Annotated in this window: 58 protein-coding genes, 1 pseudogene and 1 riboswitch (2 of these 60 only partly in view); of the genes and pseudogenes, 26 read left to right on the top strand and 33 right to left on the bottom strand. The window is 73.1% G+C overall.

Features of this window, described 5'->3' with window-relative positions; all coding sequences use genetic code 11:
* The 3 genes in view from IGA62_RS15695 to IGA62_RS15685 are tightly spaced (at most 13 nt apart) and all read right to left on the bottom strand, a layout consistent with a single transcriptional unit that may run on beyond the window.
* Nucleotides 1–1,004, bottom strand: the start of a protein-coding gene (locus IGA62_RS15695; protein WP_145820424.1) for a heavy metal translocating P-type ATPase. It extends 1,252 nt beyond the left edge of the window; the window shows 1,004 of its 2,256 coding nt (coding positions 1–1,004); it begins with the start codon at nt 1,002–1,004; the stop codon falls past the left edge of the window.
* Nucleotides 1,005–1,017: 13 nt separating this feature from the next.
* Nucleotides 1,018–1,917 carry a hypothetical protein gene (locus IGA62_RS15690; protein WP_145820426.1) on the bottom strand — a complete coding sequence of 300 codons (900 nt, stop codon included), beginning with the start codon at nt 1,915–1,917 and terminating at the stop codon, nt 1,018–1,020.
* The gene (locus tag IGA62_RS15685; protein ID WP_145820428.1) at nt 1,914–2,123 is read right to left on the bottom strand and encodes a heavy-metal-associated domain-containing protein; all 210 of its coding nucleotides are present in this window, start codon (nt 2,121–2,123) and stop codon (nt 1,914–1,916) included. Before IGA62_RS15685 ends, IGA62_RS15690 begins: the two co-directional genes overlap by 4 nt.
* Nucleotides 2,124–2,213: 90 nt before the next feature.
* Between IGA62_RS15685 and IGA62_RS15680 the strand changes: the two genes are divergently transcribed.
* The 6 genes from IGA62_RS15680 (at nt 2,214) to IGA62_RS15655 (ending at nt 7,009) form a co-directional block, all read left to right on the top strand.
* On the top strand, nt 2,214–2,510 hold the full coding sequence (locus IGA62_RS15680; RefSeq protein ID WP_088980949.1) for a metal-sensitive transcriptional regulator: 297 nt from the start codon (nt 2,214–2,216) through the stop codon (nt 2,508–2,510).
* A gap of 104 nt (nt 2,511–2,614) precedes the next feature.
* The gene (locus IGA62_RS15675; protein ID WP_145820430.1) at nt 2,615–2,881 is read left to right on the top strand and encodes a ribbon-helix-helix domain-containing protein; all 267 of its coding nucleotides are present in this window, start codon (nt 2,615–2,617) and stop codon (nt 2,879–2,881) included.
* On the top strand, nt 2,878–3,270 hold the full coding sequence (locus IGA62_RS15670) for a type II toxin-antitoxin system VapC family toxin (protein ID WP_145820433.1): 393 nt from the start codon (nt 2,878–2,880) through the stop codon (nt 3,268–3,270). Before IGA62_RS15675 ends, IGA62_RS15670 begins: the two co-directional genes overlap by 4 nt.
* A 40-nt stretch (nt 3,271–3,310) precedes the next feature.
* Complete coding sequence (locus IGA62_RS15665) at nt 3,311–3,679, top strand: hypothetical protein (protein ID WP_145820436.1); 369 nt, start codon at nt 3,311–3,313, stop codon at nt 3,677–3,679.
* A gap of 701 nt (nt 3,680–4,380) precedes the next feature.
* Nucleotides 4,381–5,697 carry a YibE/F family protein gene (locus IGA62_RS15660; protein WP_145820438.1) on the top strand — a complete coding sequence of 439 codons (1,317 nt, stop codon included), beginning with the start codon at nt 4,381–4,383 and terminating at the stop codon, nt 5,695–5,697.
* A gap of 166 nt (nt 5,698–5,863) precedes the next feature.
* Nucleotides 5,864–5,994, top strand: a riboswitch (cyclic di-AMP (ydaO/yuaA leader).
* A 4-nt stretch (nt 5,995–5,998) separates the two neighbouring features.
* A complete protein-coding gene (locus IGA62_RS15655; RefSeq protein WP_145820440.1) occupies nt 5,999–7,009 on the top strand; it encodes a coiled-coil domain-containing protein in 1,011 nt (336 codons plus the stop codon).
* Nucleotides 7,010–7,132: 123 nt separating this feature from the next.
* Here IGA62_RS15655 and IGA62_RS15650 read toward each other — a convergent pair whose 3' ends face one another.
* Nucleotides 7,133–7,819: a carbonic anhydrase gene (locus IGA62_RS15650; protein WP_145820442.1), complete on the bottom strand. Its 687-nt coding sequence runs from the start codon at nt 7,817–7,819 to the stop codon at nt 7,133–7,135.
* 169 nt (nt 7,820–7,988) lie between these two features.
* Here IGA62_RS15650 and IGA62_RS15645 point away from each other — a divergent pair, with 169 nt between their 5' ends.
* The 6 genes from IGA62_RS15645 (at nt 7,989) to IGA62_RS15620 (ending at nt 12,138) form a co-directional block, all read left to right on the top strand.
* The gene (locus tag IGA62_RS15645) at nt 7,989–8,342 is read left to right on the top strand and encodes a helix-turn-helix transcriptional regulator (RefSeq protein ID WP_145820444.1); all 354 of its coding nucleotides are present in this window, start codon (nt 7,989–7,991) and stop codon (nt 8,340–8,342) included.
* Nucleotides 8,343–8,524: 182 nt separating this feature from the next.
* Nucleotides 8,525–8,902, top strand: a complete 378-nt coding sequence (locus IGA62_RS15640) for a hypothetical protein (RefSeq protein ID WP_145820446.1) — start codon at nt 8,525–8,527, stop codon at nt 8,900–8,902.
* A 156-nt stretch (nt 8,903–9,058) separates the two neighbouring features.
* Nucleotides 9,059–9,844, top strand: coding sequence for a hypothetical protein (locus tag IGA62_RS15635; protein ID WP_145822198.1), 786 nt, complete (start codon nt 9,059–9,061; stop codon nt 9,842–9,844).
* Between the two features lie 73 nt (nt 9,845–9,917).
* Entirely contained in the window at nt 9,918–10,337 is a 420-nt protein-coding gene (locus IGA62_RS15630; protein ID WP_145820448.1) for a pyridoxamine 5'-phosphate oxidase family protein, read from the top strand.
* 246 nt (nt 10,338–10,583) lie between these two features.
* On the top strand, nt 10,584–11,330 hold the full coding sequence (locus IGA62_RS15625) for a C39 family peptidase (protein ID WP_145820450.1): 747 nt from the start codon (nt 10,584–10,586) through the stop codon (nt 11,328–11,330).
* Between the two features lie 202 nt (nt 11,331–11,532).
* On the top strand, nt 11,533–12,138 hold the full coding sequence (locus IGA62_RS15620) for a hemerythrin domain-containing protein (RefSeq protein ID WP_145820452.1): 606 nt from the start codon (nt 11,533–11,535) through the stop codon (nt 12,136–12,138).
* A gap of 105 nt (nt 12,139–12,243) precedes the next feature.
* Here the strand turns inward: IGA62_RS15620 and IGA62_RS15615 are convergent, their stop codons facing one another.
* The 3 genes from IGA62_RS15615 to IGA62_RS15605 form a co-directional block, all read right to left on the bottom strand.
* Nucleotides 12,244–12,471, bottom strand: a complete 228-nt coding sequence (locus tag IGA62_RS15615) for a ferredoxin (protein WP_091455674.1) — start codon at nt 12,469–12,471, stop codon at nt 12,244–12,246.
* A gap of 16 nt (nt 12,472–12,487) precedes the next feature.
* A complete protein-coding gene (locus tag IGA62_RS15610) occupies nt 12,488–13,684 on the bottom strand; it encodes a cytochrome P450 (protein WP_186500059.1) in 1,197 nt (398 codons plus the stop codon).
* Between the two features lie 140 nt (nt 13,685–13,824).
* The gene (locus tag IGA62_RS15605; RefSeq protein ID WP_145820455.1) at nt 13,825–14,007 is read right to left on the bottom strand and encodes an antitoxin; all 183 of its coding nucleotides are present in this window, start codon (nt 14,005–14,007) and stop codon (nt 13,825–13,827) included.
* A gap of 207 nt (nt 14,008–14,214) precedes the next feature.
* On the opposite strand from IGA62_RS15605, the gene IGA62_RS15600 reads away from it, so the two are divergent.
* On the top strand, nt 14,215–15,369 hold the full coding sequence (locus IGA62_RS15600; protein ID WP_186500356.1) for an AI-2E family transporter: 1,155 nt from the start codon (nt 14,215–14,217) through the stop codon (nt 15,367–15,369).
* Nucleotides 15,370–15,393: 24 nt separating this feature from the next.
* On the opposite strand, the gene IGA62_RS15595 is transcribed toward IGA62_RS15600, so the two are convergent.
* Nucleotides 15,394–16,077, bottom strand: coding sequence for a dienelactone hydrolase family protein (locus IGA62_RS15595; protein WP_232624659.1), 684 nt, complete (start codon nt 16,075–16,077; stop codon nt 15,394–15,396).
* A 180-nt stretch (nt 16,078–16,257) separates the two neighbouring features.
* Between IGA62_RS15595 and IGA62_RS15590 the strand changes: the two genes are divergently transcribed.
* Entirely contained in the window at nt 16,258–16,434 is a 177-nt protein-coding gene (locus tag IGA62_RS15590; protein WP_186500060.1) for a hypothetical protein, read from the top strand.
* Between the two features lie 105 nt (nt 16,435–16,539).
* Here the strand turns inward: IGA62_RS15590 and IGA62_RS15585 are convergent, their stop codons facing one another.
* The 9 genes from IGA62_RS15585 to IGA62_RS15545 form a co-directional block, all read right to left on the bottom strand.
* The gene (locus IGA62_RS15585; protein ID WP_145820457.1) at nt 16,540–18,912 is read right to left on the bottom strand and encodes a glycoside hydrolase family 65 protein; all 2,373 of its coding nucleotides are present in this window, start codon (nt 18,910–18,912) and stop codon (nt 16,540–16,542) included.
* Entirely contained in the window at nt 18,909–19,661 is a 753-nt protein-coding gene (locus tag IGA62_RS15580) for a beta-phosphoglucomutase family hydrolase (RefSeq protein ID WP_145820460.1), read from the bottom strand. Before IGA62_RS15580 ends, IGA62_RS15585 begins: the two co-directional genes overlap by 4 nt.
* Before the next feature lie 99 nt (nt 19,662–19,760).
* Nucleotides 19,761–20,225 carry a DUF4442 domain-containing protein gene (locus IGA62_RS15575; RefSeq protein WP_145820462.1) on the bottom strand — a complete coding sequence of 155 codons (465 nt, stop codon included), beginning with the start codon at nt 20,223–20,225 and terminating at the stop codon, nt 19,761–19,763.
* An 81-nt stretch (nt 20,226–20,306) separates the two neighbouring features.
* Nucleotides 20,307–21,614 carry an ABC transporter ATP-binding protein gene (locus IGA62_RS15570; protein ID WP_145820464.1) on the bottom strand — a complete coding sequence of 436 codons (1,308 nt, stop codon included), beginning with the start codon at nt 21,612–21,614 and terminating at the stop codon, nt 20,307–20,309.
* Nucleotides 21,615–21,756: 142 nt separating this feature from the next.
* Entirely contained in the window at nt 21,757–23,985 is a 2,229-nt protein-coding gene (locus IGA62_RS15565; protein WP_145820468.1) for a bifunctional glycosyltransferase/CDP-glycerol:glycerophosphate glycerophosphotransferase, read from the bottom strand.
* 37 nt (nt 23,986–24,022) lie between these two features.
* Nucleotides 24,023–25,930 (bottom strand): DUF5941 domain-containing protein, encoded by a 1,908-nt coding sequence (locus tag IGA62_RS15560; RefSeq protein ID WP_145820470.1) that lies wholly within the window; start codon nt 25,928–25,930, stop codon nt 24,023–24,025.
* Entirely contained in the window at nt 25,927–26,661 is a 735-nt protein-coding gene (locus tag IGA62_RS15555) for an ABC transporter ATP-binding protein (protein WP_145822202.1), read from the bottom strand. Before IGA62_RS15555 ends, IGA62_RS15560 begins: the two co-directional genes overlap by 4 nt.
* A gap of 62 nt (nt 26,662–26,723) precedes the next feature.
* Nucleotides 26,724–27,554, bottom strand: coding sequence for an ABC transporter permease (locus IGA62_RS15550; protein WP_232624658.1), 831 nt, complete (start codon nt 27,552–27,554; stop codon nt 26,724–26,726).
* Nucleotides 27,555–27,628: 74 nt separating this feature from the next.
* Nucleotides 27,629–28,999 (bottom strand): L-serine ammonia-lyase, encoded by a 1,371-nt coding sequence (locus IGA62_RS15545; RefSeq protein ID WP_145820472.1) that lies wholly within the window; start codon nt 28,997–28,999, stop codon nt 27,629–27,631.
* Between the two features lie 264 nt (nt 29,000–29,263).
* On the opposite strand from IGA62_RS15545, the gene IGA62_RS15540 reads away from it, so the two are divergent.
* The gene (locus IGA62_RS15540) at nt 29,264–29,467 is read left to right on the top strand and encodes a PspC domain-containing protein (protein ID WP_145820474.1); all 204 of its coding nucleotides are present in this window, start codon (nt 29,264–29,266) and stop codon (nt 29,465–29,467) included.
* 93 nt (nt 29,468–29,560) lie between these two features.
* Here IGA62_RS15540 and IGA62_RS15535 read toward each other — a convergent pair whose 3' ends face one another.
* Complete coding sequence (locus IGA62_RS15535; protein WP_145820477.1) at nt 29,561–30,361, bottom strand: DUF4230 domain-containing protein; 801 nt, start codon at nt 30,359–30,361, stop codon at nt 29,561–29,563.
* 157 nt (nt 30,362–30,518) lie between these two features.
* Between IGA62_RS15535 and IGA62_RS15530 the strand changes: the two genes are divergently transcribed.
* Complete coding sequence (locus tag IGA62_RS15530; protein ID WP_145820478.1) at nt 30,519–30,851, top strand: ArsR/SmtB family transcription factor; 333 nt, start codon at nt 30,519–30,521, stop codon at nt 30,849–30,851.
* A 16-nt stretch (nt 30,852–30,867) separates the two neighbouring features.
* Nucleotides 30,868–31,368, top strand: a complete 501-nt coding sequence (locus IGA62_RS15525; protein WP_145820480.1) for an SRPBCC family protein — start codon at nt 30,868–30,870, stop codon at nt 31,366–31,368.
* 62 nt (nt 31,369–31,430) lie between these two features.
* Here the strand turns inward: IGA62_RS15525 and IGA62_RS15520 are convergent, their stop codons facing one another.
* The 6 genes from IGA62_RS15520 to pdxH all read right to left on the bottom strand — a co-directional run bounded on the left by IGA62_RS15520 (nt 31,431) and on the right by pdxH (nt 36,933).
* Nucleotides 31,431–32,591, bottom strand: coding sequence for an acyl-CoA dehydrogenase family protein (locus IGA62_RS15520; RefSeq protein ID WP_145822204.1), 1,161 nt, complete (start codon nt 32,589–32,591; stop codon nt 31,431–31,433).
* A gap of 58 nt (nt 32,592–32,649) precedes the next feature.
* Nucleotides 32,650–32,955, bottom strand: a complete 306-nt coding sequence (locus IGA62_RS15515; RefSeq protein WP_145820482.1) for a type II toxin-antitoxin system VapB family antitoxin — start codon at nt 32,953–32,955, stop codon at nt 32,650–32,652.
* Between the two features lie 147 nt (nt 32,956–33,102).
* Nucleotides 33,103–33,741 (bottom strand): nitroreductase family protein, encoded by a 639-nt coding sequence (locus tag IGA62_RS15510; RefSeq protein ID WP_145820484.1) that lies wholly within the window; start codon nt 33,739–33,741, stop codon nt 33,103–33,105.
* Nucleotides 33,742–33,789: 48 nt separating this feature from the next.
* On the bottom strand, nt 33,790–34,719 hold the full coding sequence (locus IGA62_RS15505; RefSeq protein WP_145820486.1) for an aldose 1-epimerase family protein: 930 nt from the start codon (nt 34,717–34,719) through the stop codon (nt 33,790–33,792).
* A gap of 174 nt (nt 34,720–34,893) precedes the next feature.
* Nucleotides 34,894–36,177 (bottom strand): MFS transporter, encoded by a 1,284-nt coding sequence (locus IGA62_RS15500; protein ID WP_145822205.1) that lies wholly within the window; start codon nt 36,175–36,177, stop codon nt 34,894–34,896.
* A 96-nt stretch (nt 36,178–36,273) separates the two neighbouring features.
* Complete coding sequence (pdxH, locus tag IGA62_RS15495) at nt 36,274–36,933, bottom strand: pyridoxamine 5'-phosphate oxidase (protein ID WP_145820488.1); 660 nt, start codon at nt 36,931–36,933, stop codon at nt 36,274–36,276.
* A 249-nt stretch (nt 36,934–37,182) separates the two neighbouring features.
* On the opposite strand from pdxH, the gene IGA62_RS15490 reads away from it, so the two are divergent.
* The 4 genes from IGA62_RS15490 (at nt 37,183) to IGA62_RS15475 (ending at nt 42,078) form a co-directional block, all read left to right on the top strand.
* Nucleotides 37,183–38,289: a citrate synthase 2 gene (locus tag IGA62_RS15490; RefSeq protein ID WP_145820491.1), complete on the top strand. Its 1,107-nt coding sequence runs from the start codon at nt 37,183–37,185 to the stop codon at nt 38,287–38,289.
* 270 nt (nt 38,290–38,559) lie between these two features.
* On the top strand, nt 38,560–39,687 hold the full coding sequence (gene serC, locus IGA62_RS15485) for a phosphoserine transaminase (RefSeq protein ID WP_145820493.1): 1,128 nt from the start codon (nt 38,560–38,562) through the stop codon (nt 39,685–39,687).
* Between the two features lie 183 nt (nt 39,688–39,870).
* Entirely contained in the window at nt 39,871–40,941 is a 1,071-nt protein-coding gene (gene sepH, locus IGA62_RS15480) for a septation protein SepH (protein ID WP_145820495.1), read from the top strand.
* Nucleotides 40,942–41,091: 150 nt separating this feature from the next.
* Nucleotides 41,092–42,078, top strand: a complete 987-nt coding sequence (locus IGA62_RS15475) for an aldo/keto reductase (RefSeq protein ID WP_145820497.1) — start codon at nt 41,092–41,094, stop codon at nt 42,076–42,078.
* Between the two features lie 30 nt (nt 42,079–42,108).
* Here the strand turns inward: IGA62_RS15475 and IGA62_RS30770 are convergent.
* The 5 genes and pseudogenes from IGA62_RS30770 to IGA62_RS15455 all read right to left on the bottom strand — a co-directional run.
* A pseudogene (locus IGA62_RS30770) lies at nt 42,109–42,201 on the bottom strand (RNA 2',3'-cyclic phosphodiesterase); the annotation flags it as partial.
* 16 nt (nt 42,202–42,217) lie between these two features.
* Nucleotides 42,218–42,727: a hypothetical protein gene (locus IGA62_RS15470; RefSeq protein WP_145820499.1), complete on the bottom strand. Its 510-nt coding sequence runs from the start codon at nt 42,725–42,727 to the stop codon at nt 42,218–42,220.
* Nucleotides 42,728–42,792: 65 nt separating this feature from the next.
* Nucleotides 42,793–44,127, bottom strand: coding sequence for an MFS transporter (locus IGA62_RS15465; RefSeq protein ID WP_145820501.1), 1,335 nt, complete (start codon nt 44,125–44,127; stop codon nt 42,793–42,795).
* Between the two features lie 60 nt (nt 44,128–44,187).
* Nucleotides 44,188–44,637: a MarR family winged helix-turn-helix transcriptional regulator gene (locus tag IGA62_RS15460; RefSeq protein WP_176737831.1), complete on the bottom strand. Its 450-nt coding sequence runs from the start codon at nt 44,635–44,637 to the stop codon at nt 44,188–44,190.
* Nucleotides 44,638–44,751: 114 nt separating this feature from the next.
* The gene (locus tag IGA62_RS15455; protein WP_145820503.1) at nt 44,752–46,230 is read right to left on the bottom strand and encodes an NCS2 family permease; all 1,479 of its coding nucleotides are present in this window, start codon (nt 46,228–46,230) and stop codon (nt 44,752–44,754) included.
* Nucleotides 46,231–46,320: 90 nt separating this feature from the next.
* Here IGA62_RS15455 and IGA62_RS15450 point away from each other — a divergent pair, with 90 nt between their 5' ends.
* Entirely contained in the window at nt 46,321–46,569 is a 249-nt protein-coding gene (locus IGA62_RS15450) for a DUF2530 domain-containing protein (protein WP_145820505.1), read from the top strand.
* Nucleotides 46,570–46,623: 54 nt separating this feature from the next.
* Here the strand turns inward: IGA62_RS15450 and IGA62_RS15445 are convergent, their stop codons facing one another.
* On the bottom strand, nt 46,624–47,460 hold the full coding sequence (locus IGA62_RS15445; protein WP_145820507.1) for a DUF3027 domain-containing protein: 837 nt from the start codon (nt 47,458–47,460) through the stop codon (nt 46,624–46,626).
* A gap of 88 nt (nt 47,461–47,548) precedes the next feature.
* Here IGA62_RS15445 and IGA62_RS15440 point away from each other — a divergent pair, with 88 nt between their 5' ends.
* On the top strand, nt 47,549–49,159 hold the full coding sequence (locus IGA62_RS15440) for an MFS transporter (RefSeq protein ID WP_145820509.1): 1,611 nt from the start codon (nt 47,549–47,551) through the stop codon (nt 49,157–49,159).
* Nucleotides 49,156–49,851: a futalosine hydrolase gene (locus tag IGA62_RS15435; protein ID WP_145820511.1), complete on the top strand. Its 696-nt coding sequence runs from the start codon at nt 49,156–49,158 to the stop codon at nt 49,849–49,851. The genes IGA62_RS15440 and IGA62_RS15435 overlap by 4 nt, the downstream gene beginning before the upstream one ends.
* Here IGA62_RS15435 and IGA62_RS15430 read toward each other — a convergent pair.
* A complete protein-coding gene (locus IGA62_RS15430; RefSeq protein WP_232624657.1) occupies nt 49,790–50,752 on the bottom strand; it encodes a GNAT family N-acetyltransferase in 963 nt (320 codons plus the stop codon). The two genes, IGA62_RS15435 and IGA62_RS15430, sit on opposite strands and share 62 nt — an antisense overlap.
* 357 nt (nt 50,753–51,109) lie before the next feature.
* Between IGA62_RS15430 and IGA62_RS15425 the strand changes: the two genes are divergently transcribed.
* On the top strand, nt 51,110–52,003 hold the full coding sequence (locus tag IGA62_RS15425; protein WP_145820513.1) for a 1,4-dihydroxy-6-naphthoate synthase: 894 nt from the start codon (nt 51,110–51,112) through the stop codon (nt 52,001–52,003).
* Here the strand turns inward: IGA62_RS15425 and IGA62_RS15420 are convergent.
* Entirely contained in the window at nt 51,964–52,350 is a 387-nt protein-coding gene (locus tag IGA62_RS15420) for a cold-shock protein (protein ID WP_088980993.1), read from the bottom strand. The genes IGA62_RS15425 and IGA62_RS15420 overlap by 40 nt on opposite strands.
* A 36-nt stretch (nt 52,351–52,386) precedes the next feature.
* A complete protein-coding gene (locus IGA62_RS15415; protein ID WP_145820515.1) occupies nt 52,387–53,001 on the bottom strand; it encodes an HAD family hydrolase in 615 nt (204 codons plus the stop codon).
* Nucleotides 53,002–53,084: 83 nt separating this feature from the next.
* Between IGA62_RS15415 and IGA62_RS15410 the strand changes: the two genes are divergently transcribed.
* On the top strand, nt 53,085–55,298 hold the 5' portion of the coding sequence (locus IGA62_RS15410) for a helicase-associated domain-containing protein (RefSeq protein ID WP_145820517.1). It continues 261 nt past the right edge of the window; 2,214 of the gene's 2,475 nt are visible here — the first part of the coding sequence; its start codon is at nt 53,085–53,087; its stop codon lies beyond the right edge, outside the window.

Genomic DNA, 55,298 nt, shown 5'->3' with positions numbered 1-55,298 from the left:
TGGGTGTCCCCGCCGACCCGGGTGGCGGTGACCACCAGTCGGCCGCCCGCGTTGACCGTCGCCCCGACCACGGCGTCGCCCGGTCCCACCTCGACCGGCACCGACTCGCCGGTGAGCATGCTGGCGTCGACCGCCGAGGTGCCCTCGGCCACCACCCCGTCGGTGGCGACCTTCTCGCCGGGCCGCACCACGAACCGGTCCCCCACCGCGAGCTGGTCGACCGGGATCCGGACCTCCGCGCCGTCCCGCAGCACGGCGACGTCCTTCGCGCCCAGTTCGAGCAGGGCACGCAGGGCGGCCCCGGCGGTGCGCTTCGCGCGGGCCTCGAAGTAGCGGCCAGCCAGGATGAACGCGGTCACCCCGGCCGCCGCCTCCAGGTAGATGTTCCCGGCTCCGTCACTGCGGGTGATGTCGAAGGTGAACGGGTGGGTCATCCCCGGCGTGCCGGCGTCGCCGAGGAAGAGCGCCCAGAGCGACCAGCCGAACGCGGCGAGGGTGCCGAGCGAGATCAGGGTGTCCATGGTCGCCGCCCCGTGCCGCAGGTTGACCAGCGCGGCACGGTGGAAGGGCAGACCGCCGTAGACCACCACCGGGGCGGCCAGGGTCAGCGAGAGCCACTGCCAGTAGGTGAACTGCCAGGCCGGCACCATCGCCAGCAGGACCACCGGCACCGCCAGCACGGCCGACACCCGGAGCCGGGTACGCAGCCCGCGCAGCTCGTCCACCGGCTCGGTGGTCCCCTCCGGGCCGGCGGACGGCGTGGGCGGGGGCGGCAGCGCGGCGGTGTAGCCGGTCTTCTCGACCGTGGCGATCAGATCCTGTGGCGTGACGGTGTCGTCGTACCGGACGCTCGCCTTCTCGGTGGCGTAGTTGACCGTCGCGGTGACACCGTCGATGCGGTTGAGCTTCTTCTCGATCCGGGAGGCACAGGAGGCGCAGGTCATCCCGCCGATGGCCAGCTCGATCCGGTGGGGTGCCACCCGTAGTGGCTCAGCGGTGGACATCGGGTACCTCCGGTCAGTCGTGCGCGTGGTCGGATGCGCCGGCCACGACCGTGAACGCGGCGGTACGGACCGTGCCGCCGTGTTGGAAGTCCAGGAAGAGGCGGTACGTCCCGGCGGACGGCACCTCGGCGCGGAAGCGCACCTCCGGGCCGGGACGGGTCCGCCCGTCGCCGGGGCCACCGTCCGGGTGCACGTGCAGGTACGCCAGGTCGCCCTGGCGCAGCGCCACCAGGTGCCCGTACGCGCCGAGGTAGGGCTGGAGGTCGGTGACCGGTACGCCGTCGCGTCGGACGGTCAGGGTCAGCCCGCTCGTCCCGCCGGGCCGCAGCTCACCGGTCAGGGTGACGGCGTACCCGTCGACGGTGGTGGTGACCGCCGGGGCGGGCAGCACCCGCGGGGTGAACGCGCCGGGGACCGCGACATCGACACCGAGGGTGAGCGGTTCCGCCCCGGTCGGGGTGAAGTCGGCAAACGCCCGCCAGATCCCCGGCTCGCCCAGCGGGGAGTCGACCCGCCAGGTGCCGTCGGGGTCCATCGCCGGGTGCACGTGCCGGAACCCGGCGAGGTCCCGCCGGGCGACGATGAGGTGCATCCGCTTGTCGTGTGCCTCGTCGAAGGAGGTGACCGCGTGCCCGTCCGGGCCGGTGACCCGGAAGGCGAACTCGCCGCCCGACGTGGAGACGGGGGCGAGCGTGTAGCCCCGGCCGGAGACCAGCAGGCCGCCGGGGAGGTGGTCCTCGGCGCCGCCCGGGGCGTCCTCGTGTCCGCCCTCGGGGCCGGCGGTCGCGTGCCCGGTGGTGTGGCCGCTCTCAGCGGGGGTGACGGGGCCGGTCAACTGCCCGACCCCGTACGCCGCACCGACAACCGCCACGAGGCCGAGGGCGAAACCGCTCAGCTTCGTCGCTGTGTTCATGCTCCGACGAGCTCGAATCCGGCCTCGTCGACCGCCGCGCGGACCGTCTCGGTCTCCAGCGGGGCGTCGCTGGTGACGGTGACCTGCCCCGAGGCCAGGTCGACCTGGACGTCGGTGACGCCGGCGACCGCCCCGAGCTCGCTGCTGACCGCGCTGACGCAGTGCCCGCAGGTCATGCCCTGGACCTTGTACGTCTCGGTGGCCATCGAAACTCCTCTCGACGATGGATACCCACCCGGGGTATCTCCTCGACTGAACCGTAGCATACCCCTGGGGGGTACGCTATCCTCGCTGTCATGAGCACACCCACACCGATCCGTGGTTACACGGCCACCAAGGACCAGCTGCTCGCGCGGCTACGCCGGGTCGAGGGGCAGGTCCGGGGCATCGAGAAGATGGTCGACGAGGACCGGTACTGCATCGACGTGCTCACCCAGATATCCGCCATCCAGGCCGCCCTGGACAAGGTCGCCCTCGGCCTGCTCGACGGCCACGCCCGGCACTGCATGCACGAGGGGGCCGCCGAGGGCCGCGCCGACGAGATGGCGACCGAGATGATGGCGGCGGTCGGCCGCCTGATGAAACGCGGCTGACCGCCGGGGGTCTTCACCTCCGCGCCGACAGAAACGAAAGCCGACGGCCGCCGTGGTCGGCACGGTACGGGCATCAGACCGCCATACCGGCGTATGGTGTTTGTATGGCAGTGAAGAAGGTGACGGTCACCCTTCCCGAAGAGTTGGTGGCGGCACTCGGTGAGGCGGCTCGCGAAGACGGCGTCCCGCTGTCGCGGCTGGTCGCTCATGCGGCGGAGAGCGAACTCCGGAGGCGGGTCGGGCGGCGCCTGGTCGCAGACTGGCAGGCCGAAAACGGCACGTTCACCGTGGAGGAGATTGCTGCGGCGCGCGCGGAGATGGCCGCGGCCGACGTGCAGGCGCTCAGCGGGCTTGGTCAGGCGGCGGCGTGAGCATTCCCTACGTCTATGACGCCGGGGTACTCCTTGCAATCGACGGCAACGATCGGCGGATGTGGGCGATACACCATCTGGCCCTGGAGGATGGGCGACGCCTGCTCATCCCCTCCGTCGTCGTGGGTCAGGCGTGGCGCGACCCTCGCCGTCAGGTCCAGCTCGGTCGGTTCCTGAACAGTTGCGAGGTCATCCCAGTCGGCCTTGAGCTGGCGAAGGCGGCTGGCATTCTGTGCGACAAGGCCCGCACCCGCGATGTCGTCGACGCCAGCGTGGTCACCATCGCTCTGGCCTACGGCGCGATCGTCTTCACCAGCGATCCGGAGGACATTGCGCAACTCTCGGCCGCCTCAGATGTCAAACCGGGGCTGGTCATCCGTCGCCTCTGAGCCGGCCACCCGACCTCCCGCATCGCCACAGTCGCACCGGGTGCCGGTCGAGCCGGCCGTCGCGCCGACGCCGCCGTACGCGCAGGTCGTGAACGTGCCGGTGGAAAGTGCCGCCTGGGCGGTGTCCGGGGTGGCCGACGAGTTGCGGGAGGCGTACGTCGCGGTCGGCGCGGCCGTCGTCCTGCTGGAACGGGCACGGGTCAGCACCGCGCATCCGGCACTGCGCGAGGCGCAACGGGGCGCCGATCACGCGCTGGACCTGGCCGACGAGGCAACGACCGGGGAGTGGGTACGGGCCGCCGGACAGCTCGAACTGACCGCCGCCGCCCTGCGGGAAACGGTTGCCGCCCTCGCGGCGCAGTTCACCACCGGTGCGCCGGACCCGGCAGAGCGAGGTCGACGGCCGTGATCTACCTGACCGGCAAGCGGCTCGGGCCGCACCAGATCCGGAGCGTGGAATTCGACCGGTGCTGGCGCGGACTCGCACCGGACCAGAGTCCGTTCCCATCTCGACCGGGTCGCCGGGGAGGTCGAGCGGCTGCACCGGCACATCCGGGCCGTGGAGGCCGACGGCGACCGGATTCGGCAGGCGCTGCGCTGCTGGCAGTCCGAGTACGCCCAGCGCCGGCCGGCGGACTCCGGCCCTCGGCACGGGCGGTGGTGACGTTGAGCCGTTGAGTCCTGCACCTGCCGCTGACACTGCCCGACCGGGGGTACGCCGTCACCCTGGTGGTGGCGCTGCGCGACTCCCTCGGACACGTGCCGGAACTGGACTTCGGGGAGGCCACGCTCAGCGCGGAGGACGACCAGTCGCGGCGTATCCGGATCTGGTGTGACGCGCGGCTGGGCGACGGACGGCGGTGTGTGCTGCCGATCAGGCACGACGGGAGGTGCCGGTGACCGGTGGGCGCATGGACGGGGCAGCTCCACAGCGTGCCGGGTGCGACCCCCGGCCGAAGCGGCCCCGACGAAGACGGACCCCGGCCGAAGCGGCAAGGGACCGGGGCCGGACCGGTGACCGGACCGGTGAACAGCCTGCGAGCTGCGGCTTCGGACCCGGCAGAATGGTCCGGCCGGGGCACCCGCCGCACCAGGACCGTTGGGAGAAGCATGGGCCACGACCACAGCCGTCCCACCGCCGCCGCGCCACCGCGCGTACGGCGCGTCCTGATCGCGACCGTGGTCCCGCTCTTCCTGGTGACCCTGGTCGCGGCGCTGGTGCTCTGGCCCCGGGACACGCCGTCGGTCGGCGGTGGCGAGGACGCGCCCCGCTACCACGGCACGGTGACGCGGGTGGTGACCGAGCCCTGCCCACCCGCCCCGGAGACCCCGGAGGGGACGACGGAGGGGCCGTGCGGCACCGCCACGGTCACCGTCGACACCGGGCCGGACGCCGGACAGCGGGTCGACACCCCTCTGCCGGCCGGCCCGGGAGCGCCGTCGGTCGAGGTCGGCGACGAGATCGTCCTGGTGGTGCTGACCGACCCGGCCGACCCGACGGTCAGCGCCTACAGCATCGCCGCCCACCAGCGGGGCAAGCCGCTGATCTGGCTGGCGCTGGCGTTCGCCGTCGCCATCGTCGCGTTCGGTCGGTGGCGCGGTCTGGCCGCGCTCGGCGGACTGGCGGCCAGCTTCGCCATCCTGCTCACCTTCGTACTGCCGGGCATCAGCGCCGGGCAGGCTCCGCTGCCGGTGGCGGTCACCGGCGCCGCGCTGATCATGTTCGTGGTGCTGTACCTCACCCACGGGGTCACCGCGCAGACCTCCGTCGCCGTCCTCGGCACCCTGGCCAGCCTGGTGCTCACCGGCCTGCTCGGCAGCCTGGCGACCGCGTTCACCCACCTCACCGGGTACGGCTCCGAGGACGCCACCACGCTGTCGATGTTCCAAGCCGACGTGGACCTGCACGGGTTGCTCCTGGCCGGGATCATCATCGGCTCCCTGGGCGTCCTGGACGACGTCACGGTCACCCAGGCGGCCACGGTCACCGAGCTGGCCCACGCCAACCCCGGTCTCACCCGGCTCCAGCTCTACCGGGCGGCCACCCGGGTCGGCCGGGCGCACATCGCCTCGACGGTCAACACGATCGTGCTCGCGTACGCGGGCGCGTCGTTGCCCCTGCTGCTGTTGCTGACCGCCGACACGCGCGGGGTCAGCGAGATCGTCACCAGCGAGTTCCTCGCCCAGGAGATCGTCCGCAGCATCGTCGCGACGCTCGGCCTGATCGCCGCCGTACCGATCACCACCGGCCTGGCCGCCCTGGTGACCACCGCCGGCCGGGGTGGTACGCCAACCCGCCGGCTGCCCCGGCCCGCCGGCGAGCGGGACGAGGCCCTCGCCGCCCTGAGCGGCCCCCGGGCCGCCACCGGACCGACCGATTCCGCGCCCGCTCCGGGCCGCTCGGCGGACACGGATCCGACATGGTGACACTCCATAACGTCACCGCCAACCGCCCTGATCTTGACAAATGTGACAGGAGTGACGGAAAGCATTAGGGAAATAACGCTTTTGGTCGGGATCCGGGCGTAGAACCCCATGCCCGCCGTCAGGTAACCTCGCTGCCGGTTACCGCCGAAGGCGCGCACCGGCGCCAGCGGGGCCACCGCCTAATCGCCCACCGGCGAACCGGGGAACCAGGTTCATGGGGTGCATCCGCGTCAGCGGTAGGGGCCACTTCCGCCCCGAACCCGTCAGCTAACCCGGTCGGCGGTCGACGGAAGGGAAAACTGTGACGGCACCCCTGCGCCGCTGGCTGAAACCTGTCGTGGTCGTGATCGCCGCCCTCGCCGTGGCCGCTGGGCCCGCGCCGGCACTGGCGGAGCCGTCGAGCCCGTCGGGGCACGACGGAGAACAGCCCACGCTCCTCAACGAGGTCATCGAGGAGGCGAACCGCAGCTACACCCAGGCCCAGGCGAAACTGAACGCCTCGAAGAAGCGTCAGCTCACCCTCGCCCTGGAGGTCGAGCGGACCCGGAACGAGTTGAAGGCGCTCACCCCACAGGTGGCCACGATCGCGGTGCGGTCCTACATGACCGGCCGGGTCGGCCCCGCCTCCATGCTGCTGGACAGCGACACGCCCGACTCGTTCGTCAAGCGGGCCGCCGCGCTGGACGAGATGAACATGGTCAACAGCAAGAAGGTCGCCGCCGTCGCCGCCGTCAAGGAGCAGGCGGAACGGGCCAAGAAGGCGCTCGACGCCGAGGTGCTGGAGCAGCAGAAGCAGGCGGACATCCTGCAGAAGCGCAAGCGCGAGGCGGAGCGGTCGCTCGCCCTCGTCGGCGGCGTCGGGCTGACCGGTGGCCTGGTGGACGCCACCTCCCCGATCGCCCGGATCGGCCCCGGGCGGGACAGCAACGGCAACTGGCGCCCGCTGGGCTGCACCGAGGACGACCCGACCACCGGCGGCTGCATCACCCCGCGCACCCTGCACATGTACAGGGAGGTCAAGCGGGCCGGCTTCAACCTCTTCGTCGGGTGCTACCGGCCGGGCGGGCCGTACGAGCACCCGAAGGGGCGGGCCTGCGACTGGTCGCTCCAGAAGTCGGGGTTCAGCAGCTGGGACACCCGCGCGGAGCGGATGTACGGCAACAACCTCACCGCGTTCCTGGTCCGTAACGCCGACCGGCTCGGCATCTACTACGTGATCTGGAACAAGCAGATCTGGTTCCCGGCAACCGGCTGGAAGTCGTACAGCGGCCCCTCCGACCACACCGACCACGTACACGTGTCCATGCTCTGACCTGCGCCGGACGAACACGGGCCCCGCCTCCACACACCTGGGAGAGCGGGGCCTGTTCGCGTTACCGGGTCGACGCCGGTGGGCCAGGGCCGCCGGCCACCCGCGCCGCCGGCCGGGCGGAGTTCAGCTGCCTGAGGGGGCCGTGAGGGCGGCCGGGCCGGCGACGAGGGCGACGTCCTCGCTGGCGGGCATCGCACGGACCATCCGCACCTCGCCGGCGGCCAGGCGGTACGACATGCCGACCACCGCGCACCGCCCGTCCCGCACCGCCCGGTTCAGGGTCACCGAGCGCTCCAGCAGCAGTTCGACGGTGTGGTCGATGTGGATGTCGACGATCCCGTCGATGTCGTCGACGCCCTCCCGGGCGGCCCGGCGGAGGCTCGGCACCACCGCGCCGACGACCGCCCCCAGGTAGCCGGAGGGCGTCGCCCCGGTGCCGTCGGCCTCCCGGGCGGCCTGCACCGCGCCGCAGGAGTCGTGGCCGAGGACGACAACCAGTGGGGTCTCCAGGACGGTGATCGCGTACTCGACGCTGCCGAGCACCTCGGCCCCGACGGTGTGCCCGGCGGTCCGGACGACGAAGAGGTCACCGAGGCCCCGGTCGAAGATGATCTCGGCGGCGAGGCGGGAGTCGGAGCAGCCGACCAGGACCGCGAAGGGGTGCTGCCCGTCGGCGACCGCGGTTCGGTGACCGGCGTCCTGGTTGGGGTGCAGCGGGCTGCCGGTGACGAAACGCCGGTTGCCCGCGAGCAGTTCGTCCAGCGCCTGCGCGGGACTCGTCGGAGGCTGCTGCGTAGCAGGAACGGTCATGACTTCCCCACCCCTTCTCCGGGCCGGCCCGCCCGCACGCACGACGAGGGTGGGCACGGCTTGCCACCACGGTCACACGGAGCGCAAACCACGTCAAGGGATACGTGATATGCGTTTCAGGTGTTGACACCGGAGGGCGCGGCGGTGAATGCGAAACGAAGGTCATAACATGACGGTCATGGCGACGACTCAGCGTGAGAACGGGAGCCAGCGCAACTGGACCTTCCTCACGAACCACGCACACGTACTGCTCGCCATCGCCCGTAACCCCACCGCCCGGCTTCGAGACGTCGCCGACGAGGTGGGCGTCACCGAACGGGCCGCGCAGGCGATCGTGGCCGACCTGGAGGCCGGCGGGTACCTCCAACGCACCCGGGTCGGCCGACGCAACGAGTACACGGTGAACCCCGCCGGGCGGTTCCGGCACCCCGCTGAGGCGTACCAGCACGTCGGAGCCCTGCTCGCGCTCTTCGCCGAACCGGGCGACGATTCGCCGGCCCCCGCCTCCTCCTCGGCCTCCTGACGCCGCTCGGTCGACTCTCGACGGTCCACCGTGGAGCGGGGTTCCGCACACCGCGACGGACGTGGCAGGTGGGCCGCGTCCCCGGCTCGAACAGCGGCGACGCGTCCGGGAACGGGCGGTGGATCCGGTCACACCACGGTCGCCGACGGGCGACCGGGCGGTCCGGCCGTTAGGTTGGAACGGTGCAGCCGCCCGCCTTCGTCCGCCCGCTCGGGCCGACGATGCTGCGCGCCCTGCGCGTCCTCACCCGCCTGGCACTGACCGCCCTGGTCCTGACGCTGGCCTTCGGCGGGACGACCGGCGCCCCGGCCGAGGCGCCGCTGGCGTCCGCCCCCCGGCTCCGGCCGGTCCCGGTCGCCGGTGTCCCGCAACCGACCGTCCGGCCGGTCAGCGCCCCGGTGTCGTCCCGCCCCGTCGGCGACCGGTGCGACACCGGACAGCCGCCGGTTTGCCCGATCGACGATCTGGGCACCGCCACCCGGGTGGGCACCCTGCTTCCGCCGCCGGCCGCCGACCCGGGACAGCGGCTCCCGGGCCGACGCGCCCCGCCCCGGACCTGACCGACCGCCCGCGACCGACCGCCCCGGACGTCCCTGTCCCCCGCCGGTCGACGTCCGCCGTGGGCGGGGACTCCCGAGGCGCCCGCGCCCCCGTGCCCGTCCGGACCGGGCACCCGTCGAGTCCTGTCCCGTCCGTCCCGTCACGAGGTGCTGGTGATGCAGACCGTCCTCTCCTCCGTCCTGATCGACGTGCCCCGCGCCGCCGTCATCTGGCTGGCCCTCCTCGGCGTGGTCGTGGCCGCCGTCGCCACCCTGCTCGTCCGCCCGGACTGGTTCCGCGCGGCCCGCCGGATCCGACAGGCCGTCCTCCCTCCCGATCTGGAGGTGGCCCGGGAACGACAGGACCTCGACCGCTACGCCGAGGAGGTGGCGGTCGCCGCCGAGCGGGCCACGGTGACCGCCGAGCGCCGACGGGCCGGATGGCTCGCCGCCCAGGAGGCGGTCGAGGCGACCTGGCAGGCGTGCCAGGACGCCGAGGCGGCGCTGCGCCGCCTGGACGCCGCCGCAGCCCTGCCCCTGCCGCGTACCCCACAGACCCCGGCCGAGTACGCCGACCGGGAGCGTTACCTGCACCAGGCCGCGCGGGCCGCGTACGAGCGTCAGGAGCTGTCGAAGGAGCAGCTCGACGACGCCATCGCACACCGCAACGGATGGGACCCCCGACGGCACCCGGTCGAGCAGGAGCTGGTGCTGCGGCGGGCCGCCCGGGACCACCTGCTCGCCCGGCACCGCGCTGCCGCCGAGCGGGAGCGGGCGGCGTGGCACGACGCGGAGCTGGCCGCCGCGTCCGCCCGCAGTCTGCGGGAGGAGGCGTACGCCGCCACCGGTCGGAGGCCCGAGACCTCCGACGTGCTCCCCCTGCCGGGAACGGAGCAGCCGACGCTCGCCGGGAACCGCCCGGTCCGGGCGGAGTTCCACCAGGGTCACGCCGCCGTCGCCTGACCACGGACCGGACATCCGCCCCCGGGCCGGACGATCGTGCCATGATCGCGGTGACCGGCAGACAGGGGACGACATGCGGCAGCGCACCGGGGGCGGGCACCATCTGGACCCGCACGACGAGCGGGTCGCCGCGTTCTGCCGGGAACGGCACCTCGCGACGCTGACCACGTTGCGCCCGGACGGCACTCCGCACGTCGTACCGGTGGGGGTGACCTTCGACCCGGACGCCGGCCTGGCCCGGGTGATCACGTCGGGGACGTCCCACAAGGCCCACCACGTCGCCACCGCCGGGCCAGCGGGGACACCGGTGGCGGTGTGCCAGGTCGACGGCCGGCGCTGGCTCACCATCGAGGGCCGGGCGGTGGTCCGCACCGACGCCCCGGCCGTGGCCGAGGCGGAACGCCGCTACACCGAGCGGTACCGACCGCCCCGCCCCAACCCGGCCCGCGTGGTCATCGAGATCACCGTCGTCCGTCTTCTCGGGAACCTCTGACCCCGGCACCGCGAACTCCCGGGCTGATCCCCAACACCCCCGGCCGGGCTGCCCCGGCGATGAGGCGAACTCCCGGGCGGACGGGCGGACGGGCGGACGGGCGGAATGGCTGGCCGGGGCGGGTCGTTGACACCTCGGTACGCCCCGGCAGGGGCGATCCCCTGGACAGCCGAAACGCCTGACTCGGTGCAGGTGCCCGCGCCACCGACCCCCGGCGCGGACGTCAACCCCCGAAGGAGCTTCGACATGAACCGGATGCTGCGCACAGGCATGCTGTCGGTCGCCGGGCTGGTCCTCACCGGCGGCGCGATCGCCGGACCGGCCGTGGCCGCCCAGGCCGCGCCCCCGCAGGCCGAACGGTTCCCGGCCTCGTCGCCCCGCGCCGACCAGGGTGACCGGAACGACCGCCGCGACGACCGGGACCGCCGGGACGAGGGCCGGGACCGTCGTGACGACCGTAACGACCGGGACCGCCGGGACGACCGGGACCGCCGACGTGAGCGTGCGGTCGGCATCGAGTACCAGGCCCAGCCGAACTTCTACTACTGCGGACCGGCCGCGACCCGGATCGCTCTCACCGCAGCCGGCAAGCACCTGAGCCAGCACGAACTGGCCAGGAGGCTCGGCACCACCGAGGCGGGCACCAACTCGGCCGAGGACGTCACCCGGGTGCTCAACGAGCTGACCGGTGGCTACCGGACGACCGAGATCCGGGAGTCGGCGGCCAGTCGTGAGCAGATCGAGCGGCTGCGCGCCGACGTGGTCGACGCGGTGGAGGCCGGGGATCCGGTCGTGGCGAACATCAAGGGCAGCGCGGTCGACACCGACGGCCGGGTGCACTCGTTCCCGGGCGGCCACTACCTGACCGTGGTGGCGTACCGCGACGGCGGCGACGTCGTCCGGATCGCCGACCCGGCCGACCCGCTGGGCGAGTACTGGATGACCACCGAGCGGCTCGCCCACTGGATCGCCGAGCGCGGTTACAGCTCCTGACGGAGCGGACGTCGCGGTCGTCCGCCGGACCGCCACCGGGGCCGGTCTCCTGTCGCAGGAGACCGGCCCCGCGTCGTGTCCGGCCCCGTCCGGTCCCGACGGCAGTACGACACCGGATTCACCCGACGTCGCGGATTGATCGACGGAACGCAGGGTACCGAGGGTGCATCCGCAACGATTCGCACCGGCAGGGGGCAACGACATGACCAACCCACAGGCCACGGCGGGCCGGGACGTCATCGACGTCCTGACCAGCGACCATCGCGAGGTCGAGGCACTCTTCGTCGAGCTGGAGAGCCGGCAGGGCACCCCGGAGCACCGCCGGCAGCTCGCCGACGTGGTGATCGCCGAGTTGGTCCGGCACAGCGTCGCCGAGGAGGCGTACGTCTACCCGGCTGCCCGGAAGGCACTCCCCGACGGCGACCAGGTCGCCGAGCACGAGATCTCCGAGCACTCCGAGGCCGAGCGGACGATGAAGGAACTGGAGTCGACCGACCCCACCGACCCCCGCTTCAACCAGATCCTCGCCCACCTGACCAGCACGATCCGGCACCACGTGCAGGAGGAGGAGGCCGACCTCTTCCCCCGCCTGCGGGCCGCGGTCGCGCACGAGGAACTGGTGGAGCTCGCGGACAAGGTCGAGGCGACGAAGAAGATCGCCCCGACCCGTCCGCACCCGGCCGCTCCGGACCACCCGCCCGCGAACAAGCTGCTCGCTCCCGGCACGGGCCTGATCGACCGGATGCGGGATGCGCTCAGCGGCCGTCCCACCAGCATGGAAGAGCTGCGGGAGAAGCAGCGCCACTGACCGGACACCGGCCGAGGCGGCACCGCCGTCGTCGCCGGTCCTCTGTCGCGGCGCCTCCGGGGGCGGGCACGGCCCACGGGGGCGCCGCACCACGTCGTTCCGGCCTCACATCTCCGGGGCGATCCGCCGGTCGCTGGCCGCGTCGGAGACCCGGATGGCCTCCATCGGGCAGGACTCGGCCGCGTCGATCACCGGATCCGCCGGTTCGATCAGTTCCTTCCGGGGACAGGACAGGCTGTCGACGAGGACGAAGTGGTCCGGCGCAGCGCCTGTGCAGATGCCGGATCCGATGCACCGGGTGGGGTCGACACTCACCCGCCACGACGAGGTCACCGGGGTCTCCTCTCGCTCACCAGCTCACCGGCAGGCTGGTCAGGCCGCGTACCAGCAGGCCGGTCTTCCAGGTCAGTTCCGGTTCGGGTACGGCGAGCCGCAGGCCGGGCGTCCGTTCGATCAGGGTCTCCAGGACGACCTGGAGTTCCATCCGGGCCAGCTGCGCGCCGACGCAGTGGTGCACGCCGTGCCCGAAGGCGATGTGCGGGTTGACCGGGCGGGCCAGGTCGATCCGGTCCGGCTCGGCGAAGACCCGCTCGTCCCGGTTGGCGGAGTGGATCGAGACGACCACCGGCTCACCGGCCCGGACCAGCACACCACCCACCTCGACGTCCTCGGTGGCGTAGCGGGGGAAGGCGGCGGTCGCGCCCAGCGGGACGAACCGCATCAGCTCCTCGACGGCGCTCGGCACCAGACCGGGCTCGGCGCACAGTCGCGCCCACTGCTCCGGATTGGTCAGCAGCACGTAGACCAGGTTGGGAATCTGGTTCACCGTGGTCTCGTGCCCGGCGGCGAGCAGCCCGGCGGCGAGTCCGACCAGTTCCCCCTCACTGAGCCGGTCACCGTCGGAGTCGCGGGTGCGCACCATCGCGCCGAGCAGGTCGTCGGTGGGGGTCGCCCGACGCTGCTCGACCAGACCCGCCATGTACGCGAAGAGGTTGTCGACGTACTCCTGGGCCCGCTCCGGGCTGAGGGCGGTGGTCGAGACGATCGCCTCGGACCAGGTGTGGAACCGGTCCTGGTCGGTGACCGGCACACCGAGCAGGTCGCAGATGACCCGGATCGGCAGCGGGGTCGCCACGTGGGTGACCAGGTCCGCCGGGGCCCCGGCGGCGATCATTCCGGCGACCAGGTCCCCGGCGACCCGGCGGGTGCCCGGCCGGAGCTGCTCGACGCGGCGGGCGGTGAACGCCTTCGCCACCACCCGCCGCAGTCGCGTGTGCTCCGGCGGATCCATCCCGAGGATGCCGGACTCCCGCTGCTCCGGCACGTTGCGCGGCTCGTCCCGCCCGACCGAGGCGGCCCGGCTGAACCGGGGGTCGCCGAGGACCATGCGGACGTCGGCGTGCCGGGTGGCCAGCCAGGCCGGCTCGCCGTAGGGCAGCTGGACGCGGACGAGTGGCTCGTCGCGGCGGAGTTCGGCGTACCGGGGATCGAGGTTGAGCCGGTCGGGCGGGCTGAACGGATACGGGTGCGCGATCGTCTCGGTCACCGGATGACGTCCTCTCGTCGGCGTCCGCGCGAGCGCGGCCACGTCCGCGGCACACGACCCGACGTCGAGTCATGGCCTGACTGCGGATAGTAGCGAGAGTGGTCGATCCTGGCCAGAGCCCCTGGCGCGCCCCGGAGCCGTCAGCGCACCTGGTCGCCCTCGCCGGTACGCGTCTGGGCCTGGTCCACCCCCTTGTCGATCTGCTCGTCGTACTTGCCGCCGGTGCGCTGGTCGACCATGTCGCCGCCCTTCTCCATCCCCTGGTCGACCTGCTTGTCGTGCTTGTCGGCCAGGTCCTTGGCCTTGTCCATGAAGTCACTCACGGCTTTCTCCTCCCGGTGTCGGTCCCTCCTGCCTTCCCTCGGGCCGGAGGGGCAAACAGTTCGCCCTGCCCGCCGGCCGACCACGCTTCCTCTGCGGTCGGCGGACAGACGGATCGCGCCCGTGACGGACCGGGATCATTCCGCCGGGGGTGTCGGGAGCGGGACGGACGGGTACCTCCGGGCCGGGGATCGAGGAGGGCCGACGTGATGAATGGCGACGAGGGACGTACGGCGGACCGGCCCATGCCGGGCGGACTGCGGGGAACGTGGGACCGGTTGCCCTGGCTGGTGCGCTCGATGGTCATGTGGAGCGCCTGCCTGGTGGTGGTGGTCGCCGCCCTCTACCTGCTCGGCAAGATCGCGGTGCTGCTCGCCCCGCTGGCCATCGCGCTGGCCGCGACGCTCTTCCTCACCGCGCTGCTCGACCCGGTGACCCGGCTGCTGCGTCGGCTCCGGTTGCCCGCCTCGCTCGCCGCGCTGCTCACCGTGCTGCTGCTGCTCGGCGTGCTGTTCGGTACGGCCGCGCTGGTCTGGAGCCTGACCGCCGACCAGTTCCGTGGCCTGGCCGACGAACTCGACCAGGGCGTGCAGCGGACCCGGGACTTCGTCACCTCCACGCTGCCGGTCAGCGAGGCCCAGCTCGACCGGCTGACCGAGCAGGCGCGCGCCGGCATGAACCGCAGTTCGCCCGACCCGGTGTCCGGTGCCCGTACCGCCGCCGAGGTGGCCGGATCGGTGCTGCTCTCCCTCGTCCTGCTCTTCTTCCTGCTCAAGGACGGCCGGGCGATGTGGCACTGGGTGCTGCGACGGATCTCCGAGCGGAACCGGGCGATGGCCGCCGCCGCCGGACGGGCGGGTTGGCGCACCCTCGGCGCGTACAGCCGGGGGACGATGATGATCGCCCTGATCGACGCGGTCGGCATCGGGTTGGCCCTGGTGCTGCTCGGCGTGCCGTTGGCCTTCCCGCTGGCGCTGATCACCTTCATCGGCGCGTTCGTCCCGATCATCGGGGCCACCGTGGCCGGCACGGTCGCCGTCCTGGTGGCGCTCGCCGCCAACGGTCCCGGTACGGCGCTGCTGGTGCTCGCGGCGGTGATCGCCGTCCAGCAGACCGAGGGAAACCTGCTGGAGCCTCTGATCATGAAGCGCCAGGTACGGCTGCACCCGGCGGTGATCCTGGTGGCGGTGACCGCCGGCACGCTGGTCGCCGGCATCGCCGGCGCCTTCGTGTCGGTGCCGATCACCGCCGTCGCCTACCGCGTGGTGGACACCATCCAGCGGTACCGCCAGCAGGCCGCCCGTGAACAGGCCCTCGGCCTGCCGGATGTCGCCGGGCCCGGCCCGGAGGCCGACCCCGCCTGACACCGGCACCGGCCGCCGTCGGGCTCAGCGCAGGTGGGTGGTGAACCAGCCGCCGGCCTCGTCGGCGACCTGTTCCAGGGTGCCCGGCTCCTCGAAGAGGTGCGTCGCACCGGGCACCACCCGAAGCTCGCCCACCCCGTCGAGCCGGGACAGGGCGGACTCGTTCAACGCCAGCACCTGCTCGTCCCGGCCGCCGACCAGGAGCAGGCTCGGTGCGCGTACCCGGGACAGCGCCGCGCCGGCCAGGTCGGGGCGACCACCCCGGGAGACCACCGCCCGGACCAGGTCCGGCCGGTCCGCCGCCGCGACCAGTGCCCCGGCCGCACCCGTGCTCGCCCCGAACAGGCCGATCGGCAGCCGCCCCAGCGCAGGCTCGGCGGCCAGCCAGTCGACGATGCCCACCAGCCGTCCGGCGAGCAGGCCGATGTCGAAGCGGAGTTCGGCGGTCCGCTCGTCGACCTGCTCCTCGTCTGGGGTCAGCAGGTCCACCAGGACGGTGGCGAGCGCCCGGTCGTTGAGCGTGTGCGCCACCGCCACGTTGCGCGGGCTGTGCCGGGAGGAACCGCTGCCGTGCGCGAACAGCACCACCCCCACCGGCTCGGCGGGCACGAGCAGGTCTGCGGTGAGGGCGATCCCCGAAGGCGGGCCGGGCTCCCCGGTGGGTCCGCCCGCCACGGGAATCGCCGTCTCGGTGGCGCGTACGTCCATGTCCCACCTCCGCAACCGCCGGCCGACCGGCCGGCTCCGATCCCGTCGGTTACCCGGGCCGGTCGCCGGCACTCCAACCCGCCCGTCGGGTGGCGGTCGGGTTTGCCGGTGCCGGGCCCGGGTAGCCGCAGACGAACCGGCGGGCGGGACCACGTCCGCCACCACTCGGGGAGGACCGGCATGAGCCAGCAGCAGAAGCCCCGCAAGGAGCGCACCGACGAGCAGCGGCACCGGGAGGACGAGGAGCGCGGCCGGGACTGGGCGGACGAGGCGGCCCAGGCGCGTACCGCCGACGACCCCCGGGCGATGGCCCCACACGACGCGGCGGGCCGACCGACCACCGGCGGACACCTCTGACCCGGCCCCCTCCACCCCGTCGATCATGAAGTTGCGGCGCCCGACCAGTGGTGTTTTGTGAGGCTTGTGTGGTGCCCGAACTCCATGATCGACGGGGTTGGGGGGTTATTCGCGGATCTTGTCGGCCTGGCGGAGGGGGGCGCGGCCGGGGGGCTGCACGGGGGGAGGGCCGGGTGGGCGGGGTGGGGGCACCGGCATGGTGACCGGCTGGTCGCAGGTGACCCGGACCGGCTCACCGTAGTGCCGCAGCTCCAGGACCGCGTCGGGCCCGCCGTGCCGCAGCGAGTACGTCGTCTGGTGCGCCCGGATGTCCACCCGCAACCGGAGCTGCCGCCACTGGAGCGAGAACTCCAGGCGGCTGAGCCGGCTGGAGAGCCGGGGGCAGAAGGTCAGCTCCCCGTCGTGGTCGCGGAGCCCACCGAACCCGGCGACCAGCGCGATCCACGCCCCGGCCAGTGAGGCCATGTGCACGCCGTCGCGGGTGTTCTCGTTGAGGTCGTGCAGGTCCATCAGCGCGGCCTCGCGCAGGTAGCTGTGCGCCAGCTCGGGATGACCCACCTCGGCGGAGAGCACCGCCTGGGTGCAGGCCGACAGGGACGAGTCCCGGACGGTCCGCCGCTCGTAGTAGAGGAAGTTGCGCAGCTTCTCCTCCGCGGTGAACGCGTCCCCGCGCCAGTGCATCGCCAGCACCAGGTCCGCCTGCTTGACCACCTGCTTGCGGTACAGGTCGAAGTACGGGTAGTGCAGCAGCAGCGGGTACCGGTCCGACGGCGTGTGCTCGAAGTCCCACTCCTCCTGCCGGGTGAACCCCTCGACCTGCTCGTGTACCTCGACCTCGTCGTCGTACGGGATGTGCATCGCGTGCGCGGCGTCCCGCCAGGCCGCGGCCTCCTCCTCGGTGACCCCGAGCCGGATCGCCTGGTCCCGGTAGCGCATCGCCACGTCGGCGGCGGTGAGCAGGTTCCGCTGGGCCATCAGGTTGGTGTAGACGTTGTCGTCCTTGACCGCGGTGTACTCGTCCGGGCCGGTGACCCCGTCGATGTGGAACTGGCCGTGCCGGTCGTGGTGCCCGAGCGAGCGCCACAGCCGGGCAGTCTCGATCAACAGTTCCAGCCCGATCGACTGTTCCAGTTCGGTGTCCCCGGTGACCAGGACGTAGCGGCGCAGCGCGTCGGCGACGTCGGCGGCGATGTGGAAGGCGGCCGTCCCGGCCGGCCAGTACGCCGACGACTCCGGCCCCTCGATGGTGCGCCAGGGGAAGGCCGCCCCGTCGAGGTACAACGTCCGGGCCCGCTCCCGGGCCTGGGCGAGGGTGGAGTGCCGCCAGTGCAGGGCGTCCCGGACGGCGCCCGGCTGGGTGTAGGTGAGCACCGGCAGCACGAACATCTCGGTGTCCCAGAACGCGTGCCCGTCGTACCCGGGACCGGTCAGTCCCTTGGCCGAGATGGGCCGCCGTTCGGCACGGGCACCGGACTGCAACACGTGGAACAGCCCGAACCGGACCGCCTGCTGCACCTCGGGGTCACCCTCGACGCGCACGTCGGCGGCGTCCCAGAACTCGTCCAGGTACTCCCGCTGCTCCCGGCGCAGGCCGTCCCAGCCGTCCAGTTTGGCCGCCGCGAGGGTCGCCCCGACCTGGTCGCGCAGCGCCGGCAGCGACCGCTGGCTGGACCAGCTGTACGTGAGCAGCTTGACCACGCGCAGCGTCTCCCCCGGCTCCAGCACGCAGCCGATGGTGGTGCGGACCCAGTCGTCGTACCCCTCGGTGCTGACCGTGACGTCGGCCGGGGCCTGCACCTCGTGGTCCATCGCGGCGGCCACCCGCAGGCCGCTCACCTTGGTCCGGTGGATCAGCAGGCCGCCCCGACTCTGGGTGAGCTGCTCCTCGGCCAGCAGGGGAGACTCCAGCACCGCCGCCACCCGGGGGTCCTTGCTCTGCGCGGGCAGGGCCTCGTTGGCCACCAGTTCGGACTGGACGATCAGCCGCAACGGGCCGTCGACCGCCTCGACCTCGTAGTTGATCGCGGCGGCCGAGCGCTGGCGGAAGGAGACCAGCCGGGTGCTGCGGAGCTTGACCTCCCGACCGGCCGGGGAGCGCCAGTGCACGTACCGGTGCAGGGTGCCGGCGCGTAGGTCGAGGATCCGCTCGTGGTCGAGGAGTTCGCCGTACCGGACGTCGAACGGCTCGTCGTCGACGAGCAGCCGGATCAGTTTGCCGTTGGTGACGTTGACGATGGTCTGCCCGGACTCCGGGAAGCCGAACCCGGCCTCGGCGTACGGCAGCGGACGCAGCTCGTAGAAGGAGTTCAGGTAGGTGCCGGGCAGGCCGTGCGGTTCGCCCTCGTCGAGGTTGCCGCGCAACCCGATGTGCCCGTTGGAGAGCGCGAAGATCGACTCGGACTGGGCCAGCACGTCGAGGTCGAGCAGCACCTCCCGCACGTGCCACGGCTCGACTGGATACGCCCGTTCCCGGATCACCCGCGGAACTCCTCGCCGATCAGGTCACCGAGGTCGTGCACCACGATGTCGGCGCCCTGGGCACGCAGGTCGTCGGCCTGCCCGACCCGGTCGACGCCGACCACGTAGCCGAAGCCGCCCGCCCGGCCGGCGGCCACTCCCGCCAGCGCGTCCTCGAAGACCGCCGTCTGGGCCGGTACGACGCCGAGCTGCCGCGCCCCGGCCAGGAAGGTGTCCGGGTGCGGCTTGCCCCGCAGCCCCTCGACCCGCGCGACCACTCCGTCCACCCGGGCCTCCAGCAGGTGTTCCAGGCCGGCGGCGGCGACCACCTCGCGGCAGTTGGCGCTGGCCGAGACGACCGCCCGGCGCAGCCCGGCGGCGGCCGCCGCCTCCAGGTACGCCACCGAGCCGGGGTAGACGTCGACGCCGCCGGTGCGCAGCCGCTCCAGCAGGACGACGTTCTTGCGGTTGCCGAGGCCGTGCACGGTGTCCGCCCCGGGCGGGTCGTCCGGTGCGCCCTCGGGCAGGGCGATGCCCCGGGAGGCGAGGAAGGTGCGGACCCCGTCGGCCCGGGGTCGACCGTCGACGTAGCGGTTGTAGTCGTCCCCGGGGTCGAAGGGGCGGTACGGCTCGCCGGTGGCGGTGGCCCGCGCGCGCAGGAACGCGTCGAAGGTCTCGGTCCACGCGGCGTTGTGCACCCGGGCGGTCTGGGTCAGCACGCCGTCCAGATCGAAGAGACAGGCGGTCACATGATCGGGTAGGCCCAGCACCCCATGAATCTAACCAGTGGACAGTGCCGACAAACCCGATTCCGCCCCCACCCGCCGCCCCGCCCGGGTCGTGGCGGGTCTCCGGCTCCCAGCCGGCGGTCAGTTGGGACGCAGCGTCCAGACCACCGTCATCGTGCCGGTGACCGTGCCGTCGGCGGTGGTGATCTCGATCGGCACCGGGAACTCCGGCCGGCGGCCGGCCTCCAGTTCGGCGACCACCTCGGCGGCCGGGCGGCCGAGGCGGGCGGTCGCGGTGACCGGCCCCATGGCCAGCCGGCGGTAGCCGATCTCGGCCCGGACGGCGAGCGGCGTCGCCCGGTCGAGCAGGTGGCCGAAGGCGGCGAGCACCACCGCGCCGGAGGCGCTCTCGCCGAGGGTGAACATCGCCCCGGCGTGCGGGCCGCCGACGTGGTTGTGGGTCGCTGCGGTGTCGGGCAGCCGCAGCACGGCCCGGACCCCACCGTCGGCCTCGGGCGCGACCTCGACGACCTCCAGATCGAGGGTACGGACGAACGGCACCGCCGCCAGCAGACCGGCAGCCACCTGACGCGAGTCAATCGACATACCCGAGAGGCTACTGGCCGGTAACTTGCCCGGCAAGGGCGGCCGGTGAGCCCGCCGGCACGCCCGGCGCGGCGACCCTGCTCAGCGCCAGCCCACGTCGATCCGGTCGCCCCGGTCGTCGAAGAAGTGCACGGCGTCCATCCGGACCGAGACCGCCAGTTGCTGGCCGGCGGTGACCGCCGGGTACGGGGCCAGCCGGACGGACAGCTCCGCCGGCCGGCGGTGGTGCCGCCCCGGGTCACCGAGCACGCTCGCCTTGCTGTCGCGGGTCACCGGCTCCTCCGGCGGCGTCTCCACCGACCGGCCGGTGAGCCGCTGCACCACCTGGCCGAACCCCCGGCGCAGGCTGCGGGAGCCGACCTCGGGCTCCTCGACCCGGCTGCCCATCTCGTCCACCACCACCGCCGTCGCGCCGATGTCGAGGAAGGCCAGCGACTCGTGTCCGTGGTGTTCCAGGAAGCGGATCCGTCCCCGCAGGACGTCGCCCGGCGCGTCCGGCGCGACCGGGGTCAGTGCCTCGGCACGCATCCCGACCACGATCCGCTCACCGTGGTAGTGGGCCACCGCCCGGCTGCGGATGTCGTCCCAGGGCAGGTAGAGCGACTGCTCGCCGAGGTTCAACGCGACGTACCGGTCGAGGTGGACGTAGACCGACGCCTCCAGCAGGTTCATCTTGGGGCTGCCGAGGAAGGCGGCGACGTACAGGGTGGCCGGGCGGCCGTACACCTGGGTGGGGGTGCCGACGTCCTGGAGCACACCCTTGCGCATGATGGCGACCCGGTCGGCCATGGTCAGCGCCTCGGCCTGGTCGTGGGTGACGTAGATGGTGGTGACACCCAGCTCACGGGTCAGCCCGGAGATCTCCGCCCGCAGTTCGGCGCGCAGGCCGCTGTCGAGGTTCGACAGCGGCTCGTCCATCAGGAAGAGGCGGGGCCGACGGACGATCGCCCGACCCATCGCGACCCGCTGCCGCTGCCCACCGGAGAGCTGGCTCGGCCGGCGGCCCAGCACGTCCCCGATGCCCAGCGCGGTGGCCACGCTCGCCACCCGTTCCTCGCGGGGGGTCGACTCCATCCCGGCCAGCTTCAGCGGGAAGGCGATGTTGTCCTCGACGGTCATGTGCGGGTAGAGCGCGAAGTCCTGGAAGACCATGGCGATCCGCCGGTCACGCGGGGTGAGGTCGTTGGCGTACTCACCGTCGATCATCACCGCGCCGCTGGTCGGGTTCTCCAGCCCGGCGACCATGCGCAGCACCGTCGACTTCCCGCAGCCCGACGGCCCGAGCAGCACCATGAACTCGCCGTCGTTCACATCGAGGTTGACGTTGTCCACCGCGAGCGTCCCGTTCGGGAACACCTTGGAGACATCCTTCAACGCGACGGTGGCCACCCGTCACCTCCCGCTGGTCGTCGCGGACACCGCAATGACTGTGACCAGCATCAAGGGATCGGGACATCGGGTAAACGTGCCATGTTCGGCTCGTGACAGGCCTATTACGCCGGCCGTCCCTCCCACCGACCCGCATCGCGCGTCATCGCACGTCACCTGGTTCGTCGCCACCGGGCTCGCCGAGGAAGACCCGGCGGACCACCCGCTCGGCGGCGTGCCCGTCGTCCCAGACGCAGAACCGGGCCCGGAACCGCTGCCGGTCCCCGGTGGCGGCGGCCGAGTCGACCGTCCCGGAGCGGAACACGTCGAGCAGGCCGGCGAAGGTGGTCGCCACCGCCCCCGGCGGCTCCTCGGTCACGTCGAAGTACACCCCGCGCGCCAGCCGGTACGCCTCCCGGTCGGGCGCGTACACCACGATCGGCCGGTCCAGCACGGCGTAGTCGAACATCGCCGAGGAGTAGTCGGTGACCAGCACGTCGGCGGCGAGGTAGAGGTCCTCCACCGGGTCGTATCCGCTGACGTCGGTGACCCGGGGGTCGTCGGACGGCCAGCCGGACGCGCCCTGCGGCTCGCGGTCGTGGAAGTAGTGGCTACGCACCAGCAGCCGTCCGGCCGGGCCGAGCGCGTCGAGGAGCCGGTGGGGGTCGAACGGGGGGTGGTAGCCGGGCAGGTGCTCACGGTGGGTGGGCGCGTAGAGCACCACCCGTTCCCCGGGGCCGGCGCCGAGCCCCGCCCGGATCTCGGCGATCTCGTCGGCCGTGGCGTTCACCAGCCGGTCGTTGCGTGGGTAGCCCACCTCCAGCGTGGTGTACGCCGCCGGGTACGCCCGCTCCCACATCTGGGTGGAGAAGCTGTTCGAGGAGATGCTGTAGTCCCACCGGTCGACCCGGCGCAGCAGCGCGGCGAAGTCCATTCCGGGCGCGCCGAGCGGGTACCGCCGCTGGTCCAGCCCCATCACCTTGACCGGGGTGCCGTGGTGCGTCTGCACGTGCACGGTGCCGGGCCGCTTGCGCACGTGGTCCGGGAAGTTGACGTTGTTGACCAGCCACCGGGCCCGGCCCAACGCCCGGAAGTAGGCGGCGGTGCCGGCCACCACGTACTCCAGACCGGGCGGCAGCGAGTCGAGCCGGTCCCGCCGGACGATCCACACCCCGCGCACGTGCGGGGCCAGCCGCCGGGCGGCGGCGTGGATCGCGGCCGGATTGCAGGCGTACCCCCGGTACCAGTACGCGGCGTAGAGGGCGAGCGTCGGGTCGACCGGCCGGCGCAGTTCCGCCCGGTACCCGGCGAGCAGCGCGGCGTCCCGGGTCAGTCGTGCCGCGCCGAGCAGCACCGGAGCGCCCCGTCGCCGGGCGGTACGCGCCGTCCGGCGTACGGTCAGGCCGGTCCGGTGTGCGCCGCGCAGCGCGCTGAAGGTACGCCACCGTCCGGTTGCCACCAGCCGGTGCTTGATCCCCTCGACCCCGTCCGGCATCCGGTACCCGCCCGGTGGCCGCCACCGCTCGTGGTCGGCGACGATCCGGTCGAAGAACGCCGCCCGCACCTGCGGGGCGATCCGCGCGCCGTTGCCGAGCACCGTCAGGTAGTGCCAGACCATCCGCTCGAACAGCACCGGGTGCAGTTCCCCGGCCCCGCGGGCGGCCGGGTGGTCGGCCAGGAACCGGAACACCCGCTCCCACTGCGCGAAGACGTCGAAGTGCCGGTCCCCCGGGGTACGGGTGATCGCACCGGTCCGCCGCTGCCGGTAGTTGACGCAGACCCGGTCGAGCAGGCCGATCCGCTCGGCGGCCAGCAGCACGGGGTAGCTGAACGAGACGTCCTCGTACCAGCCGGACGCGAAGCGCAGCCCGAGGGAGACCAGGAACTCGCGTCGGACCACCTTGTTCCAGGCGGTGTGCAGCAGCCCGACGACCTCGGGGCGGTCCCGCAGCCGGAACGTCTCCGCGCCGACCGGCTTCGGGTACACGTCACGCAGGGCGCTACGGGTGACGCTGTCGTTCCAGTGCACCCGGACGTGGTCGACCAGGAGCACGTCCGGCCGGGTGGCCCGGAGCCGCTCGGCGACCACCGGCAGGCACCCGGGGGCCAGCCAGTCGTCACCGTCGACGAACCAGACGTACTCGCCGGTGGCCCGGTCCAGCCCCACGTTGCGGGCCGGGCCGAGCCCGACGTTGCCGGTCAGCCGGACCAGCCGGACCCGGGGGTCGCGACCGGCGTACCCGGTGAGGATCTCCGGGCTGGCGTCCGGCGAGCAGTCGTCGACGGCGATCACCTCGACGTCGTCGAACGCCTGCCCGAGCAGGGAGTCCAGGCACTCGCGCAGGTACCCCTGGACCCGGTGGACCGGTACGACGAAGCTGATCAGCGCCATCCCGGGCCCCCCGGTCAGCCCACCGCGCGACGCCCCCTCACCGCGCCGGGGCGGTACGCGCGGCGCGGGTGGGACGCCTCACCCAGGCGGCGACCACACTCATTACGAAAATCACGAAAAGGTACGAAGTTAGTGTAGCCATCCCCACCCACGCGAATCCGGCGATCAGCGCCACGACCAGCAGGACCGAGCGCCCCTCCCAGCCCAGCGTCGCATCGTGCAGCGGCGGGGCGGGCTGCCGCTTCTCCAACCGGGCCACCAGGTCGTAGTGGAGCAGGGTGAGCACGAAGACGTACCCGAAGACCAGCGGCAGCGGCACGTCGCCGGCCACCCCCACGGCGATCGCGAAGACGTACTCGGCCGCCCGCAGCGCGGCCGGCACCAACCAGTCCAGCGCGCCGTCGGCCCGGCCCCGCGCGCCGAGGCCGGCGGCGAGCAGCACCAGCAGGGCCACCGGGGCGGCCCAGCGGGCGGTGTCACCGCCGGCCAGCGCCACGCCGAGCAGGCCCAGTGCGGCCAACGCGGCGAGCACGGCGAGCGGGAGCTGCGCCGGGATCCGCCCGCCGAACCGGCGCAGCAGCGGACCGTCGTCGCGGTGCAGTCCGGCGTCGACCGTGCCGAGCACCGGCACCCGCATGAACCGGGCGCGCAGGGTGCGCAGCGCCCCGGTGTACGCGAACGCCAGGACACCCCAGACCAGCACGGCGATCAGGCTCACCCGGACGTCGAAGATCGCGGCGGTGAGCGCGATCAACGCCCAGCGCTCCCCGATCGGGAAGACCACGGTCCGCTTCAGCCAGTACGACACCGATCCGGTGTCGGCCTGCACCCGGTTGGAGGCGGCGTTGAGCTTGTCGCCGATGCCCCCGCCGGGGCTGGCGGCCTTCGGCCGGCGGGCCGCCTCGTCGTGCAGCACGCCGTACCACGCGTCGGTGTGGTGCCGGACGGTCTGGAGGGTCATCGCGGCGAGCGCCAGCACCCAGCCGTCGCCCAGCCCGGCGTGCGTCATCCCGAAGCCGAGCCCGGCGTAGACGACGTACTCCTTGGCCCGGTCGGCCATGGTGTCCAGCCAGCCGCCCCACGGGCTGAAGTCGCGGGTGTACCGGGCCAACTGCCCGTCCACGCAGTCGAGCATGAACCCGAGGTAGAGCAGCACACCACCGGCGACCAGCGCGGGCCGCCCGCCGACACCGAACAGCACCGCCGCGACCACGGCGAAGAGGACCGAGATCATGGTGACCCCGGTCGGCGTCAGCCCGAGCCGGGCGCAGGCCTTCGTCACGTACGGCGACCAGGAGCTGACGAAGTACGTGGTGAAGAAGTCGTCCCGCTCCTTGACCGACAGCCGCAGCTCGGCCGCGTCCTCGTCCACCCCGGCCAGTTCGGCGCGGGCGGCGGCCAGCCCGGCCGGGTCGACGGCCCGGTGCGCGACGAGCAGGCGTACCCGGTGGGCGAAGGTCAGCGCCCCGGTGGCCGTGAACGCGGCGAAGAGCCCGTCCAGGTCGGTCCCGCCCGACCCGGCGGCCGTACGGGCGGCGGCGACCAGCGCGGGCAGGTCCGCCGGAACGACCCGCAGCGCGCCGCCGAAGCTGCCGGTGGCGTCGGACAACGTCCGGGCCGGCCCGGCGGCCACCACCTGGCCGCGTTCCTCGCGGACCGCAGCGTGGCCGTCGGCCGGCGGGTCGGCCAGCACCAGCGCGGCCGTGCCGGCGACCGGGCTGGTGGCCAGGTGCTTGAGCACGGTGGTGTGGGCCACCAGGTCGGCGCCGGAGACCAGCACCGGCCCGGTCGCGCGCTCGGCCAGGGCGGCCAGCTCGGGCAGGTCGGCGGCGACCCGGACCTCGGCCGCTCCGGCGGCCCGCCACTGCGCGACGAGGTGGCCGACGGTGTCGTCGGGGAGACTCGCCGCCGGGCCCCCGGCGGCGAGCACGATCGCCAGGGTCACCGCGCGACCGACCGGTGGTACGCGGCGAGCGCCTCGTCCAGCGACCCGTCGACGGTCAACCGGCCACCGTCGAGGTAGAGACCCCGACGGCAGAACCGGGTCAGGTCCTTCTCGTTGTGTGACACCAGCACCAAGGTGCGCCCCTCCGCGAGCAGTCGGTCGATCGTGGCGTAGCACTTCGCACGGAACTCCGCGTCCCCGACGGCCGTCACCTCGTCCATCAGCAGCACGGGGTGCGGCAGCCGGCTGACGATCGCGAAGCCGAGCCGGATCTTCATCCCCGAGGAGTAGTGCCGTACCGGGGTGTCGACGGCCCGCTCGACCTGCTCGCCAGCGAAGGAGATGATGTCATCGAAGTGCCGCCGGAGGTAAACCGGAGAGAGCCCGTGCAGGCCACCGACCAGGTGCAGGTTCTCCCGCCCGGTCAGGTCGCCGGCGAAGCCGGCGGAGAGTTCCAGCAGCGGGGCGACCGCACCACGCACCCCGATCCGCCCCTCGTCGGGGATCAGCACCCCGGCGATCAGTCGCAGCAGGGTGCTCTTGCCGCTGCCGTTACGCCCCAGCACGCCGACCCGCTCCCCGGCGGCGATGGTGAACGAGACGTCCCGCAGCGGCCAGAACCGCCCACCGTCCGGGTTCCGGCCACCCCGGTGGACGACCAGCTCGCGGAGGCGCAACTGCCGCCGCCGGTTACGGGCGAACCGGATGCCCAGGCCGTCCGCCTCGATCATCGCGGACACGGCCGCCGCTCTCCGGCCGGTACGCCGACCGCCCCGTTCCCCGGGCGCACGCCTCACAGCTCCTTGAGCACGGCCGGTTCGAGCCGGCGGAACGCCAGCCGGCCGGCGACCAGCACGAGCAGGCTGCCGGCGACCGAGGTGACCAGCAGCCGGGCGTCCGGGAACTCGTCCGGGTACCAGGCCGCGTGGTGCAGCTGCACGATGCCGACCAGCGGGTTCAGCTCGTAGAGCGCCTTGCACCAGCCGGGGGCCGCGGAGTCCCGGACCAGGCTCAGCGGATAGATGATCGGCGTGGCGTAGAAGAGCAGCCGCAGCACCAGGCGCATCACCCGTTCCACGTCGCGCAGCAGCACGTTCAGCGCGGAGAGCAGCAGCGCCACCCCGACCAGCAGGACCGTCTGCACCAGCAGGGCGAGCGGAAGGGCGAGCAGCGCGAACCCCGGGTCGATCCGGCCGCGTACCGCGTAGACCGCCGCGACGCCGACCAGGATCGGCAGGCCGGCGACGTACTCGGCGAAGCGGCCGGCGACCCGGCCGACCGGGAAGATCTCCCGGGGCACGTTCAGGACGGTGATCAGCCGGGCCTGGCCGGTGAGCGCGTTGGCCGCCTCGGTGATCGCCGAACCGGCCCACTGCCAGGCGAAGATCCCGGCGACCAGGAACAGCGGATACGACCCGGCCGCCTCGCCCAGGTGCCGGCCGGTGTCCCGGGCGTAGAGCACGCCGAAGACGAAGTAGTAGACCGCGCCCAGGCCGAGCGGCTCGATCAGCGACCAGATGTACCCGAGCACGGAGCGCTGGTACTTCACCGCCAGGTCGCGGCGGACCAGGATGCGCAGCGCGTTGCGGTGCGACCACAGGGTCGCGGCACCACCGGTCGCCACCGTCGCCTCCCGCCCCGGCGTGCCCCGGCGACCGGCTCGCCGGAGCCGCTACGCGGGTGGCCCGGCCCCCGGGCTCAGCACTCGATCACGTTGACCGCGAGACCCCCGCGTGCCGTCTCCTTGTACTTGACCTTCATGTCGGCGCCGGTCTCCCGCATCGTCTTGATCACCTTGTCCAGGGAAACCGCGTGCACCCCGTCACCGCGCAGCGCGAGCCGGGTCGCCGTGATCGCCTTGATGCTAGCCACCGCGTTCCGCTCGATGCAGGGGATCTGCACCAGACCCCCGACCGGGTCACAGGTCAGGCCGAGGTTGTGCTCCATGCCGATCTCGGCGGCGTTCTCCACCTGGGCCGGGGTGCCGCCCAGCGCCTCGGCCAACCCGGCCGCCGCCATCGAGCAGGCCGAACCGACCTCGCCCTGGCAGCCGACCTCGGCCCCGGAGATCGAGGCGTTCTCCTTGAAGAGCACCCCGATCGCGCCGGCCGCCAGCAGGAAGCGGACCACGCCCTCGTCGTCGGCCCCCGGCACGAAGCGGGTGTAGTAGTGCAGCACCGCCGGGATGATCCCGGCCGCCCCGTTGGTCGGGGCGGTGACCACCCGGCCGCCGGCCGCGTTCTCCTCGTTCACCGCGAGGGCGAAGAGCGTCACCCAGTCCATCACCCGCAGCGGGTCCGCGCTGCCCGCGTCCGCCTCCAGTCCCCGGCGCAGTTCGGCCGCGCGCCGCCGGACCTTCAACCCACCCGGGAGTACGCCGTCGCGCGCGCAGCCCGAGTCCACGCACTCCCGCATCACCCGCCAGATCTCCAGCAGCCCGGCGCGGATCTCCGCCTCGCTCCGCCAGGACCGCTCGTTGGCGAGCATCACCTCGCTGATCGACAGGCCGGTGGCCGTGGTGACCTCCAGCAGTTCCACGCCGGTGGCGAACGGGTACCGGACCGGGGTGGTGTCCGGCCGGATCCGGTCCGCGCCGGCCGCCGCCTCGTCCACCACGAACCCACCCCCGACCGAGTAGTACGTCCGGGTGCGCAGTTCACCCCCGTCGGCGTCGTACGCGGTGAAGGTCATCCCGTTCGGGTGGTACGGCAGCGACCGGCGCCGGTGCAGCACCAGGTCCCGGTCCGGGTCGAAGTCGATCTCGTGCACGTCGAGCAGGCCCAGCCGCCGGTCGGCGCGGACCCGGGCGACCCGGGGGCCGACGGTGTCGGTGTCGACCGTCTCCGGGGCCTCACCGGCCAGGCCGAGCAGCACCGCGCGGTCGCTGCCGTGCCCGTGCCCGGTGGCGCCGAGCGACCCGAACAGCTCGGCCCGGACCCGGGCGGTGACGGCGAGCAGCCCGTCGGCCTTGAGTCCACCGACGAAGGTGCGGGCGGCCCGCATCGGCCCCACGGTGTGCGAACTGGACGGCCCGATGCCGACGCTGAAGAGATCGAAGACGCTGATCATTATCCGCACCCCTCCCCTCGGCCCCGGCGACGTCGGCGGGGCCGCCGGCGAGCGTACCCGCCCTGGTCACGGTTTCCCCGATCGGTCGTCACCACACCCACACGGCCGCCCGCCGTGGGTACGCGTCACTCCGGTCCGGCGCGGGTAAGTACCTACGGGTACGCCGGTTGCCGATCCACCCACGGACTGAGGGCGCGGTGGCGCGCCTCGCCTACCGTGGATGACAGAGGCGGCCAAAGCGCCGCAGAGTGGGAGTAGACGACCATGAGTCGCAAACTGGTCCGGCCCCGTGAGGGGCGCATGATCGCCGGTGTCTGTGCCGGCCTGGCTCAGCGATTCGGCAGGTCCCCCGGTTTCATCCGACTGCTGTTTCTGCTGTCGCTGCTGCTGCCCGGCACCCAGGTGATCGTCTACCTGGTGCTCTGGCTCCTGATGCCCAACGAGGACCGGCACGTCGTCCGCTACTGACCCGTACCGCCACGCCCGACGTGGCACGGCACGCACGACCGCGGCGCCCGCCCCTCGACCGGGGCGGGCGCCGCGACGTTCCGGCATCGGGACTCAGGGCGTGGCGTAGGTGACGGTGACCGTCTGGTAGCCGAGCGAGCGGAGCAGCCCCTCCAGCATCTTGCGGGTGTTCGCCTCGGCGCGGGCCGTCAGCCCGCTGTCCCGCGCGGCAGCGGTGATCCGCTCCTCGGCGAGGCGGTAGACCTCCCGTTGCCGGTTCGGGTCGTCGGCGAAGACGTCACCGAGCCGGTTGAGCAGTCCCCGCTTCTCGGCGAAGACGTAGCTCTTCTCGAGGTCGAGGTTCGTCTCGGCCAACTGCGGCGCGGGGAGGGTGATCTCCACGGACTTCCCGTCGGCGGACTCCACCACCGCCCCATCGGCGATCTTCGAGAAGTCGACGTACGCCTCGACCCGCCCCGCCCCGACGAAGAGGGTGCGCTGGTTGAGCAGGAAGTCCGGGACGTACTTCCGGTCGGTCTGCAGATCGACGACGACCTGGAAGTTGCCCTCGGCGGCCACGTACCGGCTGAGGTCCCGGATCGACTTCAGCAAGGGCGGCTGGCTGCGGTCGGTCTGCTCCTGCGCGAACGGGTTGCGCCAGCTCGGCCAGAGCCCGGCCACCTGGGTGCCGAGCAGGACCACCACGGCCAGCGCGGCGGCCCCCAGCACCAGGAGCAGCCCGCGCGCCGGACCCCGGCGACCGCCACCGGCGGGCTCGTCGGTCCCGACGGTCGACGACGGCGTCGGGTCGGTCGGGGCCGGCGCGGCGGCCGGCGCCGGCTCGGTCGACGCGGTATCGGTCGGGTACTCCGGGAACTCGCGCGTGGGCTGGTTGACATCGCCGTTGCGGGACATCGCCCTCACCGTCCTCGGTCGTGACGCTGCTACCTGAGGATGACGGTACGTCCCCGCTACGACACGCGCTCGCTGAGCGGAACTCGGGAACGCGCCCGGCGAGCCCCGGCGGGTCGGTACTTGCGCCGGGCGCCCGACCGACCTAACGTACAACCACATGGTTGTAGATGAGCTGGCCGGGACGGAGGCCGACCGGGTCTTCCAGGCCCTGGCCGACGCCACCCGCCGCGACATCCTCGCCCGCGTCATCCGCGGCGGGCAGTCCGTGACGGCGCTCGCGCAGCACTACGCCATGAGCTTCGCGGCGGTGCAGAAGCACGTGGCCGTCCTCGAAAAGGCCACCCTCGTCACGAAGCAACGGAAAGGTAGGGAGCAGATCGTGCACGGCGACCTGACGGCGTTGCGTCGGGTGGGCCGTCTCCTCGACGCGTACGAGGAGCTGTGGCGCCACCGCGTGCAGCGTATGGAACGGGTTCTGGACCAGGAGTGAGAGAGAAGGCAACCGCATGCCCGTCATCAGTGCGCAGAAGGATCCCGAGGCGCTCAGCCTCACGTTCGTCGCCGAGTTCGACGCCGACGCGGAGCGGGTGTGGCAGCTCTGGGCCGATCCGCGCCAGCTCGAGCGCTGGTGGGGCCCGCCCGGCTGGCCGGCCACCTTCGTCCGGCACGAGTTCGTGGTGGGGGGCGCCTCCCGCTACCACATGACCGGCCCCGAGGGGGAGAAGGCGCACGGCTGGTGGACGATCACCGCGATCGACGCGCCGCACCAACTGGAGTTCGACGACGGCTTCGCCGGCGAGGACGGCGAACCGGTCGACCCGGCGGACCGGACCCACGCCGTCGTGACCCTGGAGCAGGTCGGCGATCGCACGCGCATGACGACGGTCTCCACGTTCCGCAGTCGGGAACAGCTGGAGAAGATGGCCGCCATGGGCATGGAGGAGGGCATGCGCCAGGCCATGGGGCAGATCGACGCGCTGCTCGCCGAGGGCCACGCGGCCGGCTAGGACACACGTCGTCCCGGCGGGTGCCGCCGGGCGGGATCGGGGGTGACCAGCTGGTCGTCGGCCTAGGTGAAGGCGGAGACGCCGGTCAGCCGCTGGCCGATGACCAGCTGGTGGATCTCCGAGGTGCCCTCGTAGGTGAGCACGCTCTCCAGGTTGTCGCCGTGCCGCATCACCGGGTACTCCCCGGAGACGCCGTTCGCGCCGAGAATCGTCCGGCACTGGCGGGCGATGGCCAGCGCCTCCCGGACGTTGTTGAGCTTGCCGACGCTGACCTGCTCCGGGCGGAGGTCACCGGAGTCCGCCAGCCGGCCGAGGTGCAGGGCGAGCAGGTAGCCCTTCTGCCACTCCACCGCCATGTCGGCGAGCTTGGCCTGGGTGAGCTGGAAGCCGGCGAGCGGTCGACCGAACTGGGTGCGCGTGGTCGCGTACCGCAGGGTGGTCTCCAGGCAGTCCCGGGCCGCACCGAGCGCGCCCCAGACGATGCCGGACCGCGCCTCGGTGAGGCAGCTCAACGGGGCCTTCAACCCGGCCGCCTCCGGCAGCAGCGCGTCCGCCGGGAGCCGGACGTCGTCGAGGGAGATCTCGCCGGTCACCGAGGCGCGCAGCGACATCTTGCGCCGGATCTCCCGGGTGGTCACCCCGGGGGTGTCCAGCGGTACGGCGAACCCGCGCACCCCCTCCTCGGCCCGTGCCCAGATCACCGCCACGTCCGCCACCGGCGCGTTGGTGATCCACATCTTCCCGCCGGTGAGCACCCAGTCGTCGCCGTCCCGGCGGGCCCGGGTCGCCATCGACGCCGGATCGGACCCGTGGTCCGGCTCGGTCAGCCCGAAGCAGCCGATCGCCTCACCGGTCGCCATCGGCGGCAGCCAGCGCTGTTTCTGCTCCTCGCTGCCGTACCGCCAGATCGCGTACATGGCCAGCGAACCCTGCACCGAGACCAGGGACCGCACGCCCGAGTCACCGGCCTCCAGTTCCAGGCAGGCCAGCCCGTACGCGACCGCCGAGGAACCGGCACAGCCGTACCCGGTCAGGTGCATCCCGAGCAGGCCGAGCCGGCCGAACTCCCGGGCCAGCTCGCGGGCGGGCACCTCGCCCCGCTCGTACCAGTCGGCGACGTACGGGCGGACCCGGTCGTCCACGAGCCGGCGCACGACGGCGCGGATCTGCCGCTCCTCCTCGCCGAGCAACGAGTCCAGGTCGAGCAGATCGATGGCGGGCACGCTCATCCCGTCACCCTAAACGACTCCTCAGGCACGCCACGCGACGTCCGCCGCCGCGTTACTCCGAGTGGTCGCTCAGCACGAGCACCCGGGCGTGGATCTGGTTGCGCTGCTGGAGGGCGGCGCGCAGCGCCCGGTGCAGCCCGTCCTCCAGGTAGAGCCCGCCGTTCCACTGCACCACGTGCGGGAAGAGGTCGCCGTAGAAGGTGGAGTCCTCGGCGAGGAGCTTGTCCAGCGCCAACTCCCGCTTGGTGGTGATGAGCTGGTCGAGGCGGAGCGGACGCGGCGGGATCTCGGCCCACTGCTTGAGGGTGAGGTGGTGCTCCGGGTAGGGACGCCCGTCCCGGACCGCTCTGAAGATCACGACGGCACGCTCCCCTCCCCTTGCCGAGCCGGCCGGCACCCGCCAGCCGAGGGCCGCGGCGTGACACCGCGACCCAGCGGTATTCGATGACCTTGCCAGCCTAGCGGCCCCCGCCACTTCGCATTTTGCTCCCTCTTGTCAGTTTCGCTACTCAGCCGCGCCCCCATCAGCCGGAGCGTCCGGCCGCCCCCAGCGTCCCCGGTGCACCACCTCGTCGACCGGGCGACGCCCCCGGCGCAACGACGGTGACCGCTGGTCGGGTGCCCGGTAACCGATGGTGAGCGCACCGATCGGCGTGAACTCCGCCGGGACGTCGAACGCCGCCCGGTACGCGGCGGTGCGCTCCGGCGGGATGCCGAAGAAGCACGCCACCAGCCCCTCGTCCACGGCGGTGAGCAGCATCAACAGCGAGGCGAAGCCGGTGTCGACATACCAGTACGGCACCGGCCAGCGCTCCTCGGCGCGGTCCGTCCAGCCCTTGTCCGGCTCGGCGTACCGGTCGAGGTAGACGGAGCGGTTGGCGTGCGGCACCACGACCAGCGGAGCCCGCCGCATCCCGGTCAGCCAGCGGTCCCGGCCGCCCCGTTCGGGTGTGGCCGCGGTCCAGAACCGCTCCCGGTCGGCCGGGTCCTCCAGGACCAGGAACCCCCAGCCCTGGGCGAAGCCGGCCGACGGCGCGCGGACCGCGTGGTCGAGCAACCGGTCGACCACCTCCGGCGGGACGGGACGGTCCGGGTCGTAGTTGCGCACCATCCGTCGTCGCCGGACGACCTCCGCGAACTCCATGCCGCGCCTCCCTACTCCGTCTGTCGGCTCAGACTCCGGCTGTCTTCCTCAGACTCCGGGCCGGATGCCCCAGGTGCCCCGCCAGGTCTGCCCCGGGGCCAGCGTGATCAGGTCCCGTCCGGAACGGAACGCGTCCGGCGGGCAGGTCATCGGCTCCACCGCCACCGACCGACGGTGCCGCTCGCCGGACAGGGCGTCGCCGGTGAAGACCTGCCACCAGCCGAACTCCGCGTCCGCCCAGAGGCGCACCGCGTCCGCGCCGTCCGGGGCGGCGAGGGTGACCGCCGAAGTGCCGTCGGCGTCCCGGACGACGTCGCCGAAGGTGTTGTCCAGCACCGCGTCCCCGATCGGGCGGGGCACCGTCCAGTCGTACTTCGTGCCGGCCACCGGGGCCGCCCCGACCGGCAGCAGCCGGCCGTCCACCAGCAGCCGGTTGCGGGCGGGCACCCGCATCAGCAGGTCGTCCACGGCCACTCCGGGCAGCCGCAGGTACGGGTGCACGGCGAAGCCGAACGGCGCCGGTTCGGCGGCGAGGTTCGTCACCTCGTGCTCGGCGCGCAGCCCGTCCGTCCCCACGCTCCACCGGCTGCGCAGCCGCAGCGCCCACGGGTATCCCGGGTGCGGCGGCAGGTCGTAACCCACGGTGACCGCGTCGTCGGTCTGCTCGACCACCCGCCACGGCACCCAGTTCACCAGGCCGTGGATGGCGACGTGCCGGCTCGGCTCGGTCAGCGGCAGCGCGCACGAGCGCCCGCCGAAGGTGTACGCGCCGTCCCGGATCCGGTTCGGCCAGGGGGCGAGCACCTGCCCGGCGCACCCGGGGCAGATCTCGTCGGGGCGGTAGCCATCGACGTAGTCGACGCCGTCGCGACGGTACGCCCGCAGCCCACCCCCCACCTCCACGATGACGGCCTCGTGGCCGGCGGCGGCGATGGTCCACTGTGCTCCGGAGGGCGGAGTGGGCTGGGTGGTCTGCATGCCGGCGACCCTAGTGCCTGGACCCGCACCGCGCCCGACGGCTCCACCGCGCCCCGACGACCGCCCACCACGGCGACGATCACGGCCGCGGGCAGCCCCGACCTGTCCGGGCTCAGCACCCCGGTCGCGGCCGCGCCGGCCGCTGCCGCGCTGGTCGCTGCCGCGCCGGTCGCCTCAGGGTTGTCGGCTCCCGGCGACCGGGCCGGTCCGGTAGCGGACCAGGGCGGGGAAACCGACCGCGAGCAGTACGGCCAGCACCGCGGCGGCCAGACCACCGCCGACCCAGGCGACCCCGCTGCCGAGGCCGGCGGCCATCGTCCCGGCCCGCAGGTCGCCCAGGCGGGGCCCACCGGCGACCACCACGGTGTTCACCCCCTGGAGCCGCCCCCGCATCCGGTCCGGCGCGTGCACCAGCAACATCGACTGTCGTAGCACCGCGCTGACCAGGTCGGCGGCGCCGGCCACCGCGAGCAGTCCGACGGCCAGCCAGAGGTGCCCGGCGAGCCCGGCCAGGGCGACCGCCACGCCCCAGCCGACCACCGCGCCGACCAGCGCCAGCCCCTGCCGCCTGATCCGGCCGATCCAGCCGGAGGTCAGCCCGCCGAGCAGCGCCCCGAACGCAATCGCGCTGAACAGCCAGCCGACCGCCGCGCCGCCGCCGAAGCGCTCCTCGGCGACCTCCGGGAAGAGCGCCCGGGGCATGGCGAGGATCATGGCGATCAGGTCGATGGCGAACGACAGCATCAGCACCCGGGTGGTGAACAGGTACCGGAAGCCGTCCACCACGCTGGCCAGCCCCCGCCGACGCGGAGCGCCGTCCGGGTCCGGCTCGGGCGGCAGCGCCGGCAGCCCTCGGGCGGCCCAGATCAACGCGGTGAGCAGCAGGGCGTCCGCCGCGTACGCGATCGGCAACCCGGTGTCGGTGCCCCAGACACCGAAGATCAGCCCGGCGACCATCGGGCCGGCCACCGTGGCCGCGGTGTTGGTGGTGTAGTTCAGCGTGCTCGCCGCCGGCACCAGGTCCAGCGGCACCAACCGGGGCAGCATCGCGCTGCGCGCCGGTGAGGCGATCGCGAACGCGGTGGACTGCACCGCCACCAGGGCCAGCAGCAGCGCCGGACTGCGCGCCCCGAGCAGGGCCTGCACCAGCAGGCCGAGCGTCGCGAGCCAGAGCAGCAGGGAGCCCACCAGCAGCACCTGACGACGGTCCCGGCGGTCCGCCACCACCCCGCCCCAGAGGCCGAAGACCAGCAGCGGCAGGAACGCGGCCACCCCGATCAGCCCGACCCAGAACGAGTCACGGGTCAGCGCGTACATCTCCACCGGCACCGCGACGGCGGTGAACTGGAAGCCGAACATCGCCACGCTGTTGCCGGTCCAGAGCCGCCGGTACGCCGGCACCCGCAGCGGGCGCAGGTCGATCGCCCAGCGCCGGGCGGTGCCCGGCCCGGCCTCCACCCCGGTCGCGGCCTTCACCTCGCCGACCGCCTTCACCCGGTCACGTCCTTCGCATGTGTCACGGCCTCCACCTGCTGGGTCACGCCGTCGCGCGGGTCACGGCGCGAGCCGCTCGACGACCCAGTCGCCCGGTCCGGTACGGCGGTAACGGAACCGGTCGTGCAGCCGGTTGGCCCGCCCCTGCCAGAACTCCACGGCTTCCGGCACGACCCGCAGCCCGCCCCAGTGCGGCGGGGGCGGGATCGGATCGGTGCCGGCGAACCGCTCGGCCACCTCCCGCTGGCGCTCCCTGAGGTAGTTCCGGTCGGGGATCACCTGGGACTGCGGGCTGGTCCAGGCACCGAGTTGCGAGCCGCGCGGCCGGCTGGCGAAGTAGGCCTCCGTCTCGGCCCGGTCCACCGGCACCACGCTCCCGGTGACGGTCACCTGCCGGCCGAGGGCGAACCACGGAAAGACCAGGCTGGCGTACGGGTTGGCCAGGGCCTCCGTCCCCTTGCGGGAGGTGTGGTTGGTGAAGAAGACGAAACCGGCGGGGTCGTACCGCTTGAGCAGTACGGTCCGTCCGCTCGGACGGCCGGCCGCGTCGGCGGTGCCGAGCACCATGGCGGTCGGTTCGGGCAGGCCGGCGGCGGCCACGTCGCGGAACCAACGGTCGAACTGGGTGCACCAGTCGGCCGCCAGATCCGCTCGGGAAAGCCCTTTCTCCTCGGCGTTCCCGACCGGCCCGACATCCGGGACCGCTGTGTCTCCCGTCACGTTCCCCTCCTTCTCGCCTGCCGATACCGTGCCATACGCCGCTGACCAGCAGGTTGTGCCCCGGGTCACCGCCAGGTTGCGGATGGCCACACCGCAGGATGTCGCCTGTAGCACAGTGGTTGCGGGTCGCAAACCCGGTTGTCCACCAGGCAAGATGTTCCGAACGCATCCCTGAGGGTCGCCTACGGCGCCCGGCCGGTTGGCCGGATGAGCCCAGGCGGGCGCACCGAGCAGATCCAAGGAGACGACATGGCCGACTTCAAACCGGGCCTGGAGGGCGTCGTAGCCTTCGAGACCGAGATCGCCGAGCCGGACCGCGAGGGTGGATCGCTGCGCTACCGCGGGGTCGACATCGAGGACCTCATCGGCCAGGTCTCCTTCGGCAACGTCTGGGCACTGCTCGTCGACGGGCGGTTCGGTCCCGGCCTGCCGCCGGCCGAGCCGTTCCCGGTCCCGGTGCACTCCGGTGACATCCGGGTCGACGTGCAGTCCGCCGTGGCGATGCTCGCCCCGTACTGGGGGCTCGACCAGCTCCTCGACATCTCCGACGAGCAGGCCCGCGAGGATCTGGCCCGGGTCTCGGTCACCGCGCTCTCCTTCGTCGCCCAGTCCGCCCGGGGTCTCGGCCTGCCGGCCGTGCCGCAGAAGGAGATCGACAAGGCCTCCACCATCGTCGAGCGGTTCATGAAGCGCTGGCGGGGCGAGCCCGACCCGCGCCACGTCAAGGCCGTCGACGCCTACTTCATCTCCGCCGCCGAGCACGGCATGAACGCCTCCACCTTCACCACCCGGATCGTCGCCTCCACCGGTGCCGACGCCGCCGCCTGCATCTCCTCCGGCATCGGCGCGCTCTCCGGTCCGCTGCACGGCGGTGCCCCCTCCCGGGTGCTGACCATGCTGGAGGCGGTGGAGCGCAGCGGCGACGCCGAGGGCTACGTCAAGAGCGTCCTCGACCGGGGTGAGCGGCTGATGGGCTTCGGCCACCGGGTCTACCGGGCCGAGGACCCGCGGGCTCGGGTGCTCCGCCGTACCGCCCGCGAACTGGGCGCGCCCCGCTTCGAGGTGGCCGAGGCGCTGGAGAAGGCCGCGCTGGCCGAACTCCAGGCCCGCCGTCCGGACCGGGTCCTCGCCACCAACGTCGAGTTCTGGTCGGCCGTGGTGCTCGACTTCGCCGAGGTGCCGGCGCACATGTTCACCTCGATGTTCACCTGCGCCCGGATGGGTGGCTGGAGCGCCCACATCCTCGAGCAGAAGAAGCTCAACCGGCTGGTCCGGCCGTCCGCCCGCTACGTCGGCCACGGTCCGCGCAAGCCGCAGGACGTCGAGGGCTGGACCGCCATCCCGCACGGCGTCTGATCACCGGCCGGCTCACCCCCCGTTGGCTGGTAGGAGGGGTCCCCTGTTACCGCTTTTTGGGTAGCAGGGGACCCCTCCTACCACTTCAGGCGCAACAAACGCGACCAGCGCAGCCGGGTGACCCGCGCTGGGGATGTGGGCAGCGCCTCACCGCCCAAACGACAGACGGAAGAGGTTCCACGCGGGCGTGGATGGGAGGATGAGGGCTCGGCAGCGCCGCCGGAAAACCGCACCCCGGTCAAGTGGCCCACAGAAGGAAGCCTGATCACCGTGGCTGATGTTTCGACCATCCGGATTCCCGACGAGATCAAGCCCGCCGACGGCCGGTTCGGCTGCGGGCCGTCCAAGGTCCGTCCGGCGGCCGTGTCCGCGCTCGCCGACGTCGCGACCAGCTACCTCGGCACCTCGCACCGGCAGAAGACCGTCCGGGACCAGGTCGCCCGGCTGCGTCGCGGTCTCGCCGAGTTCTTCTCCCTCCCCGAGGGGTACGAGGTCGTCATCGGCAACGGCGGCACCACCGCGTTCTGGGAGGTCGCCGCCTTCGGTCTGGTCCGCGACCGGGCGCAGTTCGCCAGCTTCGGCGAGTTCGGGGCGAAGTTCGCCAAGTCGGTCAAGGATGCGCCGTTCCTCGGTGAGCCCACCGTCCGCAAGTCCGAGCCGGGCAGCGCGCCGTCGCTGGTCGCCGAGGCCGGGGTCGATGTCTACGCCACCCCGCACAACGAGACCTCGACCGGTGTGGCCGTGCCGATCGCCCGGGTGGACGGGGCCGACCCGGGATCGCTGCTGCTGGTCGACGCCACCTCCGGCGCCGGCGGTCTGGACGTCAACGTCGGCGAGACCGACGTCTACTACTTCGCCCCGCAGAAGTGCTTCGGCTCCGACGGCGGCCTCTGGATCGCGCTGATGTCGCCGGCCGCGCTGGAGCGGGCCACCGAGATCAAGGGTTCGGGCCGCTACGTCCCGGCCTTCCTCGACCTGGTCACCGCGATCGACAACTCGCGGCTGGAGCAGACCTACAACACCCCGGCGCTGGCCACGATCTTCCTGGCCGCCGAGCAGACCGACTGGATGAACGCGCAGGGCGGGCTCTCCTGGGCCGCCAAGCGCACCGCCGAGAGCGCCGGCACGGTGTACGGCTGGGCCGAGCGGTCCGCCGTCGCGACCCCCTTCGTCACCGACCCGGCGCTGCGCTCCAACGTGGTCGCCACGATCGACTTCGCCGACGGGGTGGACGCCTCGGCGATCGCCAAGGCGCTGCGGGCGAACGGCATCGTGGACACCGAGCCGTACCGCAAGCTCGGCCGCAACCAGCTGCGGGTGGCGCTCTTCCCGGCGGTGGAGCCGGCCGACGTCGAGGCCCTGACCGCCTCGATCGACTACGTCGTGGAGCGGCTCTAGCCGCTATGGTGGGGGGCGTCGCCGACCGGCGGCGTCCCCTGCGACTGTGATCCCTGACCTGCTCAGCCGCGACATGCGGGCGTGGCATCCCCCACCCGCCGTCGGATGGGCGTACCGTGTTGACCAGACGCCCGGGTGGCTGACCCTGGCGTGCGGCCAGCGAAGCGGGACGGAGGCAACGTCATGCGCCCAGTACGCTTCGTCGCCCTCTCCGAGGACGGCCAGGCCCTGGTGCTCGCCGACGAGGTGGGGCGGCTGCTCGCCCTGCCCATCGACGAGCGCGTCACCAACGTGCTGCACGCCGAGCCCGGCGCGCCGCCGTTGACCGTCGCGACCGAGCGGGCTCCCGATCCGATCCCCTCGCTCTCCCCACGGGACATCCAGGCCCGGATCCGCTCCGGCGAGTCCGCCGAGGACGTCGCCCGGATCGCCGGGGTTCCGGTCGACCGGGTCCTCCGGTACGCCGGCCCGGTCCTCCAGGAGCGGGCCATGCTCGCCCAGCACGCCCGCCGCACCCGGCTCAAGGGTGCCGAGAAGCCCACCCCGCTCGCCGAGGTGGTCAACGGTCGGCTGGCCCAGCACGGGATCGACACCGAGAAGATCTCCTGGGACGCGTACCGCCGCGACGACGGCACCTGGCGGATCATCGCCACCTGGCCCTCCGGCAAGGCCACCGCCCAGGCCGTCTGGGATCTCGACAAGACCCGGCAGAACGTCACGCCGCACGACGACATGGCGCAGTACCTCTGCGCCGAGCGGCCCACCCCGATCCTCGGCCAGGAGCCGGCACCGGAGCGGGGCCACGCCCTGCCCGGCCCGTCGCGCGGCGAGCCGAGCCGGGGCGGCCACGGCCTGCCGGCCCCCGTCGAGCGCGCCCGTCCGGGCCGTGACCCGATCCGCGCCGGCCGGGACGCCCTGCTCGCCTCGCTGGACCGACCGCTCGGCTCGACCTCGGGCCGGGGCCTCGAACCGCGTACCCCGGCCGCCCTCGGCGACCAGGAGTCGCCCCGTCAGCGGGCGATCAGCGGTGGCGCGGCGGCCCTGCTCGGTGGTGGCCAGGGTTCGGCGTTCGACGACGACTCGGATGCGCCGAAGGAGGTGCCGGCCGTGCCGTCGCTGGCGGTGCTCCGGCCCCGCCGCACCGGCGCACCCGCCGCCGAGGCTCCCGCCGAGGCCGGCAAGCCGCGCAAGCGGCTGCCGAGCTGGGACGACGTGCTCTTCGGTTCCGGCCCGGCGGCCCGCGAGTCCTCCTGACCCGCTGGTCCCGGCCGGGGCTCGCGCAGCCCAGTCCGACAGGTCCGCTGATCCGGGCGGTTCGGCGATCGGGGTGGCCGCTCACCCGGATCCTCGGCGCGACCGCCCCGGCCCCGGGTGCGGTCACGCCCGCCGTGGCAGGGTGAGCCCATGGAGTACACGAACCTCGGCCGGACCGGCCTGTCGGTGAGCCGGCTCTGCCTGGGCACCATGAACTTCGGACCGCAGACCAGCGAACCCGACAGTTTCGAGATCATGGACCGCGCCCTGGCGCACGGCCTGAACTTCTTCGACACCGCCAACGTCTACGGCTGGCGGACGGGCGAGGGCGTCACCGAGCAGATCATCGGGCGCTGGCTCGCCCAGGGCGGCGGTCGCCGGGAGAAGGTCGTGCTGGCCACCAAGGTCTACGGCAAGATGGGCGACTGGCCGAACGAGCAGGGGCTCTCCGCCCGGCACATCGTCCGGGCCTGTGAGGACTCGCTGCGCCGGCTCCGGACCGACACCATCGACCTGTACCAGATGCACCACATCTCCTGGAGCACCCCGTGGGAGGAGATCTGGCAGGCGATGGAGACCCTGGTCGCCCAGGGCAAGGTGCTCTACGTCGGCTCGTCGAACTTCGCCGGCTGGCACCTGGCCGTCGCGCAGGGCGTCGCCCGGCAGCGCAACTTCCTCGGGCTCGTCTCCGAACAGTGCATCTACAACCTCATGACCCGGCACGCCGAGCTGGAGGTGATCCCGGCCGCGCAGCACCTCGGCCTCGGCATCATCCCCTGGTCGCCGCTGCACGGCGGACTGCTCGCGGGGGTTCTGGCCAAGATGGCCGCCGGCGGGGCGGCGCGCGGCGCGACCGGCCGCGCCGCCGACGCGCTGGCCAACCACCGCGAGACGATCGAGGCGTACGAGCAGCTCTGCGCGGACCTCGGCCACGACCCGGCCGACGTGGCCCTGGGCTGGCTGCTCTCCCGGCAGGGGGTGACCGCGCCGATCATCGGTCCACGTACCGTCGAGCAGCTCGACCGCTCCCTCGGTGCCCTGGCGGTCCGCCTCGACGAGGCGACCGAAGAACGGCTCGACGAGCTCTTCCCGCCGATCGGCAACGGTGGTCCCGCCCCGGAGGCGTGGGCCTGGTGATCTGGCGGGCCGGCCGGAGCGAGCCGGAGCCGCGGCGGCCAGCCCGATCCGCAGCCGGGCGACCTGCGCGGCGAGATCGGCCACCGCCTCCGGCGGCGGGTGGACCGCGACGAAGAGCCTCATCGCTGCCGGTGTCGGGTCACCGGTGTCGTTGGCGGTGGTCGGCGGTGGCCGCCGGCAGCGGCAGTCCGGCGGCGTGCAGCGCCCCCTCGACGCGTACCCGCTCGATCTCCCGGTCCACCCCTTCCAGCTCGGCCAGGTGCTCGGTGACGCCGAGGCACCGGCAGGCCAGTCGGAGCCGGTCGTCGTACGCCTGGATCAGCAGCAGCGGCCAGACGATCGGCCGTCCCCCGCGTCCCAACCGGTAGGCGCGGAGCCGCCACAGGTCGGCGGCGACCTGTTCGAGCGGCCGGCGGTCCGGCCGGTCGAACTCGGTGAGGTCGATGTCGCGGGTGAGGGCGTCGGCGTCGATCGCCCGGTCGAGCTGGGCGATCGTCCGGCGGTCGCGGCGGCGGGCACGCCGACGCGACCAGGCACCGGCGATCCGGTCGAGGCGGTCGTCACCGCAGCACACCAGGGCGACCGCGGCCGGCACACACACCACGAGGAGGATCGCCAGTGCGAGCAGCATCGCCCGACCGACCTCCACGTATCGACGCTAATCCCCCGTGACCCGCTGTGCCAGCGGAATGCCGGGATCCGGTCGGGGACGGTTCACCGCACACCGGCCTCCGCGGGCCACCGCGTCTGGCACCGCCCCCGACCGGCGGTCGGGGGCGAAACGACGTAGAGCCGGGGCAACGGGCGGATCCGCAGCCGGATGCGGGCACCGGAGCGGCGCAGTTGCCAGGTCAGGGCCAGTCCGGCGGCGGTGAGCGAGATCAGCCCACCGGCCCAGATGCTCACCCCGGCACCGTAGGTCTCCGCGACCCAGCCGACGAGCGGCGCGCCGACCGGGTTGGTGCCGAGGAAGACCAGCACCCACAGCGCCATCACCCGGCCCCGGAAGGCGGCGTCGGTGCCGAGCTGGACCCGCTGGTTGGCGGCCTGGGCGAAGAAGATCACGAAGAACCCGGTCGGCAGGAGCAACGCGACGACCAGCCAGTACCCGGGCGCGAGCCCTACCAGGGTGCCGAACACGGAACAGGTGACCGCCGCGCCGAGCACCACCCAGACCGACGGGCGGCTACGCCGTCCGCTTCCGGCCAGCGCACCGGCGAGCGAGCCCACCGCGAGCGTGGTGGTGAACAGGCCGAACGAGGCCGCTCCGGTGTCGAAGACGGTCTTGGCCAGCGCGGCGAGCGTGATCTGGAAGTTGAACAGGCTCATCCCGATGACCGACATCAGGGCCATAGGCAGCAGCAGGTCGGGGCGCTTCGCGACGTAGCGCAGCCCGTCGACCACCTTGGCCGAGTCGCGCTCCTCCATCGGGGGCAGCGCCTCGCGGTACAGCTCGGCGGGATTCATCCGGACCACGTTGGCCAGCGGGGCGAGCGAACTGAGGGCGCTGACCAGGAAGACCGGGCCGACGTCGACGAGGGCGATCGCGACACCGGCGACGGCGGGGCCGATGATCCGGGCGCTGTTGAAGGTGGCCGCCGAGAGCGCGAGCGCGTTCGGCAGCAGCGGCGTGCCGACCAGCTCGGAGACGAACGCCTGCCGGACCGGGGTCTCCACCGCGTTGGCGACGCCCAGCAGGGCGGCGAAGACGTAGACGTGCCAGAGCTGCACCAGGCCGGTGACGACCAGCACGCTCATCCCGAGCGCGAGCACACTCCAGAACGCGTTGGCGACGAATAGGAGCAGGCGCTTGTCGTACCGGTCGGCGAGGCGGCCGGAGAGGAGGGTGAGGAGCAGGACCGGGGCGAACTGGAGCGCGGTGACGATGCCGAGCGCGGTGGCGGAGTCGCCGGAGAGTTCGAGGACGAGCCAGTCCTGGGCGATGAACATCATCCAGACGCCGATCAACTTGATCAGCTGCCCGGACGCGAAGAGCCGGTAGTTACGGATCTGCAGGGACTGGAACATCGTGCTCAGTTTCGTCCGCACGCTCGGTGCGCCTCCTCGGGTACGCGTCATCCAGGGCGGACGGTGCGGACCCGGTGGCGTTCAGCCGCGGGCGAGCCGCTGCAGGATCTCGGCGGCGTGCCGCAGGGTGTCGCGTTCCTCCTCGGTGAGGTCGGCCAGCCGGTTGGCCAGCCACTCGTCGCGGGCCCGCTCGAACTGGTCGAGCACAGCCTGCCCCCCTTCGGTGGCCGCCAGGATGACCTGCCGGCCGTCGGTCGGGTGGGGGGTGCGGCGAACGAGGCCGCGCTCCTCCAACTTCGCGACGATCCTGGTCATCGTCGGCGGTTGTACCCGTTCGACGTCGGCCAGCTCCCGAGGGGTCAGCGCGCCCGCCAGCCGGAGGCTGGTCAGGGCGGAGAGCTGAGTCACCGTGAGGTCACCCACCGGCCGGGCCTGGCGGACCCGCCGGTTGAGTCGGGTGAGCGCATCACGCAGTTGTTGCGCCAGTTGCGTCGGTGCCACGCGTCTCGTCGTCACCGTCCGCTCCGTCACGTTGGTTAGCCTAGCTAATGAGCCAAGCTAACGACATCCGATATGAGCATGCTCACCAGGAGGTTTACCCCCTTCCGACCCGAAACACCCCGAGGCGTCCCGGGCCGGAGCGGGTCACAGGAGGACGGATTCGACCGGCCCTCGCAGGAAGTACACCACGAAGAGGGCGGCCACCCCGTACAGCAGCGGGTGGACCTCCCGGGCCTTGCCCTTCGCCAGCTTCACCACCACGTACGTGATCAGACCCGCGCCGATCCCGTTGGAGATCGAGTAGGTGAAGGGCATCAGCACGATGGTGAGGAACGCCGGGATGGCGATCTCGTAGTCGGTCCAGTCGATGGTCCGCACCGCGGTCATCATCAGGAAGCCGACCACCACCAGCGCCGTCGAGGCCGCCTCGAACGGCACGATCACCACCAGCGGCGCGAGGAACATCGCCAGCAGGAACAGGGCACCGGTGACCAGGTTGGCCGCGCCGGTCCGGGCACCCTCCGCGACACCTGCGGCGCTCTCGATGTACGAGGTGTTGCTGGAGGTGCTGGCCGCACCACCGGCCGCCGCCGCGATCGAGTCGACCAGCAGGATCTCCTTGGCCCGGGGCGGGGTGCCGCGCTCGTCGAGCAGGTCACCCTCCTGACCGACCGCGACCATCGTCCCCATCGTGTCGAAGAAGTCCGTGATCAACAGGGTGAAGACGAACATCAGCACGACCAGCCAACCGGCCCGGCCCCAGGAGTCCAGCACGTTGAAGTTGCCGAGCAGGGAGAGGTCCGGCACGTCCACCACGGTCTTCGGCAGTTCCGGCACGTTGAGCGCCCAGCCCTTCGGGTTGGGCTTGCCGTCGACCACGGACGGTCCGACGTTCGCCACCGCCTCGACCACGATCGCCAGCACGGTGGAGGCGAGGATGCCGATCAGGATCGCGCCCCGCACCTTGCGCACCACCAGCACCAGGGTGACCAGCAGACCGAGCACGAAGACGAGCATCGGCCAGCTCACCAGCTTGCCGCCGATGCCCAACCCGACCGGGACGGTGGTGTTCGCCGCGTCCGGCACCCGGCGGACGAAGCCGGCGTCGACCAGGCCGATGATGGTCAGGAAGAGGCCGATGCCGACGCCGATGGCGGTCTTCATCTGGGTCGGCACCGAGCGGAACACCGCCGTCCGGAGCCCGGTGAGCACCAGCGCGGCGATGATCACACCCTCGATCACCACCAGGCCCATCGCGTCCGCCCAGGTCATCTGCGGTGCGATCTCGTACGCGACCAGCGCGTTCACGCCGAGCCCGGCGGCGAGCGCCAGCGGGAAGCGGCCCACCACGCCCATCAGGAGGGTCATCAGCCCGGCGACCAGCGCGGTCGCCGCCGCCAGGGCGGGAATCGCCAGCTTCTTGCCGTCGCCGTCCACCGCACCGCCGATGATCAGCGGGTTCAGCACCACGATGTAGGCCATCGTGAAGAAGGTGGCGAGACCGCCACGCACCTCGCGGCCCACCGTCGAGCCCCGGGCGGAAATCTCGAAGAACCGGTCGAAGCCATTGCGGGGGCGGGGGGACTCGGAGAGTGTTCCGGTCTCGGGCGACGCTTTGTCCATCGGATCCTCGCAACTGATCTTCCGTCTGTCGGGGCGCATCGTCGCAGATCAGGGGCTACCAGCAAAAGTTGATCGAGGTACGCTTCCCAGGTGCCCAGACAACAGCCACCGCGGCCGGAGCCGCTCGACCCGCCGATGGTGCCCTTCGCCCTCGCCGGGTTGGCGATCTGGGCTGTCGTCGGGCTGGCGCTCCTGGTCTTCTTCCGCGACTGGATCACCACGAACGGTCACGAGAACTGGCTCTGGACCTGCCTGGCCGGTTTCCTGTGGGGGTTCCCCGGTCTGGCGGTGATGATGCGGCACGACGCGAACCGACGACGCCGCCGCACCCACCGCTGAGCTGCGTGCCTCCGGCGGGCCGTCACCGGCCCGGACGGTACCCGCCGCTGCGGGTCAGGAGTGCCCGTACGGCTCCGCCGGCTCGGTCGCCTCCACCGAGCCCGGGGCCCGGCTCACCGACATCTCCTCCACCGCACTGTCGTCGTAGATGGTGGGCAGCTCGTCGACCTGGGACTCGGGTGCGTCGGCCAGGGCCTCGGAGTGTGCACCGCACCCGTGGTCGGCACTGACCACCCGACCGTCGTCCGGGGCGTAGAAGTTGCCGCAGGCGCCGAAGGACTGCCGCAGCGCCCCGGCCAGCGGGAGGTAGAACCCGCACGAGGCGCAGCGGGCTGCGGCGGGAGCGGCGACCGAGATCGCCGCACCGGGACCGTGGTCACCGTCGTACCAACGCTGAGCGGTGTCCATCCGCCCCTCACGGGAGAAGACCCGGGTACGGCCGAGCCCCAGTTCCCAGGCGGACTCCTCGATCGCCGGGTCGTCGGAGAGCAGGTAGCCCGGAGCCAGGCGCTCGTCATCCGGCGGGGTGGGCAGCAGGTCGCCGGGGCCGAGGTCGCCCGGCTGGAGCCGCTCCTGCCAGGGGAGCCAGCCCGGGGCGAGCAGCGCGTCCGGGCCGGGCAGCAGGACGGTCTCGCAGATCGTCACGTTACGGCTGCGCGGGACCCGGGTGACGGTCACCGCCCAGCGCCAACCCCGGTAGCCCGAAAGCCGGCACTCGAAGTAGTGAGTGACGATCCGGTCCCCCTCGGCGACAGCCTTGAGGTGGTCGCCGACGTCCGAGGGCTCCACCTCGGTGATGCCTTCGCGGGCCACCTCGACGGCGGCGGCGCAGACCTGGTCGAGGCGGACACGGGTGGAGGCGGGCCTGGTCACCTGTCCATTGTCCCCCATGCACGTCGCCGGCCGACAGGGACTCCCCGACACACGTCTTCCCGGGCAGATGCGGCGACGGTCCGGGCGATGGGCAAGGATGGGGAACATGCCGCTGTTCTCCCGCTCCGGACGGTCCGTCCTCGGGACGACCGTCGGTACGGGCGTCCGCACCACCCGCAGGCTCCTCCGCGGGTCGGTCAACGGCGGTCGGTGGATGGGACGGCGGTTCGGTCTGGCCAGGGCCCGCAGCGCCGGGGGCGAGGTCGGCATGATCCGCCTCTTCGACCTGCACGCCGTCTCGTGCGCCGGGGACACCCTGATCGCCATCGGCCTGGCCGGAACGATCTTCTTCAACGTGCCGCTCGGCGAGGCCCGCAGCAAGGTCGCCCTCTACCTGCTGGTGACGATGGTGCCGTTCGCGATGCTGGCACCGGTGGTCGGGCCACTGCTCGACCATTTCCGGCACGGCCGGCGCTACGCTCTCGCGGCCACCATGCTGGGCCGGGCCTTCCTGGCCTGGATGATCTCCGACTACATCCACGGCTTCGGGCTCTACCCGGCGGCGTTCGGGGTGCTCGCCCTCTCCCGCGCGTACGGGGTGGCCCGTTCCGCGGCCGTGCCCCGGTTGCTTCCCGAAGGGCTCGGCCTCTCCCAGGTCGGCGCGCGGGCCAGCGTCTACGGCACGGTCGCCGGCGGCCTGGTCGCCCCGATCGGGCTGGCCGCGTTCTGGTTCGGCCCGCAGTGGCCGCTCCGGGTCGCGTCCCTCATCTTCCTGGCCGGCATGGTGATCGCCCTGCGCCTGCCGCCCCGTGCCGACTCCGAGCCACCGGAACGGGTGCCCCGCCCGTTGCGCCGGGCGTTCGGCCGCGACGGTGAACGACCGCTGGGCCGTGGCGGCCCGGCCGGCCGACTGGTGCTGGCCACGCTGATCGGCGCCGCCACCCTCCGCGCCGTGTACGGCTTCCTGCTGCTCTTCCTCGCCTTCGCGATCAAGGCCGGCGACCTGACCACCGTGCTCCTCGGCCGGGATCTCGGGGACGAGGTCGCCCTCGGCCTGGTCGGCGCGGCGCTGGCCCTGGGCACCTTCCTGGCCACCGCCGTCGGCACCCGCCTCCACATCCACCACCCGGCGCTGATCCAGTCCAGCGGCATGGTCATCGTGGCCGGGGTGGCGGTGCTCGCCACGATCCGGTTCTCCCTGGCGATGGTGGCCGCGCTCTGCCTGGTGGCCGCCCTGACCAGCGGTGTCGCCAAGCTCGCCGTTGACGCGTCGATCCAGGAACGTATCCCGGAGCGACTGCGGGCCAGCTCCTTCGCCCACTCCGAGACGGTGTTGATGCTCGCCTTCGTGGCCGGCGGCGGCCTCGGACTGGTCCCCTTCGACGGGCGGATCGGCATCGGCGTGGCTGCCGCCGTCGGCACGCTCGCCGCCCTCCGGGGCATGCTCGTCACCCGCCGGCTACGCGGCGAACGCCTGCTCGGCCGCCCCGTCGGCGACGACGAACTCGTCGACCCCGCCCCCGCCGACGCCACCGACGCCACCGGCCCCTCGGCTCCCGCTCCCGCACCTCCGCCCGCACCCGCACGGTCCCCCGCGCCCACCGCGCCGGAGGACGAGCGGCTGGTGCCGCCCGGCTTCCACCTCTACCGCCCCTCGTCGTCGGCCGACCGCTCGGAGGACGAGGACCGCCAGGACTCCCAGGGGCCGGTGGCATGACGGGTCTGCTCGTGGTCACTGCGGTGCCCGCCGAGGCGGAGGCGGTCCGTACCGGCCTGACCGACCCGACGGCGACGGTCGTCCCGGTCGGCGTCGGACCGGCCGTGGCGGGGGCGGCCACCGCACGTCTGCTGGCGCTCGCCGAGGCCGCCGGACGCCCGTACGGTGGCGTGGTCAGCGCCGGCGTGGCCGGTGGCTTCGCCCACCGGGTGGCGGTCGGCGGGACCGTGCTCGCCGGCCGCAGCCTCGCGGCGGACCTGGGTGCGGAGTCGCCGGAGGGGTTCATCCCGATCGACGAGCTGGGCATGTCTCCCGAGCAGCTCGGCGGCGCGGTCGCGGTCACGGCGGATCCGGCCCTGCTCGCTGCCCTGCGGTCGGCGCTCCCGGACGCGGTGGTCGGGACGGTGCTGACCGTCAGCACCGTGACCGGCACCGCCGCCAGCACCCGGGCCCTCGCCGACCGGCACCCCGACGCGGTGGCCGAGGCGATGGAGGGGTACGCCGTGGCGGTCGCCGCCGCCCAGGCCGGGCTCCCCTTCGTCGAACTCAGGACGATCTCCAACCCGATCGGGCCCCGCGACCGGGGCGCGTGGCGTCTCCGGGAAGCACTCACCGCCCTGGGCTCGGCGGCTACGGCCCTCGACGCCCTGGGGTCGGCGGCCCTCGACGCCCGGCGGACCGACAGAACCTGAGCGCCCGCGGCCTGGTCCACCCCATCTGGAAGTCGCAGGCGTGCAGGAATGCGATCTCACCGCCCTCGGCAACCGCGTGGACCGTGCCGATCCCGGCCCGATCCATCTCCGCCGTGAGGAAGGTGACCAGCCGCCGACCGATGCCCTGCCCGCGCAGGCCGGGCGCGACCAGCACCCCGTCCAGCACCAGCTCCCGCTCGTCCCGGCCGACATGGGCCAACAACAGGTCGACGCTGCGCTCGTGGGCCCGCAGCTCCCCCACCAGATCCCCGTCGGGCAGCTCGGCGACCAACCGCCACGCGGTGGCGGGCAGGCCGGCACCGTCCCGCCGGTAACGGATCTGCTGGAGGATCCGGTCGATCTCACGCCGCCGGTCTCGACGACGCCGGTCGAGGTCGTAGGTCGCCGGGGGCACCGGCAACGGCCACCGCTCCGGCGGCAGGTTGTACCAGTCCGCCCACCAGGCCCCCGGCCAGTCCTTCAGGCTGCGGACCTCCCGCACGTCGAGGTGGGCGGGGTAGTGCCGGTCCGCGCCGTCCCGCCATCCGTCGTGCGGCACGGCCGGGACCGCCGCCGGTCGTTCCCCACCCGCGACGCCGACCGCCACCTCGCCCCCGGCCGCACGGACCAGCCGCTCGACCGTACGGAACCGTGGTTCCGCCGCCTCGCCCGACTCGATCCGGGCCACGGTGCTCTTCGGCACCCCGGCTCGCGCGGCCAGCTCGCGCTGGCTCAGATCCGCACGACGGCGTAGGGCGCGCAGCACCGCCCCGAGCTCGACACCCGCCCCGGCCCGTCCGACCCCGGCCCCGACTCCCGCCCCGGCCCCGGCGTCGGCTTTCGCCCTGCCCGTCAGCGGCTCCCCAGTCGGGCCGTCCGGGATCACCGCACGCTCAGTCACACCCTGATCGTCCGAAAGCTCGCCGCCGTTCTCAACAACCTCCGCACTCCTGTGGACAAGCCTGTGGACAACTCTCCCCGGGGGTGGAGGTGGTACCCGGTCGAGCCCTTTCGAGCTGCCCCGTCTGTGCGTCCATGCCCCATCGACAGATGCCCGTACGTGGCGCGGTTCCCACAGGTGCCCCGTCTGTGCGGGCAGCTCCAAAGCGCGCCAAGGGGCATGTCGCCGAGGAGCAGGGACCTACCATCCGGACCAACCGACAGCCCCGCCGAGGGAGGCGGCAGCCCGGCCGAGGAGGGCAGCAGCCCGGCCCGGGGGCGCGGCTGGAGTACCAGGTCAACGGGCTACCGTGAAGGCGTGGCGCTCTCGCTGGCAATCTCGCCCTGCCCCAATGACACCTTCGTGTTCCACGCGCTGGTGCACGGCCTCGTGCCCGGCGCACCGCCGGTCGAGGTGACCTACGCCGATGTGGACGTCACCAACACCGCCGCCGAGCGGGGGGCGTTCGACCTGGTCAAGGTGAGCTACGGGGCACTGCCGTGGCTGCTGGACGACTATCACCTGCTGCCCTGCGGCGGGGCGCTCGGCCGAGGGTGCGGCCCGCTGCTGCTCACCCGTCCCGGGAACGGCGGCACGGGCGGGGGCGACCTCGGCAGCACGGGCGGGGGCGACCTCGGCGACGCGGACGGGGGCGACCTCAGCGGCGCGACGGTCGCCGTACCGGGTGACCGGACGACGGCGTACCTGCTGTTCCGGCTCTGGTCGGCCGAACGGCCGCCGGCACGGATCGAGGTGGTGCCGTTCCACGAGATCATGCCGGGCGTGGCCGCCGGCCGGTACGACGCCGGCCTGGTGATCCACGAGGCCCGGTTCACGTACCCCCGACACGGGCTGACCGCTCTGGTCGACCTGGGCGAATGGTGGGAGCGCACCACGGGCCTGCCGATCCCGCTCGGGGCGATCCTGGCGAAGCGCGGTGTGGTGGACCCGCAGGCCGCCGCCGGGTGGATCCGCGCCTCGGTGGAGCAGGCGTGGGCGGACCCGGCGGCCACCCGGGACTACGTGCTGGCCCATGCCCAGGAGATGGAGCCCGACGTGGTGGACCGGCACATCGGCCTCTACGTCAACGAGTTCACCGCCGAGCTGGGACCGGACGGTTTCGCCGCCGTGGAGGCGCTGTTGCGCCGGGCCGCCGACGCCGGGCTCGTGCCTCAGACCTCCAGCTCGCGCGCGACCGCGTGGACGAGCTGAGCGATCTTCTGCGCGGTCTTCCGATCCGGGAAGCGGCCCCGCCGCAGGTCCGGCTGGACCTTGGCCTCCAGCACCTTGATCATGTCCTCGACCAAGCCGTGCAGCTCCTCCGCCGGCCGGCGGCGCAGCTCGGCCACGGACGGCGGGGCGTCGAGCAGCTTGACCCCCATCGCCTGCGCGCCCCGGCGGCTGTCCACGACGCTGAAATCGACGCGCTGGCCGCCCTTCAGATCGGTGACCCCTGTCGGCAGCGCGCCCTTGGGCAGGAACACGTCGCCACCTTCGTCACTGGTGACGAACCCGTATCCCTTGGCCGCGTCATACCACTTCACTCGACCCGTCGGCACCTGAGAACCCCTGCTTCGTTGAGACGTCTACTCCCCTCAGGCTAGCCGGATCAACCGCCCCGTCGCCGCTGGGAATCCGGTGAGATCGTCGAGTACCAGGTCGGCTCCGGCGGCGCGCAGTTCCTCGGCCGAGCACGGGCCGGTCGCCACCCCGATCCCCGGGATCCGGGCCGTCCGGGCGGCCACCATGTCCGCCACGTGGTCGCCGACGTAGTGGGTCGCGCCGTGGGTGACCAGCGCGGTCGCCTTCTCCTCGGCGAACAGGTCGCCGACCAGCTCGTCGACGGCCAGCCCGAGGTGGTCCAGGTGCAGCCGGGCCAGCCGGCCGAGTTTCGCGGTGACCACCAGGACCCGTCCGCCGTGGGCACGGACCGCGTCGAGGGCGGCGACCGCGCCGGGCAGCGGCACCGTCGGGGTGATCGCGTACGCCGGGTAGAGCTCGCGGTAGAGGGTGACCACCGACTCGACCTCCGCCGGTGGGAACCAGCGGGCGATCTCGGTACGCAGCGGCGGCCCGAGCCGGGCGACCACGGCCTCGACGTCCACCGGTACCCCGGTCCGGGCGGTGAGCGCCCGGAAGGTGGCAGCGATGCCGGGACGTGAGTCGACCAGGGTCATGTCGAGGTCGAATCCGACCGTCAGAGGGGACATGCCGTGAACCTACCGTCGGCGGGGATACCGGCCGGACGTCCGAGGGGCGGGACCGCCCCTCGGCCGGCTAGCGTGGAACGACGATGACCACCTCACTCGCGGACCACCTGCGCACCCTCGACGACGAGGCGCTCGCCGCGCTGCTCGCCCGGCGGCCGGACCTCGTCGTACCGGTCCCCGCCGATCTCTCGGCCCTCGCCGTCCGGGCGCAGTCGCGGGTCTCGGTGGCCCGCGCGCTCGACGGGTTGGACCAGTTCACCCTCCAGATCCTCGACGCCGCCCGGCTGACCCGGCGTCCCGACGGCGGCGGCACCTCCGTCGAGACGGTGCTCGCGATGGCCACCGCCGGTCCGCGCCCACCCGCGCCGACCGCCGTCCGGACCGCCCTGTCCCGGCTGCGCGAGCTTTTCCTGCTGTACGGCCCGGAGCACGACCTGCACGTGGTGCCGAGTGTGGACGAGGTGTCCGCGCACCCGGCGGGGCTGGGCCGGCCGGCGGCGGAGCTGGACCCGGCCACGGCCACGCTCTGCGCCGACCCGGCGAAGCTGCGGCGGACTCTGCTGGCGGCTCCCCCCTCGGCGCGGGCGATCCTGGACCGGCTCGCCGCCGGCCCACCGGTCGGCACGGTGCCCCCGGGTGCGCTGCGTGCCCCCGCCACCGGAGTGGAGGACGTCGTCCCCGCCGACCTGACCAACGGTGGCGCGCCGACCGGCTCACCGGTGCGCTGGCTGGTCGACCACCGGTTGCTGGTGCCGGTCTCCGGGGCGGAGTCCGGCGGGGCGGGCGCAGTGGAACTGCCCCGCGAGGTCGGCCTGCTGCTGCGTCGGGAGACCGGTCCGCTCGGTCCGTTGCGGACCGAGCCGCCGGCGGTGGCCGCCGCGCCCCGCGAGCCGAAGGTCGTGGACAACGCCGGGGCCGGCCAGAGCATGGAGGTGGTCCGCCACACCGAGGCGCTGCTGGAGGCGCTGGCCGCCGACCCGGCGCCGGTGCTGCGGACCGGCGGGGTCGGGGTACGGGACCTGCGCCGGCTGGCCAAGGTCACCGGGCTGGACGAGGCGACCACGGCACTGCTGCTGGAGACGGCGTACGCGGCCGGGCTGATCGGCGAGCTGGACCTGCCCGGGGCGACCACCACCCGGTACGGGGCCGACCAGCAGGTCCTGCCCACCGGCGGGTACGAGGTGTGGCGCGCGGTCTCGCTGGCCCGGCGCTGGGAGCAGCTGGCCCGCGCCTGGCTGACCATGACCCGTCAGGTGGGGCTGGTCGGGCAGCGGGACGACCGGGACCGGCCGATCAGCGCGCTCTCCGCCGAGGCGGAACGGGCCGGCGCGCCGGCCGCCCGCCGGGCCGTGCTCGCCGTCCTCGCCGACCTGCCCCCGGCGACCGCCCCCACCCCCGACGAAGTGTTGGGGCTGCTCGACTGGCGGGCCCCCCGGCGCAGCCGGGGACGGGAGACGGCGCACCGGGAGGTGCTGGCGGAGGCGGCCACGCTGGGCGTGACCGGGCTCGGGGCGCTCACCTCGTACGGGCGGCTGCTGCTGGCCGACACGGAGTCCCAGGGGACGGGGACCGACGACCCGCTGGGGGTGCGCACCGATCCCGACGAGCAGTCGACCGCTGTCCGGGCCCTGGACGCGCTGCTCCCCGAGCCGGTCGACCACTTCCTCGTCCAGGCCGACCTGACCGTGGTGGTGCCGGGTCCACCGGAGCCGACGCTCGCCGCCGAACTGGACGTGGTGGCCGAGCACGAGTCGGCCGGCGGGGCGAGCGTGCACCGGGTCACCACGGCGAGCGTGCGCCGGGCCCTGGACGCCGGCTGGTCCGCCGAGGACCTGCACGAACTGTTCCGCCGCCGGTCCCGGACCCCGGTCCCGCAGGGGCTGACGTACCTGGTGGACGACATGGCCCGTCGGCACGGCGGGCTGCGGGTCGGTTCGGCCGGGGCGTACCTGCGCAGCGACGACGAGGCGCTGCTGGTCGAGGTGCTCGCCGACCGGCGGTTGGAGGCGCTCTCGCTGCGCCGCCTCGCCCCGACCGTGCTGGTGACGCCGTACCAGGTGGGGCGGATGCTGGGGGCGCTGCGCGACGCCGGTTACGCGCCGGTGCCGGAGGACCCGGCCGGGGCGGCGGTGCTGGCCCGGCCGAAGGCGCGGCGGGCCCCCGCCCGGATGCCGGTGGCCACCCGCTCGGTCGACCCGTTGGCCGGGCCCCGGCTCACCCCGCCCCGGCTGCTCGGCATCGTGGAGCAGATCCGGCGGGGCGAAGCGGCGGCGCGGGCGGCCCGCCGGGCTCCGTCG

Origin of the sequence: Micromonospora sagamiensis, from assembly GCF_014680085.1 — a bacterium.
GTDB classification, from domain to species: Bacteria; Actinomycetota; Actinomycetes; order Mycobacteriales; family Micromonosporaceae; genus Micromonospora; species Micromonospora inyonensis.
This window is presented reverse-complemented; position numbering and strand designations above follow the sequence as displayed.

What these genes read in the sequence shown, in the direction of transcription:
- IGA62_RS15575 (WP_145820462.1), bottom strand. Translation starts at nt 20,225, where the DNA reads ATGTCGATTGACTCGCGTCAGGTGGCTGCCGGTCTGCTGGCGGCGGTG.
- IGA62_RS15545 (WP_145820472.1), bottom strand. Translation starts at nt 28,999, where the DNA reads ATGATCAGCGTCTTCGATCTCTTCAGCGTCGGCATCGGGCCGTCCAGT.
- IGA62_RS15595 (WP_232624659.1), bottom strand. Translation starts at nt 16,077, where the DNA reads ATGGACGTACGCGCCACCGAGACGGCGATTCCCGTGGCGGGCGGACCC.
- IGA62_RS15625 (WP_145820450.1), top strand. Translation starts at nt 10,584, where the DNA reads ATGAACCGGATGCTGCGCACAGGCATGCTGTCGGTCGCCGGGCTGGTC.
- IGA62_RS15675 (WP_145820430.1), top strand. Translation starts at nt 2,615, where the DNA reads ATGGCAGTGAAGAAGGTGACGGTCACCCTTCCCGAAGAGTTGGTGGCG.
- IGA62_RS15435 (WP_145820511.1), top strand. Translation starts at nt 49,156, where the DNA reads ATGACGGGTCTGCTCGTGGTCACTGCGGTGCCCGCCGAGGCGGAGGCG.
- IGA62_RS15620 (WP_145820452.1), top strand. Translation starts at nt 11,533, where the DNA reads ATGACCAACCCACAGGCCACGGCGGGCCGGGACGTCATCGACGTCCTG.
- IGA62_RS15510 (WP_145820484.1), bottom strand. Translation starts at nt 33,741, where the DNA reads ATGGAGTTCGCGGAGGTCGTCCGGCGACGACGGATGGTGCGCAACTAC.
- IGA62_RS15505 (WP_145820486.1), bottom strand. Translation starts at nt 34,719, where the DNA reads ATGCAGACCACCCAGCCCACTCCGCCCTCCGGAGCACAGTGGACCATC.
- IGA62_RS15555 (WP_145822202.1), bottom strand. Translation starts at nt 26,661, where the DNA reads ATGATCGAGGCGGACGGCCTGGGCATCCGGTTCGCCCGTAACCGGCGG.
- IGA62_RS15415 (WP_145820515.1), bottom strand. Translation starts at nt 53,001, where the DNA reads ATGTCCCCTCTGACGGTCGGATTCGACCTCGACATGACCCTGGTCGAC.
- IGA62_RS15650 (WP_145820442.1), bottom strand. Translation starts at nt 7,819, where the DNA reads ATGACCGTTCCTGCTACGCAGCAGCCTCCGACGAGTCCCGCGCAGGCG.
- IGA62_RS15525 (WP_145820480.1), top strand. Translation starts at nt 30,868, where the DNA reads ATGCCCGTCATCAGTGCGCAGAAGGATCCCGAGGCGCTCAGCCTCACG.
- IGA62_RS15565 (WP_145820468.1), bottom strand. Translation starts at nt 23,985, where the DNA reads ATGGCGCTGATCAGCTTCGTCGTACCGGTCCACCGGGTCCAGGGGTAC.
- sepH (WP_145820495.1), top strand. Translation starts at nt 39,871, where the DNA reads ATGCGCCCAGTACGCTTCGTCGCCCTCTCCGAGGACGGCCAGGCCCTG.
- IGA62_RS15635 (WP_145822198.1), top strand. Translation starts at nt 9,059, where the DNA reads ATGCAGACCGTCCTCTCCTCCGTCCTGATCGACGTGCCCCGCGCCGCC.
- IGA62_RS15455 (WP_145820503.1), bottom strand. Translation starts at nt 46,230, where the DNA reads ATGGACAAAGCGTCGCCCGAGACCGGAACACTCTCCGAGTCCCCCCGC.
- IGA62_RS15490 (WP_145820491.1), top strand. Translation starts at nt 37,183, where the DNA reads ATGGCCGACTTCAAACCGGGCCTGGAGGGCGTCGTAGCCTTCGAGACC.
- IGA62_RS15540 (WP_145820474.1), top strand. Translation starts at nt 29,264, where the DNA reads ATGAGTCGCAAACTGGTCCGGCCCCGTGAGGGGCGCATGATCGCCGGT.
- IGA62_RS15685 (WP_145820428.1), bottom strand. Translation starts at nt 2,123, where the DNA reads ATGGCCACCGAGACGTACAAGGTCCAGGGCATGACCTGCGGGCACTGC.
- IGA62_RS15475 (WP_145820497.1), top strand. Translation starts at nt 41,092, where the DNA reads ATGGAGTACACGAACCTCGGCCGGACCGGCCTGTCGGTGAGCCGGCTC.
- IGA62_RS15590 (WP_186500060.1), top strand. Translation starts at nt 16,258, where the DNA reads ATGAGCCAGCAGCAGAAGCCCCGCAAGGAGCGCACCGACGAGCAGCGG.
- IGA62_RS15530 (WP_145820478.1), top strand. Translation starts at nt 30,519, where the DNA reads ATGGTTGTAGATGAGCTGGCCGGGACGGAGGCCGACCGGGTCTTCCAG.
- IGA62_RS15690 (WP_145820426.1), bottom strand. Translation starts at nt 1,917, where the DNA reads ATGAACACAGCGACGAAGCTGAGCGGTTTCGCCCTCGGCCTCGTGGCG.
- IGA62_RS15445 (WP_145820507.1), bottom strand. Translation starts at nt 47,460, where the DNA reads ATGGGGGACAATGGACAGGTGACCAGGCCCGCCTCCACCCGTGTCCGC.
- IGA62_RS15600 (WP_186500356.1), top strand. Translation starts at nt 14,215, where the DNA reads ATGAATGGCGACGAGGGACGTACGGCGGACCGGCCCATGCCGGGCGGA.
- IGA62_RS15660 (WP_145820438.1), top strand. Translation starts at nt 4,381, where the DNA reads ATGGGCCACGACCACAGCCGTCCCACCGCCGCCGCGCCACCGCGCGTA.
- IGA62_RS15680 (WP_088980949.1), top strand. Translation starts at nt 2,214, where the DNA reads ATGAGCACACCCACACCGATCCGTGGTTACACGGCCACCAAGGACCAG.
- IGA62_RS15645 (WP_145820444.1), top strand. Translation starts at nt 7,989, where the DNA reads ATGACGGTCATGGCGACGACTCAGCGTGAGAACGGGAGCCAGCGCAAC.
- IGA62_RS15630 (WP_145820448.1), top strand. Translation starts at nt 9,918, where the DNA reads ATGCGGCAGCGCACCGGGGGCGGGCACCATCTGGACCCGCACGACGAG.
- IGA62_RS15440 (WP_145820509.1), top strand. Translation starts at nt 47,549, where the DNA reads ATGCCGCTGTTCTCCCGCTCCGGACGGTCCGTCCTCGGGACGACCGTC.
- IGA62_RS15535 (WP_145820477.1), bottom strand. Translation starts at nt 30,361, where the DNA reads ATGTCCCGCAACGGCGATGTCAACCAGCCCACGCGCGAGTTCCCGGAG.